At 66.2% G+C, this 55623-nt stretch carries 53 protein-coding genes, 2 tRNA genes and 1 pseudogene (1 of these 56 only partly in view); 18 read left to right on the top strand and 38 right to left on the bottom strand.

Annotation, left to right across the window (positions count from 1 at the left end; translation table 11 throughout):
* The 3 genes from AGI3411_RS17125 to AGI3411_RS17115 form a co-directional block, all read right to left on the bottom strand.
* Positions 1-656: the 5' portion of a LysR family transcriptional regulator gene (locus tag AGI3411_RS17125; RefSeq protein ID WP_129528567.1), read on the bottom strand. Its footprint begins 250 nt before the window's first position; the window shows 656 of its 906 coding nt (coding positions 1-656); its start codon is at positions 654-656; the stop codon falls past the left edge of the window.
* Between the two features lie 108 nt (positions 657-764).
* Positions 765-1802, bottom strand: coding sequence for a CobW family GTP-binding protein (locus AGI3411_RS17120; protein ID WP_129528566.1), 1038 nt, complete (start codon positions 1800-1802; stop codon positions 765-767).
* A 96-nt stretch (positions 1803-1898) separates the two neighbouring features.
* A tRNA-Asn gene (locus AGI3411_RS17115) sits at positions 1899-1974 on the bottom strand.
* A 178-nt stretch (positions 1975-2152) separates the two neighbouring features.
* Between AGI3411_RS17115 and AGI3411_RS17110 the strand changes: the two genes are divergently transcribed.
* The 4 genes from AGI3411_RS17110 to AGI3411_RS17095 all read left to right on the top strand — a co-directional run bounded on the left by AGI3411_RS17110 (position 2153) and on the right by AGI3411_RS17095 (position 5868).
* Positions 2153-2228: transfer RNA gene (locus AGI3411_RS17110), tRNA-Thr, on the top strand.
* Positions 2229-2376: 148 nt separating this feature from the next.
* Positions 2377-3036, top strand: coding sequence for a response regulator (locus AGI3411_RS17105; protein ID WP_129528565.1), 660 nt, complete (start codon positions 2377-2379; stop codon positions 3034-3036).
* The gene (locus AGI3411_RS17100; protein ID WP_129528564.1) at positions 3033-4361 is read left to right on the top strand and encodes an ATP-binding protein; all 1329 of its coding nucleotides are present in this window, start codon (positions 3033-3035) and stop codon (positions 4359-4361) included. The genes AGI3411_RS17105 and AGI3411_RS17100 overlap by 4 nt, the downstream gene beginning before the upstream one ends.
* A 64-nt stretch (positions 4362-4425) precedes the next feature.
* Positions 4426-5868, top strand: coding sequence for a DegQ family serine endoprotease (locus AGI3411_RS17095; protein WP_129528563.1), 1443 nt, complete (start codon positions 4426-4428; stop codon positions 5866-5868).
* A 32-nt stretch (positions 5869-5900) separates the two neighbouring features.
* Here AGI3411_RS17095 and maiA read toward each other — a convergent pair whose 3' ends face one another.
* From maiA to AGI3411_RS17080, 3 genes are read right to left on the bottom strand one after another with little or no spacing between them, the layout of a single operon-like run.
* On the bottom strand, positions 5901-6545 hold the full coding sequence (gene maiA, locus AGI3411_RS17090; protein WP_129528562.1) for a maleylacetoacetate isomerase: 645 nt from the start codon (positions 6543-6545) through the stop codon (positions 5901-5903).
* 52 nt (positions 6546-6597) lie between these two features.
* Positions 6598-7575 carry a 4-hydroxy-3-methylbut-2-enyl diphosphate reductase gene (gene ispH, locus AGI3411_RS17085; protein WP_129528561.1) on the bottom strand — a complete coding sequence of 326 codons (978 nt, stop codon included), beginning with the start codon at positions 7573-7575 and terminating at the stop codon, positions 6598-6600.
* Positions 7575-8051 (bottom strand): FKBP-type peptidyl-prolyl cis-trans isomerase, encoded by a 477-nt coding sequence (locus AGI3411_RS17080; RefSeq protein WP_129528560.1) that lies wholly within the window; start codon positions 8049-8051, stop codon positions 7575-7577. Before AGI3411_RS17080 ends, ispH begins: the two co-directional genes overlap by 1 nt.
* A 50-nt stretch (positions 8052-8101) precedes the next feature.
* Here AGI3411_RS17080 and radC point away from each other — a divergent pair, with 50 nt between their 5' ends.
* From radC to AGI3411_RS17050, 6 genes are all read left to right on the top strand, one after another.
* Positions 8102-8779, top strand: coding sequence for a RadC family protein (gene radC, locus AGI3411_RS17075; RefSeq protein ID WP_129528559.1), 678 nt, complete (start codon positions 8102-8104; stop codon positions 8777-8779).
* A 95-nt stretch (positions 8780-8874) separates the two neighbouring features.
* Complete coding sequence (gene kynB, locus AGI3411_RS17070; protein ID WP_129528558.1) at positions 8875-9501, top strand: arylformamidase; 627 nt, start codon at positions 8875-8877, stop codon at positions 9499-9501.
* A 182-nt stretch (positions 9502-9683) separates the two neighbouring features.
* Positions 9684-10532: a tryptophan 2,3-dioxygenase gene (gene kynA, locus AGI3411_RS17065; RefSeq protein ID WP_129528557.1), complete on the top strand. Its 849-nt coding sequence runs from the start codon at positions 9684-9686 to the stop codon at positions 10530-10532.
* A gap of 207 nt (positions 10533-10739) precedes the next feature.
* Positions 10740-11006 (top strand): type B 50S ribosomal protein L31, encoded by a 267-nt coding sequence (locus AGI3411_RS17060; protein ID WP_043549053.1) that lies wholly within the window; start codon positions 10740-10742, stop codon positions 11004-11006.
* Positions 11007-11129: 123 nt separating this feature from the next.
* Positions 11130-12860 (top strand): ArnT family glycosyltransferase, encoded by a 1731-nt coding sequence (locus AGI3411_RS17055; protein ID WP_129528556.1) that lies wholly within the window; start codon positions 11130-11132, stop codon positions 12858-12860.
* Complete coding sequence (locus AGI3411_RS17050; protein WP_129528555.1) at positions 12857-14257, top strand: MATE family efflux transporter; 1401 nt, start codon at positions 12857-12859, stop codon at positions 14255-14257. The genes AGI3411_RS17055 and AGI3411_RS17050 overlap by 4 nt, the downstream gene beginning before the upstream one ends.
* Positions 14258-14517: 260 nt before the next feature.
* On the opposite strand, the gene paaK is transcribed toward AGI3411_RS17050, so the two are convergent.
* The 9 genes from paaK to paaA all read right to left on the bottom strand — a co-directional run bounded on the left by paaK (position 14518) and on the right by paaA (position 22940).
* The gene (gene paaK / locus AGI3411_RS17045) at positions 14518-15831 is read right to left on the bottom strand and encodes a phenylacetate--CoA ligase PaaK (protein WP_129528554.1); all 1314 of its coding nucleotides are present in this window, start codon (positions 15829-15831) and stop codon (positions 14518-14520) included.
* Positions 15832-15942: 111 nt separating this feature from the next.
* On the bottom strand, positions 15943-16413 hold the full coding sequence (gene paaI, locus AGI3411_RS17040; protein ID WP_129528553.1) for a hydroxyphenylacetyl-CoA thioesterase PaaI: 471 nt from the start codon (positions 16411-16413) through the stop codon (positions 15943-15945).
* A complete protein-coding gene (gene paaG / locus AGI3411_RS17035; protein ID WP_129528552.1) occupies positions 16413-17201 on the bottom strand; it encodes a 2-(1,2-epoxy-1,2-dihydrophenyl)acetyl-CoA isomerase PaaG in 789 nt (262 codons plus the stop codon). The genes paaI and paaG overlap by 1 nt, the downstream gene beginning before the upstream one ends.
* A gap of 170 nt (positions 17202-17371) precedes the next feature.
* Positions 17372-19036 (bottom strand): phenylacetic acid degradation protein PaaN, encoded by a 1665-nt coding sequence (gene paaN, locus AGI3411_RS17030; protein ID WP_129528551.1) that lies wholly within the window; start codon positions 19034-19036, stop codon positions 17372-17374.
* A 48-nt stretch (positions 19037-19084) separates the two neighbouring features.
* Positions 19085-20173: a 1,2-phenylacetyl-CoA epoxidase subunit PaaE gene (gene paaE, locus AGI3411_RS17025; protein WP_129528550.1), complete on the bottom strand. Its 1089-nt coding sequence runs from the start codon at positions 20171-20173 to the stop codon at positions 19085-19087.
* 13 nt (positions 20174-20186) lie between these two features.
* Positions 20187-20693: a 1,2-phenylacetyl-CoA epoxidase subunit PaaD gene (gene paaD, locus AGI3411_RS17020; RefSeq protein WP_129528652.1), complete on the bottom strand. Its 507-nt coding sequence runs from the start codon at positions 20691-20693 to the stop codon at positions 20187-20189.
* The gene (gene paaC / locus AGI3411_RS17015) at positions 20690-21454 is read right to left on the bottom strand and encodes a 1,2-phenylacetyl-CoA epoxidase subunit PaaC (RefSeq protein WP_129528549.1); all 765 of its coding nucleotides are present in this window, start codon (positions 21452-21454) and stop codon (positions 20690-20692) included. Before paaC ends, paaD begins: the two co-directional genes overlap by 4 nt.
* A 15-nt stretch (positions 21455-21469) precedes the next feature.
* Complete coding sequence (gene paaB / locus AGI3411_RS17010) at positions 21470-21754, bottom strand: 1,2-phenylacetyl-CoA epoxidase subunit PaaB (RefSeq protein ID WP_006388300.1); 285 nt, start codon at positions 21752-21754, stop codon at positions 21470-21472.
* 196 nt (positions 21755-21950) lie between these two features.
* Positions 21951-22940: a 1,2-phenylacetyl-CoA epoxidase subunit PaaA gene (paaA, locus tag AGI3411_RS17005; protein ID WP_129528548.1), complete on the bottom strand. Its 990-nt coding sequence runs from the start codon at positions 22938-22940 to the stop codon at positions 21951-21953.
* Between the two features lie 173 nt (positions 22941-23113).
* Between paaA and paaX the strand changes: the two genes are divergently transcribed.
* Positions 23114-24043 (top strand): phenylacetic acid degradation operon negative regulatory protein PaaX, encoded by a 930-nt coding sequence (gene paaX, locus AGI3411_RS17000; protein WP_129528547.1) that lies wholly within the window; start codon positions 23114-23116, stop codon positions 24041-24043.
* 37 nt (positions 24044-24080) lie between these two features.
* Here the strand turns inward: paaX and AGI3411_RS16995 are convergent, their stop codons facing one another.
* Complete coding sequence (locus tag AGI3411_RS16995; protein ID WP_129528546.1) at positions 24081-24716, bottom strand: NAD(P)H-hydrate epimerase; 636 nt, start codon at positions 24714-24716, stop codon at positions 24081-24083.
* Between the two features lie 218 nt (positions 24717-24934).
* Between AGI3411_RS16995 and AGI3411_RS16990 the strand changes: the two genes are divergently transcribed.
* The 3 genes from AGI3411_RS16990 (at position 24935) to AGI3411_RS16980 (ending at position 27657) form a co-directional block, all read left to right on the top strand.
* Positions 24935-26296: an acyclic terpene utilization AtuA family protein gene (locus tag AGI3411_RS16990; protein ID WP_129528545.1), complete on the top strand. Its 1362-nt coding sequence runs from the start codon at positions 24935-24937 to the stop codon at positions 26294-26296.
* Between the two features lie 12 nt (positions 26297-26308).
* Positions 26309-26635, top strand: a complete 327-nt coding sequence (locus AGI3411_RS16985; RefSeq protein WP_129528651.1) for a DUF4387 domain-containing protein — start codon at positions 26309-26311, stop codon at positions 26633-26635.
* Between the two features lie 71 nt (positions 26636-26706).
* Complete coding sequence (locus AGI3411_RS16980; protein WP_244240375.1) at positions 26707-27657, top strand: tripartite tricarboxylate transporter substrate-binding protein; 951 nt, start codon at positions 26707-26709, stop codon at positions 27655-27657.
* Positions 27658-27660: 3 nt separating this feature from the next.
* Here AGI3411_RS16980 and AGI3411_RS16975 read toward each other — a convergent pair whose 3' ends face one another.
* Both AGI3411_RS16975 and orn read right to left on the bottom strand, forming a co-directional pair.
* Positions 27661-28635, bottom strand: a complete 975-nt coding sequence (locus AGI3411_RS16975) for a sigma-54 interaction domain-containing protein (protein ID WP_129528543.1) — start codon at positions 28633-28635, stop codon at positions 27661-27663.
* Positions 28636-28648: 13 nt separating this feature from the next.
* A complete protein-coding gene (gene orn / locus AGI3411_RS16970; RefSeq protein ID WP_042792554.1) occupies positions 28649-29194 on the bottom strand; it encodes an oligoribonuclease in 546 nt (181 codons plus the stop codon).
* A gap of 63 nt (positions 29195-29257) precedes the next feature.
* Between orn and AGI3411_RS16965 the strand changes: the two genes are divergently transcribed.
* Entirely contained in the window at positions 29258-30508 is a 1251-nt protein-coding gene (locus AGI3411_RS16965) for a M48 family metallopeptidase (protein ID WP_129528542.1), read from the top strand.
* Positions 30505-31467 carry a ribosome small subunit-dependent GTPase A gene (rsgA, locus tag AGI3411_RS16960; RefSeq protein WP_244240374.1) on the top strand — a complete coding sequence of 321 codons (963 nt, stop codon included), beginning with the start codon at positions 30505-30507 and terminating at the stop codon, positions 31465-31467. The genes AGI3411_RS16965 and rsgA overlap by 4 nt, the downstream gene beginning before the upstream one ends.
* A gap of 106 nt (positions 31468-31573) precedes the next feature.
* Here rsgA and AGI3411_RS16955 read toward each other — a convergent pair whose 3' ends face one another.
* Positions 31574-32305 carry a CoA pyrophosphatase gene (locus AGI3411_RS16955; RefSeq protein ID WP_129528541.1) on the bottom strand — a complete coding sequence of 244 codons (732 nt, stop codon included), beginning with the start codon at positions 32303-32305 and terminating at the stop codon, positions 31574-31576.
* A 123-nt stretch (positions 32306-32428) separates the two neighbouring features.
* Complete coding sequence (rplS, locus tag AGI3411_RS16950) at positions 32429-32809, bottom strand: 50S ribosomal protein L19 (protein ID WP_043543023.1); 381 nt, start codon at positions 32807-32809, stop codon at positions 32429-32431.
* A 299-nt stretch (positions 32810-33108) separates the two neighbouring features.
* On the opposite strand from rplS, the gene AGI3411_RS16945 reads away from it, so the two are divergent.
* Positions 33109-33981 (top strand): DMT family transporter, encoded by an 873-nt coding sequence (locus AGI3411_RS16945; protein WP_129528540.1) that lies wholly within the window; start codon positions 33109-33111, stop codon positions 33979-33981.
* Between the two features lie 20 nt (positions 33982-34001).
* Here the strand turns inward: AGI3411_RS16945 and AGI3411_RS16940 are convergent, their stop codons facing one another.
* The 14 genes from AGI3411_RS16940 to AGI3411_RS16875 all read right to left on the bottom strand — a co-directional run bounded on the left by AGI3411_RS16940 (position 34002) and on the right by AGI3411_RS16875 (position 48937).
* Positions 34002-34472 carry a hypothetical protein gene (locus tag AGI3411_RS16940; RefSeq protein WP_129528539.1) on the bottom strand — a complete coding sequence of 157 codons (471 nt, stop codon included), beginning with the start codon at positions 34470-34472 and terminating at the stop codon, positions 34002-34004.
* 73 nt (positions 34473-34545) lie between these two features.
* Positions 34546-35874 carry a PA0069 family radical SAM protein gene (locus AGI3411_RS16935; RefSeq protein ID WP_129528538.1) on the bottom strand — a complete coding sequence of 443 codons (1329 nt, stop codon included), beginning with the start codon at positions 35872-35874 and terminating at the stop codon, positions 34546-34548.
* A 212-nt stretch (positions 35875-36086) separates the two neighbouring features.
* Positions 36087-37385: a sulfate adenylyltransferase subunit 1 gene (locus AGI3411_RS16930; RefSeq protein WP_129528537.1), complete on the bottom strand. Its 1299-nt coding sequence runs from the start codon at positions 37383-37385 to the stop codon at positions 36087-36089.
* Between the two features lie 41 nt (positions 37386-37426).
* Positions 37427-38335: a sulfate adenylyltransferase subunit CysD gene (cysD, locus tag AGI3411_RS16925; RefSeq protein WP_129528536.1), complete on the bottom strand. Its 909-nt coding sequence runs from the start codon at positions 38333-38335 to the stop codon at positions 37427-37429.
* A 40-nt stretch (positions 38336-38375) separates the two neighbouring features.
* Positions 38376-39119 (bottom strand): phosphoadenylyl-sulfate reductase, encoded by a 744-nt coding sequence (locus AGI3411_RS16920; protein WP_129528535.1) that lies wholly within the window; start codon positions 39117-39119, stop codon positions 38376-38378.
* Positions 39116-40180, bottom strand: coding sequence for a sulfate/molybdate ABC transporter ATP-binding protein (locus tag AGI3411_RS16915; protein ID WP_129528534.1), 1065 nt, complete (start codon positions 40178-40180; stop codon positions 39116-39118). The genes AGI3411_RS16920 and AGI3411_RS16915 overlap by 4 nt, the downstream gene beginning before the upstream one ends.
* Before the next feature lie 26 nt (positions 40181-40206).
* Positions 40207-41106, bottom strand: coding sequence for a sulfate ABC transporter permease subunit CysW (gene cysW / locus AGI3411_RS16910; RefSeq protein WP_129528533.1), 900 nt, complete (start codon positions 41104-41106; stop codon positions 40207-40209).
* A complete protein-coding gene (cysT, locus tag AGI3411_RS16905) occupies positions 41103-41993 on the bottom strand; it encodes a sulfate ABC transporter permease subunit CysT (protein WP_129528532.1) in 891 nt (296 codons plus the stop codon). The genes cysW and cysT overlap by 4 nt, the downstream gene beginning before the upstream one ends.
* A 25-nt stretch (positions 41994-42018) precedes the next feature.
* Entirely contained in the window at positions 42019-43047 is a 1029-nt protein-coding gene (locus AGI3411_RS16900; protein ID WP_129528531.1) for a sulfate ABC transporter substrate-binding protein, read from the bottom strand.
* Between the two features lie 248 nt (positions 43048-43295).
* Positions 43296-43937, bottom strand: coding sequence for a peroxiredoxin (locus AGI3411_RS16895; protein ID WP_043543063.1), 642 nt, complete (start codon positions 43935-43937; stop codon positions 43296-43298).
* A gap of 150 nt (positions 43938-44087) precedes the next feature.
* Positions 44088-45914: an acyl-CoA dehydrogenase gene (locus tag AGI3411_RS16890; RefSeq protein WP_129528530.1), complete on the bottom strand. Its 1827-nt coding sequence runs from the start codon at positions 45912-45914 to the stop codon at positions 44088-44090.
* 10 nt (positions 45915-45924) lie between these two features.
* Positions 45925-46902 (bottom strand): tripartite tricarboxylate transporter substrate-binding protein, encoded by a 978-nt coding sequence (locus tag AGI3411_RS16885; protein WP_129528529.1) that lies wholly within the window; start codon positions 46900-46902, stop codon positions 45925-45927.
* A 65-nt stretch (positions 46903-46967) separates the two neighbouring features.
* Entirely contained in the window at positions 46968-47735 is a 768-nt protein-coding gene (locus tag AGI3411_RS16880) for an enoyl-CoA hydratase/isomerase family protein (protein WP_129528528.1), read from the bottom strand.
* A complete protein-coding gene (locus AGI3411_RS16875; RefSeq protein ID WP_129528527.1) occupies positions 47732-48937 on the bottom strand; it encodes a CaiB/BaiF CoA transferase family protein in 1206 nt (401 codons plus the stop codon). Before AGI3411_RS16875 ends, AGI3411_RS16880 begins: the two co-directional genes overlap by 4 nt.
* Positions 48938-49034: 97 nt before the next feature.
* On the opposite strand from AGI3411_RS16875, the gene AGI3411_RS16870 reads away from it, so the two are divergent.
* Complete coding sequence (locus tag AGI3411_RS16870; protein WP_129528526.1) at positions 49035-49970, top strand: LysR substrate-binding domain-containing protein; 936 nt, start codon at positions 49035-49037, stop codon at positions 49968-49970.
* Here the strand turns inward: AGI3411_RS16870 and aspT (AGI3411_RS16865) are convergent.
* The 4 genes and pseudogenes from aspT (AGI3411_RS16865) to AGI3411_RS16850 all read right to left on the bottom strand — a co-directional run.
* Positions 49967-51667, bottom strand: coding sequence for an aspartate-alanine antiporter (gene aspT / locus AGI3411_RS16865; RefSeq protein ID WP_129528525.1), 1701 nt, complete (start codon positions 51665-51667; stop codon positions 49967-49969). The two genes, AGI3411_RS16870 and aspT (AGI3411_RS16865), sit on opposite strands and share 4 nt — an antisense overlap.
* A gap of 25 nt (positions 51668-51692) precedes the next feature.
* Complete coding sequence (locus tag AGI3411_RS16860) at positions 51693-53525, bottom strand: bifunctional aspartate transaminase/aspartate 4-decarboxylase (RefSeq protein WP_129528524.1); 1833 nt, start codon at positions 53523-53525, stop codon at positions 51693-51695.
* A 110-nt stretch (positions 53526-53635) separates the two neighbouring features.
* Positions 53636-55327, bottom strand: coding sequence for an aspartate-alanine antiporter (gene aspT, locus AGI3411_RS16855; protein WP_129528523.1), 1692 nt, complete (start codon positions 55325-55327; stop codon positions 53636-53638).
* A gap of 197 nt (positions 55328-55524) precedes the next feature.
* A pseudogene (locus tag AGI3411_RS16850) lies at positions 55525-55623 on the bottom strand (electron transfer flavoprotein subunit alpha/FixB family protein); the annotation flags it as partial.

Here is a 55623-nt window from a genome sequence, read left to right as displayed (position 1 = left end):
GCGCTGATGTTGCCGCTGACCGGCACATCCACGGTTTCGCCATCGCGCTCGAAGCGCCACAGGCTCTTGCCGAAATACGAATGGGTCAGGCAATTGCGCAGGGACAGATCCTCGATGCGCGCCGGCACGCCCTCGCGCTCCAGGTACTCCGGCGAGGCGCAGACCACCGAACGGCAGACCGCCAGCTTGCGGGCGATCAGATTGGGATCCAGGTCGTTGGTGATGCGCACGGCCAGATCGACCCGCTCTTCCACCAGATTGACGGCGCGGTCCACCAGCATCAAGTCCACCGACGTGCCCGGATGCCGCTTCACGTACTCGGTAATCGCGCCGGCCAGATGGCGGGAACCGAACGACATGCTGGTGGTGATGCGCAACAAACCGCGCGGCGTATCTTCCGGCGTGGCTACCGCGCTGCGCAGGTCCCCCACCATGTCCAGCATCTGCCGGCAGCGCGGCAACGTCTCGGCGCCGGCGGGGGTCAGGCTGAGGCGGCGCGTCGTGCGGTGCAGCAAACGCACGCCGACCCACTGCTCCATCTCTGCGAGATAGCGCGACACCATAGCGCGCGACATGTCCAGATGCACCGCGGCCGCTGACAGGCTCCCCCTGTCGGCGACTTCGACGAACACCTGCATGGCTTTCAGACGATCCATGATTGTCTCGATTTCTGCATCAGACTGATCGGTTATACCGTATTTCCGTGCAACACCGACACCACAAATCGAGAGCCTCGCGCCCAAGGCGCCGCCATCTGGCGGCGATCAGCCGGGCGGCTGGCCCAGCGCCTCGCCGACGGCGCGCCGCAGCGCATCGCCATCGAGGCCGCGCAAGATAAAGACGAGCCGCGACGCGCGATCGCCGTCCGGCCACCGGGCAAGCTGCCTGACCGGATAGAGTTCGCCATGCACCCCATGCACCTCGCATGGCAGGGCCTCGCCCTCGAAGCACACCAGCCCCTTCATCCGCAGCAAGCCCGGCCCGAAACGCTCCAGAATCCGCGACACCCCGGCGAGAAATGCCGGCCGGCCGACCGGCGACTGCAGGACCATCGAAAAGCTCGCCACCTGCGCATGCCCGCCCGCCCGCGGCGCCGAAAAGGGCCGCAGCCAATTGGCCAGCGCAACCCCATCGCGCCGGGCTTGCATGTCCGGCCCTTCCCGCAGCACACTGGCCAGAGGTTCGCCGGGCCGCTGCACGCAACGCTGCGCGCCGGGATTGATGGCAACGACGGCCTGCTCCGCGCGGCGCAACTGATCATCGTCGGCCAGATCCGCCTTGCTGAACACCACGGCGTCCGCCAAGGCCAGTTGCCGCGATGCTTCCGGCTGCCCGGCCAGTTGCTCCGCCCCCTGCCGCGCATCCACCAGCACGATCGCTCCGCGGTATTCGTAGCGCTCGGACAGGAAACGGTCGTGCTTGAGCGTGAACAGGATGGACGCGGGGTCCGCCAGCCCGCTGGTCTCGATCAGCACGCGGCGAAACGGCTTGATCCGGCGGCTGAGCGCCTGCATGAACAGGTCGCGCAGGGTATCGACCACCGCGCCGCTGACCACGCAGCACAGGCACCCGCCTTCGACCAGGACGACATTGTCGCGCGCCTCGCGGACCAGATGATGATCGACGCCCACATCGCCATATTCATTGACGATCACGACGGCATCCGCATATGCCGGATCCCGCAGCAGGCGATTGAGCAGCGTGGTCTTGCCGCTGCCCAGGAACCCGGAGATCACCGTTACGCCGATGCGCTTGCGGTCTTCCTCGTCCCTATGAACTTCTTCCCTATGAACTTCTTCCATATGAACCGTCCGATGGGCGCGTTGGGCGCCAGCCGGCGCCGCCGGCCCGCGAAAACCAAAAGGGCCATTCACTTGCGTGAATGGCCCTGAATTCTTTGGCTCCCCGAGCTGGGCTCGAACCAGCGACCTGCGGATTAACAGTCCGTCGCTCTACCGACTGAGCTATCGGGGAACTGCTAAGAAGTGAGATTATGAACGAAATTTTCAACCCATGCAAGTCCGTACTTTTTTTGCTTTTTCCCCGCCTCTCGTTTCACATCGGCAAAAAACTCTGATATGATTTCGGTCTTTCCAGATCAGGCCCCATAAACAAGGGCACGGTTGAGAAAAAAAGCAGCAAAAATGGTATTGCCGGCATAGCTCAGTTGGTAGAGCAGCGCATTCGTAATGCGAAGGTCGTAGGTTCGACTCCTATTGCCGGCACCAGAATTCAAAAAGCAGCCCTCTCGGGCTGCTTTTTTCATTTCCGGGCCGCCCGGCGCCCTGCCTTCGCCGCCCGCCGCGCCAGCCCGACGCGGGAACTCCCCCCGCTGCCGCGCGTCCAACTTTCCGGACCATCCTAGCGGACACTGCCATGCGCATTCTCCTTGTCGAAGACGACATCATGATCGGCGAAAGCGTCCTGGACTGCCTGCGCGCGGAGCACTACGCCGTCGATTGGGTCAAGGACGGCAACGCGGCCGACCTCGCGCTGCGCACCGACGCCTACGACCTGGTTCTCCTGGACCTGGGCCTGCCCAAGCGGGACGGGCTCGCGCTGCTGCGCGATCTGCGCGGCCGCAAAGACCGCACGCCCGTGCTGATCGCCACCGCCCGCGACGCGGTCAGCGACCGGATCGCCGGACTGGACGCCGGCGCGGACGACTACATCGTCAAGCCCTACGACGTGGACGAACTGCTGGCCCGCATGCGCGCGCTGATCCGCCGCAGCGCGGGCCGCGCCGAACCGGTGTTCGAGCACGAAGGCATCACCATCGACCCACAATCCCATGCCGCGATGGTAGATGGCTCGCCCGTGACCCTGACCGCCCGCGAATGGGCCGTGCTCGAACCGCTGATCGCGCGTCCCGGCATGATCTTCTCGCGCGCCCAGCTGGAAGAAAAACTGTATAGCTGGAAAGACAGCATCAGCAGCAACGCGGTTGAGGTTTATATTCATGGCCTGCGCAAAAAACTGGGTCCGGACCTGATCCAGAATGTCAGAGGCGTCGGCTATGTCATCCCTAAAACATGAGCATTCCGCTTAGCTATTCGCTGAGGGCCCGGCTGCTTTTCTTCCTGCTGGCCGCCATCTTGCTGGGCGCGCTGGTGCAGGGCGCGATCGCCTATCGCAGCACGCTGGCGCAGGCCGACGATATCTTCGATTCTCTGCTGCAACGCACCGCCCTGTCGCTGGGCACCGGCGATGGGCTGCTCAGTACGGGGCCTCGGCATGCGCTCGGCGCAGGCTCGCCCGTGGCTGACGACCTCATCATCCAGATCTGGACGCCCGACGGCGTGCGCGTCTTCAACTCGCGCTCGCGCCGCCCGCTGCCCGACCAGATCATCCTGGGGTTCTCCGACGCCAAGATGCAGGGCAGCACCTATCGCGTGTACTCGTTGGCCACGCCCTTCCAGGTCATCCAGGTTGCGCAGGACATGGCGGTCCGCAAAGATATGGCGCGGGCACTGGCGCTGCGCACCGTCGCGCCGATCGCGGCCGCGGCCCCGCTGCTGATGCTGATCATCTGGTGCGTGGTCAGCTGGTCGCTGCGGCCAGTGAAACGGGCACGCGCCCAGGTGGCGGCGCGGCAGCCCGAAGACCTCTCCCCCATCAGCGTGCGGGGGCTGCCCGACGAAATCCGGCCGCTGGTCCAGGAACTGAACCTGCTGCTCGAACGCATGCATGGCGCCTTCGCGCTGCAAAAGCAATTCGTGGGCGATGCCGCGCACGAATTGCGATCTCCGCTGGCGGCCCTGCGCCTGCAATTGCAGGCCTTGCAGCGCGCGGGCGACGCGGACGGCCGTCAGCTGGCCGAGCAGCGCCTGGCGGCCGGCATCGACCGCGCGACCCGCCTGGTGGAGCAATTGCTGTCCATGGCGCGCCATGAAAGCGCCGCCGGCCACGCGCCCGCCGAGGCCGTGGACCTGGCGGACGTGCTGCGCCAGGCCGTGTCCGAAACGCTGCCGCAAGCCAATGCGAAATCGATCACCGTGGATCTGGACGGCGCGCCGCAGGCCTGGGTGCAAGGCCATCGGGATGCGCTTGCGCTGCTGGCCCGCAACCTGCTGGACAACGCGGTCAAGTACACGCCCGAAGGCAAGCGCATCCGCCTGCACCTGGAACAGGCGGCGGGACAAGCCGTGCTGCAGGTCGACGACGAAGGCCCCGGCATCGCGCCGGAGGAGCGCGAGCGCGTGTTCGACCGCTTCTACCGCATCGAGGGCAACACGCAGCACGGCAGCGGCTTGGGGCTGGCGATCGCGCGCGCCATCGCCGCCCGCCACGGCGCGACGATCGCGCTGCAGGACGCTCCGTCCGGCCAGGGCCTGCGCGTGAAGGTGGTTTTTCCCACTTAAGATTCCCCTAAGTGTTAGGCCCGAAGATAGCGCCATGTCCTTCAACATGAACGCAGGAGCCGCCATGAAGACCTCCCAAATGAAACCCTCGCGCCTGGTGATGGCGCTGCTGGCAGCCGGCGCCATTGGCGGCGCCGGCGCAACCGCCGTCGTCGGCGGCGTTTCGATGGCGGCCACCGCGCCGGCCGCCTCCGCCCCCTTCTCGGCGGCCAATCCGTCCACCCCGTCCAACTTCGCGCAGATCACGCGCGACTACGGGCCCGCCGTCGTGAACATCAGCGTCAGCGGCACCCGCAAGGTATCCGCCAGCGAAGGCGATCCGTTCGCCCAGTTCTTCGGCCAGTTCCCCGGCGGCCGCGGCCAGATGCCTTCTCGCGAGGTGCCGATGCGCGGCGAAGGCTCCGGCTTCATCGTCAGCAACGACGGCATCATCCTGACCAATGCGCACGTGGTGCAGGACGCCAAGGAAGTCACGGTGAAGCTGACGGACCGCCGCGAATTCAAGGCCAAGGTGCTGGGCTCGGATCCGCAGACCGACGTGGCCGTGATAAAGATCGACGCCAAGAACCTGCCCGTGGTCAAGGTGGGCGACGTCAACCAATTGCAGGTGGGTGAATGGGTGCTGGCCATCGGCTCGCCCTACGGCCTGGAAAACACGGCCACGGCGGGCATCGTCAGCGCCAAGGGCCGCTCGCTGCCCGACGACACCTCGGTCCCCTTCATCCAGACGGACGTGGCGGTCAACCCCGGCAACTCCGGCGGCCCGCTATTCAACGACCGCGGCGAAGTCGTGGGCATCAATTCGCAGATCTACAGCCGCACGGGCGGGTTCCAGGGCCTGTCCTTCTCGATCCCGATCGACGTGGCCTACAAGATCAAGGATCAGATACTCGAGCACGGCAAGGTGCAGCACGCCAGGCTCGGCGTGACGGTGCAGGAAGTGAACCAGGACCTGGCCGACTCCTTCAAGCTGGATTCGCCCTCGGGCGCGCTGGTGTCCGCCGTCGAAAAGGGCAGCGCCGCCGCCAAGGCCGGCCTGCAGCCCGGCGACGTGGTCCGTCAGATCGACGGCAAAACCATCGTGTCCTCGGGCGACCTGGCGTCCACGATCACGCTGGCCTCGCCGGGCGAGAAGATCAAGCTGGATATCTGGCGCAACGGCGCGCACAAGGAACTGGTCGCCACCCTGGGCAGCATCCCCGCGGACAAGACGCAAGCGTCGGCGGGAGACCAGGAGGTGCAGCGCGGCCAGCTGGGCCTGGCGCTGCGGCCGCTGAGCCCGCAGGAACAGCAGGCGGCGGGCACCGAAGGCCTGCTGATCGAACGGTCGATCGGACCGGCCGCCAAGGCCGGGATCGAGCCAGGCGACGTGCTGCTGTCCCTGAACGGGGTGCCCGTGCACAACGTCGGGCAAGTCAAGGAAGCCTTGTCCAAGGCCGGCAAGACGGTCGCCCTGCTGGTGCAGCGGGGCGAGGACAAGATCTTCGTGCCGGTGCAGATCGGCTGACGTCCGGCCGCCCGTTACACCGAGGGCGGCAGTTATTCCGCGTCGGGCTGCTTGCCCGGCGCGGCCGCGTCGAAAGCCGGCAATTCGCGGCAGGCGGCGTCGATGCGCACGATATTGGGCATGGCCGACAGGTCGCAGCCGAAACGCTGCGCGTTGGCCACCTGGGGCACCAGGCACACGTCGGCGATCGTCGGCGTGTCGCCGTGGCAGAAACGGCCGGTGGCGCCGGAGTTCGCCAGCTGCGCCTCCAGGGCCTCCAGCCCCTGATGCACCCAGTGCTGGTACCAGGCGGTCTTGGCGTCCTCGTCCACACCCAGGGTGTGCTTCAGATACTTCAGCACGCGCAAGTTGTTCAGCGGATGCGTATCGCAGGCTATGCCCAGCGCCAGGTCCCGCACGCGCGCGCGGCCGATCGCGTCGCCCGGCAACAAGGGGATCTGGGGATGCGTTTCTTCCAGGTACTCGATGATGGCCAGCGACTGCCCGATGACGGCATCGCCGTCGACCAGCGTCGGCACCAGGCCGGTCGGATTCATCTTGCGGTAGCCGGCCGACAACTGCTGCCCGCCGTCTTTCAGCAGATGGACCGCCAGGTATTCGTAGGGCAGGCCCTTCAGGTTGAGGGCGATGCGCACCCGGTACGCGGCCGAACTGCGAAAGTAGCTGTACAACTGCATGGAGTCTCCTTGATGTTCTGATCCGGGGCCGCCCGCGGCGGCGCCCGCGGGCCTATTCCAGCGATTCCGTTTGCGCCGACTTGCGCGACAGGCCCTTGGGCAACGGGAAAGCCACATTCTCTTCCAGGCCCGGCATGGTGCGCACCGACACCGCGCCCAGTTCCTTGACGCGCTCGATCACCTGCTGCACCAGGATCTCCGGCGCCGAGGCGCCCGCCGTCACGCCGATGCGCTTGCGGCCGACCAGCCAGGCCGGGTCGATGGACTGCGCGCCATCGATCAGGTACGAAGCCACGCCCTTGCGCTCGGCCACCTCGCGCAGGCGGTTCGAGTTGGAGCTGTTGGGGCTGCCGACCACCAGCACCAGGTCGCAGTCCGGCGCCATCACCTTGACCGCGTCCTGGCGATTCTGGGTGGCGTAGCAGATATCGCTTTTCTTGGGTTCGACGATGCTGGGAAAGCGGGCCTTCAGGGCCTGGGACACCGCCGCCGCGTCATCCACGGACAGCGTGGTCTGCGTGACGTAGGCGAGGTTGTCCGGGTCCGTCACCTGCAGGCCGGCGACGTCTTCCACGGTCTCGACCAGATACATGCCGCCCTGGCCCTGGCCCAGCGTGCCTTCGACCTCGGGGTGGCCCTTGTGGCCGATCATGATGATCTCGCGGCCCGCCGCCCGCATGCGCGCCACTTCGATATGGACCTTCGTGACCAGGGGACACGTAGCGTCGAAGACCTGCAAGCCGCGCGCTTGCGCTTCCGCCCGCACCGCCTTGGACACGCCGTGAGCCGAAAACACCACGATCGAGCCCGAGGGCGCGTCGTCCAGTTCGTCGATGAAGACGGCGCCTTTGGCGCGCAGGTCTTCCACGACATAGCGGTTGTGGACGATTTCGTGGCGCACGTAGATCGGCGCGCCATGCAGTTCGAGCGCGCGCTCGACGATATCGATGGCGCGATCCACGCCCGCGCAGAAGCCGCGCGGCTGCGCCAGCAGGACTTCGGCGTCGGAAGCGGTTACGGCCTGGCTCATCAGAGCACCCCCAGGAGCGCCACGTCGACCCGCAGGCTGATGCCCGCGAGCGGGTGGTTGAAATCGAACAGCGCCGATTCCTCGTTGATTTCCTTCAGGACGCCCGAATAGCGTCCGCCGTTGGGCGCGGTGAACTCCACCAGGTCGCCCGGCTCGAACGTGGCATCGGCGCCGGCGTGCTCGGCGAGCATCGCGCGCGTGACGCGCTGGATGAGTTCCGGGTTGCGCTCGCCATAGGCGTCGGCCGGCGCCACCGTGACGCTGAAACGCTCGCCTTCGGCGCGGCCAATCAACGCCGCCTCCAGGCCGGGCGCCCATTGGCCGCTGCCCAGTTGCAGCGTGCCGGGACGGCCGTCGAAGGTATCGGCGAACACCGAATCCTTGCCAGGGCCGGAGGCCAGCGTAATCCGGTAGTGCAGCGTCAGGTAGGAATCCGGACGGACCAAAACGTTCACTTCATTAGAGGCGGTGCTCAAGATCTGCCACCGTATAGGCAATTGAATGAACCTTGATTTTAGAGCCTCTTATGAAATTGTCCGCCCGGCTGCAAAAACACGAGCGTCCCCGGGAGCGGCTGCTGCGCCACGGAGCCGCCGCGCTCCAGGATGCGGAACTGCTCGCCGTCGCCCTGCGCACGGGCATTCCCGGCCTGCACGTCGTCGAATTATGTAACCAGCTGCTCAGGCAGTTCGGCGGCCTGCGGGGCCTGCTGGGCGCCACGCCCGAGGAACTGATGGCGGTTCCCGGCCTGGGCGCCGCCAAGGCCTGCATGCTGGCCGGCCTGCTGGAACTGGCCCGCCGCGCCATCGAGGAGGAACTGCCGCGGATCAGCAGCCTGGATCACCCCTTGCAGGTAAAACAATATTGCAAGCTCGCGCTCGGCCACCGCCGGGTGGAACACTGCATCGCCCTCTATCTGGACAACCAGTTGCGCCTGATCGCCACCGGCGAACTGGCGCGCGGCACGCTGTCACAAGCCTCGGTCTACCCCCGGGAGGTCGTGCGCGAGGCCCTGCGCCACCATGCGGCCGCCCTCATCGTCGCCCACAACCACCCGTCCGGCGTGGCCGAACCCAGCGCCGCCGACCACGGTTTCACGCAACACCTGAAAAAGGCGCTGGCCCTGGTGGATATCAAGCTCGTGGACCACCTGATCATCGCTGGCGACGCCGTGGTCTCCATGGCGGAACGAGGCAGCCTGTAAATGCTGCGCCAGGCGCCGGAATTCGTTAGACTACCGCCCGTTATTGCTTTAGGCTTAACCTAATTCCGGCATCACGCGACCTTTTTCCGCCCGACATGAAGCGCCTGTGGGATATTTCCCCGCCCGTCTCCACGGCTTCGCCTGTCTTTCCAGGCGACACGCCGTACCGCCAGCAATGGAAATGGTCGCTTGCGCCCGGCTGCCCGGTCAATGTCAGCGAAATCACGCTGTCGCCGCATATCGGCGCGCACGCCGATGCGCCCCTGCACTACCAGAATGGCGCCGCCGCCATCGGAGCCGTTTCGCTGGAGCCGTTCCTCGGCCCCTGCCGCGTCATCCACGCCATCGATTGCGGCCCGCTCATCACCGTCGACCATCTTGCCCATGCCGCCCTGAACCTGCCGCCCCGCGTGCTGGTCCGCACGGCCAAGCATGCCGCGCAAGACTGGTGGACCGATGATTTCTCCGCCTACGCCCCCCAGACCATCGAATGGCTCGCCGAACGCGGCGTCATGCTGATCGGGCTGGATACCGCCAGCATCGACCCCGCATCCAGCAAAACCCTGGACAGCCACCACACAATCTTGCGCCACGACATGCGGGTACTGGAAAATCTGGTGCTCGATGCGGTGCCGGAAGGCGATTACGAACTGATCGCGCTGCCGTTGGCGCTGGTCCAGGCTGATGCCAGCCCGGTTCGCGCGGTCCTGCGCGAACTGTAGGCAGGTCCGACGCCCTGTGGGCGGCAGGACGAAATCCTGCCGCTCCGTTCTGGAAGCACGACCATGAGACACCATTTCGACCCGCGCGCCGCGCTCGCCCGCGCCCGCCCCCATGCGCCCGGCTGGCGCGCGCTGCCCGCCTCGGCGCGCCGCGCCGCCCCGCCCTGCCAGGGAGGCCGCGCATGAGCCAGACCGAACGCCCCGAAGACATCGTCCGCGAGGAAAAAGCGCAGCTGGATTTCACGCGCGACATGACCTACGGCGATTACCTGCACCTGGACGCTCTGCTCGGCGCGCAGCATCCGCTGTCGCCCGAGCACAATGAGATGCTCTTCATCATCCAGCACCAGACCAGCGAGCTCTGGATGAAGCTGATGCTGCACGAGCTGCGCGGCGCCATCGACAACGTCGCGGCCGATCGCCTGCAACCCGCCTTCAAGATGCTGGCCCGGGTCAGCAAGATCATGGAACAACTGGTCCATGCCTGGGACGTCCTGGCGACCATGACGCCGCCCGAGTACTCCGCGCTGCGCCCCTACCTTGCGCGCTCCAGCGGGTTCCAGAGCTACCAGTACCGCCAGATCGAATTCCTGCTGGGCAACAAGAACGCGGCGATGCTCAAGCCGCACGAACACCGGGCAGACCTGTTCGCCCAGGTGCAGCGCGCCTACGAGGCGCCCTCCCTGTACGACGAAGCGCTGCGGCTGCTGGCGCGCAAGGGCCTGGACGTGCCCGCCGACCATCTCGAGCGCGACTGGACACAACCCTACCAATCCTCGGAAGGGGTGGAGGCCGCCTGGCTCGCCGTCTACCGGCAGCCGGACCGCTACTGGGACCTGTATCAGCTGGGCGAAAAGCTGACCGACCTGGAAGACGCGTTCCGGCTGTGGCGATTCCGCCACGTCACGACGGTCGAACGGGTCATCGGCTTCAAGCGCGGCACGGGCGGCACGTCCGGGGTGGCGTACCTGCGGCGCATGCTGGAAGTGGTACTGTTTCCCGAGATCTGGAAGCTGCGCACGGACCTCTGACGGCCCGCTACGCTACGGCCCCGTTTTCTGGCGGGTGGCGGCCCCGGCCCCGCTCCGCCACCCGGCCCTTGGCTGCGGGAAATTTCCCATGTTAGAATTCAGGGTTACTTTTTGGATACGTGGCTAGAGCCAATACTGGATGCTTGGCGTCCCTAGCTGGCGACCCTAACAACTGAGAAAGGCTCGAAAGAGCCCTAGGAAAGCACCATGAAAGAAGGCATTCACCCCGAATACCGCGAAGTCGTCTTCGCCGATCTGCAAACGGGCAACAAGTTCATCACCCGTTCGACCGTGCAAACGCGCGAAACCATCGATCTCGACGGCAAGACGTACCCGCTCTTCAAGTGCGACGTGACCTCCGAATCGCACCCGTTCTACACGGGCGCCCAGACGCGTATCGTCGAAACCGGCCGCGTGGAAAAGTTCCGCGCCCGCTTCGCCCGTACCGCCGGCACGGTCAAGTCCGCTTCCTGATCCTGTCGCTCCCGCAGGAGCCACAGCAAAAAGGCAGCCTTCGGGCTGCTTTTTTTCCTCCCTAGCAGCCTATTGCCGTGCTGGGGGCTAGCGCAACCCGACCACTCGGTTACATTAACGCCCGTGTCCCCACTCTCCTTTTCCACACCGGCCCGGCTGACGTCCGTGGCCACCGCGAAACTGCCCAGGCTGATCCTGCTGGGCTTGTTGCTGGCCTACATCGTGGCCGGCCTGTTCATGCGCGACCCCTGGAAAACGGACGATGCGGTCGGACTGGCGACCATGATCACGGCAATCCGCGAAGGCGGCATCACGTGGCTGCTGCCTCAGGTCGGGCTGCTGGCTCATGCCGAAGAAGGCCCGCTGATCACCTGGGTGGGTGCGATCTGCATCTGGCTGTTCGGCCCGTTCATCGGCGACATCACCGCGGGCCGCCTGCCCAACCTGCTGTGGTTCGGCATTACCACCACCAGCGTGTGGTACGGCACCTATCTGCTGGGCCGCCGCGCCGAGGCCCAGCCCCTGGCGCTGCCCTTCGGTGGCGAACCCGAGCCGCGCGACTACGGCCGCATGCTGGCGGACGCCGCCCTGCTCCTGCTGCTTGCCACGGTCGGCATCCTGCAGCGCACCCACGAAACCACCGTCGTGCCCGCCATCATGGCGTGGCAGGCGCTGGCCTTCTATTCGCTGGCGCGCAGCGTGGATCGTCCGTTCACGGGCTGCACCACCCTGGGTATCGCCCTGGCCGCCAGCTTCCTGACGCGCGGCTGGGTGGGCGCCATCCCGATCATGGTCGGCTCGCTGCTGGCCTTCTACCCGCGCACCCAGCTGTGGCGCTGCCGGCGCTGGCTGCCCTGGGCGGCCCTGGTAACCCTGGCCCTGATCCTGGCCTGGTGGATCCCCGCCACCCACGGCAGCGAATACTGGATCCGCAACTGGAAGATCTGGAACCTGTCGTCCTTCGCGGTGCCGTCCTGGCACGACCTGGGCCGCACGCTGCGCGACCTCCCCTGGTACCTCTGGCCGACCTGGCCGCTGGCCCTGCTGGCCATCTGGCGCTGGCGCTCCTGGATCTATGCGCCCCATATCTGGCTGCCGCTGACCCTGCTGGCATGCGCCGCGCTGGTGCTGTTCGGCCTGGAGGAAGCCACGGATTCCGAGTACGTGCTGCTGGCCACGCCCTGCGCCGTGCTGGCCGCGTTTTCGCTGCCCACGCTGCGCCGCGGCGTGGTCAACACGCTGGACTGGTTTGCGGTCATGTGCTTTTCCCTGACCGCGGCCACCGTCTGGCTCGGCTGGGTCGCCCTGCATTTCCACTGGCCCGCGCAGATTTCGCGCAACATCGCCCGCCAGACCACGGGCTACGAGCCGGCGATCTCCTGGACCGCCTTTGCACTGGCCGTGGTGTTTACGCTGGCGTGGATCGCGCTGGTCGTGTGGCGGCTGCGCGTGAAGCCGCAAGCGCTGTGGCGCGGCACCGTGCTGTCGGCCGGCGGGCTGACCGTAACCTGGATCCTGCTGGTGCTGCTATGGCAGCCGGCGGTCGACTACGCCCGCAGCTACCGCACCGTATCGGGCCAGTTGGCGCAGGCGCTGGAGCAGAACATCCGCCCCGGCGAATGCGTGCGCGGCCTGAGCCTGGGCAGCGGCCAGCGCGCCTCGTTCCTGATCTTCAATAACCTGACGTTCACGTTCGACGCCAAGTGCACGCTGATCCTGCAGCAAACCAGCAACCAGAGCCTGCGCGACAACACCGCCGCCTATAGCGAAGGCGCCGAGGTGCTGTGGCAGGGCGGCCGGCGGGCGGACCGGCAGGAAGTGTTCCGTCTGCTGCGCATCGGTTCCAACCGATGACGCCGGCCCCCGCTGCGCCGATCACCTTCGGCGCCACCCTGCGAGGCATCGCCAAGCAGGCCTGGCCGGTGCTGATCAGCCAATGGGCCGGCATCTCTTTCGGCGTGCTGGACACCGCCATGACGGGCCATTCCAGCGCCAATGACCTGGCCGCCATGGCCTTGTCCGCGTCCATCTACATCACCATCTTCGTCGGGCTCATGGGAGTGGTGCATGCCCTGATCCCCATCCTGGCCCAGCACTTCGGCGCGGGCCAGAACCTCGAAGTCGGCCGCAGTTGGGGCCAGGGCGTCTGGCTGGCGCTCGGGCTGTCCGTCGTGGGCGCCGTCCTGATGCTGTTCCCGGACGTGTGGCTGTCCCTGTCGGGCAACGTCGACCCGGGCGTGCGCGAACGCATCGGCTCCTATCTGCAAGCCCTGGTGCTGGCCCTGCCCGCCGCGCTGGTGTTCCGCACCATCTATGCGCTGGGCACCTCGGTATCGCGCCCCAAGCTCGTCATGGCGATCAACCTGACGGCCATCGGCTTCAAGGCCTTCTTCAACTGGCTGCTCATCTACGGCGAACTGGGCCTGCCGGCCATGGGCGCCACCGGCGCCGGGCTCGCGACCGCGATCGTCTCGTGGATCAGCCTGGGGCTGGGATTGTGGGTCATCACGCACGACCGCTACTACCGGCGCTTCAACCTGCGGGTCGGCAAGCCCGACTGGAAGACGCTCAAGGAACTGCTGCGCCTGGGCATCCCGATGGGCGGCTCCTACCTGGTGGAAGTCTCGGCCTTCACCTTCATGGCCTTGCTGGTGGCCCGCGAAGGCACGTTCGTGACCGGCGGCCACCAGATCATGTCGAACCTGGCCGCCCTGTGCTACATGATGCCCATGGCGCTGGGCGTGGCCACCGCCGCCCTGACCGCCCAGGCCATCGGCGCCGGCAATCTCGACCACGCGCATCGCACCGGCATGGCCGGACTGACGCTCGGCATCCTGGGCGCCTTGCTGACGGCGGCGGTGCTGCTGGTCGGCCGCCCGCTCATCCTGGCGGCCTATACCAACGACGCGGGCGTGGCCGCCGTGGCAACCACGCTGCTGGCGGTGCTGCCCCTGTTCCACCTGTTCGATTCGATGCAATGCATCAATTCGTACCTGCTGCGCGCCTACAAGGTGGCCATGGTGCCCCTGTTGCTACAGGTGGTCGCTCTCGCGGGCGTGGGCCTGGTCGGCGGCTGGTGGTTCGGCTTCGGCCCCGGCCAGGGCGGCCTGGACGGCCTGCGCGCGATACTAGTGCCCGGCTCGCCCCAGGGCGCCGGCAGCATGTGGCTGATGGCGATGGTCGGCCTGGCGCTGTCCGCCGCCCTGCTGCACTTCTGGTATCGGCGCATCGTGCGCGGGACGATACGGTAGCAGATGGAGAAAAGCAGCCTGGGGGGCTGCTTTTTTATGGGGGATGGGACGCGTTGAATCTGGTGTCAGACACCCGGGGGCACTGGTTTCAGCTTGAAAGAGCATCTCGTAAGGATGTCAGACACTTGCACCGTACGAGCATCTCGTAAGGATGGATGTCAGACACCTGCACCGTACGAGCATCTCGTAGGGGTGTCAGGCACTTGCACCCCAGACACCTGCAACCTGCCCCTCCGCCCGCTGGCCGGAGGGGCTTGCCATCACTTGGGCCGCTTGTCGATCACGCGGCGGGCCTTGCCCGTCAGCGTGCGCTCGACATGGCCCGCGTCCGACACCTGGATGCGCGCGCTGACGCCGATGTGCGTCTTGACGGCGTGCTGCAGCTGCTTGCCCAGGTTCGCGCGCTCGGCGTCCGACAGACCCGAGAACTCGGCCCGCAGCTCGGTCAGGATCTCGAGTTCGTCCATGTTGCCCGTGCGCGACAACACCAACTGGTAGTGCGGCGCCAGTTGGGCGATCTTCAGGACCAGCTCTTCCACCTGCGTCGGGAACATGTTCACGCCGCGCACGATCAGCATGTCGTCGCTGCGGCCGGTGATCTTGCCGATGCGGCGCATGCTGCGCGCCGTCGGCGGCAGCAGGCGCGTCAGGTCGCGAGTGCGGTAGCGGATGATGGGCATCGCTTCCTTGGTCAGCGACGTGAACACCAGCTCGCCCGGCTCGCCGTCGGCCACGGGTTCGCCCGTATCCGGATTAATGATCTCGGCGTAGAAGTGGTCTTCCCAGACCACCGGGCCATCCTTGGTCTCGACGCATTCGCTCGCCACCCCGGGCCCCATCACTTCGGACAGGCCGTAGATGTCCACGGCGTCGATGCCGGCCTCGGTCTCGATGTCGGCACGCATCTGGCCGGTCCAGGGCTCGGCGCCGAAGATCCCGATGCGCAGCGAACTTTGACGCGGATCAATCCCCTGGCGGCGCTGTTCCTCCAGAATATTGCAGAAATAGGAGGGCGTGACCATGATGATGTCCGGACGGAAATCGCTGATCAGCTGCACCTGCTTTTCCGTCTGCCCGCCCGACATCGGGATGACCGTGCAACCCAGGCGCTCCGCACCGTAATGCGCGCCCAGGCCGCCCGTGAACAGGCCGTAGCCGTACGCGACGTGGATCGTGTCGCCAGGTTTGCCGCCCGCGGCCCGGATCGAACGCGCAACGAGGTTGGCCCAGTTGTCCAGGTCGCCCTTGGTGTAGCCCACCACCGTCGGCTTGCCGGTCGTGCCGCTGGACGCATGAATGCGCGAAACGCGCTCACGCGGCACGGCAAACATGCCGAAGGGATAGTTCTCGCGCAGTTCCTTCTTCGTCGTGAAGGGGAACTTCGAAATGTCGGACAGCTGCTTCAGGTCGTCGGGGTGCACGCCGGCCTCGTCGAACGCCTTCTTGTAATGCGGGACGTTCTCGTAGGCGTGCTTGAGCGACCACTTCAGCCGCTCCAGCTGCAGGGCGCGCAGCTCATCCTCGCTGGCATGCTCGATGGGGTCCAGCCCCGGCTTGCTCATGGTGTTGGACATGGTTATCTCTCTCCTGAAATTCTCTCTACGCCAAACCCGGCCGCGCGCGCGCTGGCGAATCCGCGCGCGTACGGCCGGGCCGGCGGCCTTGTCTTTGGTTGGATGGTTGGCTCAAGCGTCCGTGGGAACTCCGACGATCTGACCCTTGATGCGATACGAGCGGCCGCGGAACAACGCCACGTTGCGCCCGTCCTGGTTGGTGACCGTAACGTCGTAGACACCGGTGCGTCCGGCGAGCGAGCGCTCCTGGGCCACCGCGGTCAGCAGGTCGCCCTCGAACCCCGGGGCCAGGTAATCAATGGTGCAGCCCGAAGCCACGGTGCTGACGTTGCGCGAATTGCAGGAAAACGCGAAGGCGCTGTCGGCCAGGGCGAAGATGAAGCCGCCGTGGCAGGTCTTGTGCCCGTTCAGCATGTCGGGGCGCACGCGCATCGTCAGGCGCGCATAGCCCGGCGCCATTTCCTCGATCTTCATGTCCAGGCCCTGCGTCGCGGCGTCGCCCGCGTACATCACGGTGCCGACGGCCTGCGCCAGCTCGTGGGGATCGGTCGGCACATCGATGGCGGGAACGTGTGCGTTCATCATTGCCCCTTGAACTGCGGTTCGCGTTTGCCCAGGAAGGCGTCCACGCCTTCCGCGTAATCCGCGCTGCGGCCCAGTTCGCGCATCATGTCGCGTTCCAGGTCCAGTTGCGTGGACAGATCGTTGCCCAGGCTGGCCTGGATGGCCTGCTTGGTGAACGCCAGCCCCTTGGTGGGAGCCTTGGAAAAATGCTGGGCCAGACGGTCCAGCGTAGCATCGAACGCCTCGTCCGGCACGCACTGCCAGATCAGTCCCCAATCCTGCGCCTGCTGGGCGCTGAGCTTGTCGCCCAGCATCGCCAGGCCCATGGCGCGGGCGCGGCCGACCAGGCGCGGCAACGCGAACGTGCCGCCGGTGTCGGGGATGAGCCCCAGCCGGCAGAACGATTGAATGAAGCTGGCCGATGCCTTGGCAATGACAATATCGCCGGCGAAAGCCAGGTTGGCGCCCGCCCCGGCCGCCACGCCGTTCACACCCACCACGACGGGCATGGGCAAGGCGTTCAGGCGGCGCACCAGCGGCGCGTAGAACTTGTCGACGGTCTCGCCCAGGTCGGGCGGCGTGCCGTCGGCGGCAGGCTTGCGCTCGCTCAGGTCCTGGCCGGCGCAGAAGCCGCGGCCCGCGCCGGTCAGCACCAGCACGCGCGCGCCTTCCGTTTCAATGCGGGTCAAGGCGTCGGCCACCTCGCCATGCATATTGGCTGTGAAGCTGTTCAGTTTGTCGGGGCGGTTCAGCGTCAGGCGCGCGATGCCGCCGGACAGGTCGAATTGAATGTCTTGGTAGGTCATGTCAGTTATCCATAGCGGGCAAGCCACTCACGTCAAAAATCATGAGTCCCCCCCTAGCCGGGCCGCGCGGAGCCGGCTCTGCCGGTCCGCTGCGGCGCCCCCTCGAGGGGGGCCCGCCTAAGGGGGAAGCGCGTAGCGCTTCGGGGGTGGGCTCAATTCGGGGGGTGGGCTCAAATATGACGGCGGGTTTGCACCACGCGGAAGCGGTTCGAGACGAATGCCGAATCGGACAGCGCGGCGTTGGCCGCTGGGTTGGCGCCGGTGCCGTGGAAATCGCTGAAGGCGGCCGTCTGGTTGACGAACACCGCGCCCGTCAGGTTGAGCGACAAAGACACGCCCGAGACCTCGGCGGCGTCCTGCACCTGCTCGGCGACGGCGTCGTCCGTGGTGTAGGCGGACAGGGACAGCGCGCCGTGCTGGATGACGCTGTCGCGCGCCAGCTGGATGCTATGGGCGGTGGAGTCCGTGGCCACGACGAAGGCGATCGGGCCGAACCATTCCTGGCTGATGGCGGCGTTGCCGGCCTCGGTGCGCAGCAGCAGCGGCGTGCGGATGCGGGCGTTTTCGAACTGCGGGTGCGCCAGCGTCTTGCTGTCGGCCACCACGGGCAGGCCCAGCGCGCGCGCCTTCTCGATGCGGGCGACGACGCCTTCGTTCTGGATGGCGCCGGTCAGTTCGACGGCACGGGCGGCATCGGCGCTGACCTTTTCCAGCGCCGTGCCCAGCGCGGCCGCGACGTCGTCGAAGCTCACGCGGCCTTCCGGCGTCTGGATGCCGTCGCGCGGCACGTAGATATTCTGAGGCGCCGTGCACATCTGGCCCGAATACAGGGCCAGCGAGAACGCCAGATTGCGCGCCACGCCCTTCAGGTCGGCCGCCGAATCGATGATGACCTGGTTCACGCCCGCTTTCTCGGTATAGACCAGCGCCTGGCGGGCGTTGTTCTCGAGCCAGTCGCCGTTGGCCGAGCTGCCGGTGAAGTCGATGATCTTGACGGCCGGGTCCAGCGCCAGCTTCTGCGCGGTATCGTCGCCGGCGGCGTGCGCGGCGAGCGTCACCACATCGGGATCGAAGCCCGCTTCCTGCAACACTTCGCGGGCCACCTTCACGGTGAGGGCCAGGGGCAGGATCGCGCCGGGGTGCGGCTTGACGATGACGGTGTTGCCGGTCGCCAGGCTGGCGAAGAGGCCCGGATAGCCGTTCCAGGTCGGAAAGGTGGAGCAGCCGATCACCAGCGCGACGCCGCGCGGCACCACGGTGAACTGCTTCTCCATGCGGATCGGGTCGTTCTTGCCCTGCGGTTTTTCCCAGACGGCCACGCCGGGGATGCGCGACATTTCCTGCCAGGCGTAGGTGACGGCTTCGAAGCCGCGGTCTTGTGCGTGCGGGCCGCCGGCCTGGAAGGCCATCATGAAGCCCTGGCCGGTGGTGTGCTGGACCGCGTAGGCGATTTCGAAGCTGCGCTTGTTCAGCCGGGCCAGGATCTCGAGCGACACGCCCACCCAGGCGCGCGGGCCGGCGCGGCGCCAGCCCTCGAGCGCCCGCTTGGACGCCGCGACCAGCTTGTCGGCCGGCACGTGGGGATAGGTGATGCCGAGTTCGAAACCATAGGGCGACTGCTCGCCGCCCACGGTGCCGTCCGCATCCGGCAGGCTCAGCGGAAAGGGCTTGCCGCGCAAGGCTTCGAACGCGGCGCGCCCGTCGTCATTGGCGGTCTCGCCATAATTGCGGGGGCTGGGCGATTCGGCGTAGGGACTCCAGTAGCCGCGCAGGGCGGCGGCGGCCATGGCTTGTTCCAGTAGGGGCTGGTGGCGTTCGAAGAATTCTTGGGACACTGCGTCTCTCCAAATGATTAGGTTTTTTTCTGCCTGGCGCGGGCCGGGTCAGGTTTCCTGGTCGAAGTCGATGACCAGGCGGTCGCTGACCGGGAAGCTCTGGCAGCTCAGGATGAAGCCGCGCGCCACTTCGTAGTCTTCCAGGGCGAAGTTGGCGTCCATGTCCACTTCACCCTCGATCACCTTGCAGCGGCAGGTGGAACACACTCCGCCCTTGCACGAATACGGCAGCTCGATCCCTTGCGCCAGCGCCGAATCCAGCACGCTGTCTTTATTCTTGTCGATCACGAACATACGGCTGTGGCCGTCCTGCACCACGGTGACCTCGCACTGCCCCTTGCCGGGCGCCTGGCGGGCGTCCTGGCCGGTGCGCAGCGCGCGCGGCCCCTTCGGCGCGCCGAAGAGCTCGAACTTGATGTTCGCCTTCGGGATGCCGCGGGCCTGCAGGTGCTCGACCACGCTTTCGGTCATGGTCTGCGGACCACAGACAAAAGCGTAATCGATATCCTCGGGGCTCATCCAGGCCGACATCAGCTGGTCGACCTTGTCGCCGTCCAGACGGCCGTTGAAGAGTTCGATGTCCTGGGTCTCGCGGCTCATGATGTAGACCAGCGAAAAACGCTCCATGTAGAGGTTCTTCAGGTCTTCGATCTCTTCGCGGAACAGCACCGCCGACGACGCGCGGTTGCCGAAGAACAGCGTGAACTTGCTGCGCGGCTCGGTGGACAGCGCGGTCTTGACCAGCGAGAACACCGGCGTGATGCCGCTGCCTACGGCGAACGCCACATAGTGGCGTTCGTTCGCGGGAGAAAAGTCGACGGTGAAATTGCCCGCCGGCGCCATGACTTCCAGCGTCTGGCCCGGTTGCAGCTCGTGATTGGCCCAGCTGGAGAACTGGCCCTCGTCCACCTTCTTGATCGCCACGCGCAACAGCTTGTCGTGCGGCGCGGAACAGATGGAATAAGAGCGGCGCAGCTCCTCGCCGTTGAGCCGGGTGCGCAGCGTCAGGTACTGGCCCGGCTGGAAGGCGAACGCTTGCGCCAGCGCCTCGGGCAGGTCGAAGGTCACGACGACGGCATCACGCGTATTGCGCGCCACCGACGCCACCGTCAAGGAATGAAATTGGTTCTGGCTCATTTCGAAACCGCTCTCAGTGAGTCTTGAAATAATCGAAGGGCTCGCGGCAGGACACGCAGCGATACAGCGCCTTGCACGATGTGGATCCGAAATTGCTGACAAGGCGCGTATCGCGCGACCCGCAGCGCGGGCAGGCGATGGCGGGGCCGGCCGCGCGGCGGCTGATGCCGGAGATGTCGACGGCGCGCTCGGCGGGCGCGGCAATGCCGTAGCCCTTGAGCGCCTCGCGCCCCTTCTCGCTCATCCAGTCGGTCGTCCAGGCCGGCGCCAGCCGGGTCTGCACGCGCACATCGGCAACGCCGTGGCGGGCCAGCGTCTGCTGGATGTCCTGGGTGATCTCGCGCATGGCCGGGCAACCGGAATACGTGGGCGTGATGACGACGACACAGGCGCCGTCCTCCCAGGACACATCCCGCACCACGCCCAGATCCACCACGGACAGCACGGGGATCTCCGGATCGGGGACCTCCTGCAGCCAGGCGTACACCTGGTCGGCGGACACGGGCGCCAGCGCGTTCACCACGTGGCTCCCGGATAGGCGCGCGGCAGGAACTGCATTTCGGCCAGAACGTAGCCCAGTTCCTCGGTGTGCCTGCCCTGGCGGCCGCCGCGGTACGCCAGATGGTTGGCGGCGGCCTCGTCCGGCACCGCCAGCGTGGCTTCTTCCAGCACTTCCCGCACGTGCGCCAGCCAGGGCTGGCGCAGGGCGGACAGCTCACAGCCGATGCCGCGGGCGGCGATGTCCTGGTCGACTGCGTCGTCGGCGAACAATTCACCCGTGAAGCGCCAGGCGTCGTCGATGGCCGACTGCATCTTGGCGTGGCTTTCCGTCGTGCCGTCGCCCAGGCGCACCACCATATCCGATGAACGGCGCACGTGGTAGGTCACTTCCTTGATGGCCTTGGCCGCGATGGCGGCGACGCGCTCGTCGGACGACTGTTCCAGGCGCTGCAGCAGGAAGTAGTGCCAGACGTCGAACAGGAACTGGCGCGCCATGGTGTCGGCGTAGTTGCCGTTGGGACGTTCCACCAGCAGCACGTTGTGGAACTGGTGCGTGTCGCGCAGGTAGGCCAGCGCATCTTCGTCCCGGTCCGCACCCTCGACTTCGCCGGCCAGCGTCAGCCACATGCGGGCCTGGCCCAGCAGATCCAGCGCGGTGTTGGTCAGCGCCAGGTCTTCTTCCAGGATGGGGCCATGCCCGGTCCAGGCACCCAGCCGCTGCGACAGGATGAGCGAGGAATCGCCCAGACGCAGCAGGTATTCAAACAGAGTCTTGTCCATGTCTCCCCCGCCGCCTTACATGTGCTTGATTTCTTCGGGCATCGGAAAGAACGTGGGATGCCGGTAAACCTTGCTGTTGGCCGGTTCGAACAGCGGATCCTTGTCGCCCGGGCTGCTGGCCGAGATGTCGGAGGCGCGCACCACCCAGATGCTCAGGCCTTCGTTGCGGCGCGTGTAGACGTCGCGGGCGTGGTTGATCGCCATTTCGGCGTCGGGGGCATGCAGGCTGCCGACGTGCTTGTGCGCCAGGCCGTGCTGGCTGCGGATGAATACTTCCCACAGGGGCCAGTCTTTGCTCATGATGGATGTCCTTGAATGCCGGGCGCGCGCGGCGCGCCCTGATCTGCAATGGTTAGAAGAGTGAGTCTGGATGCTCGCCTACCGGAGCCGTAGCGCGGCCGCGCGGAGCCGGCTTTGCCGGTCCGCAGCGGCGCCCCTTGAGGGGGGCCCGCCTAAGGGGGAAGCGCGCAGCGCTTCGGGGGTGGGCTTCATCCTTTCAGGCGGCTTTGCGCTCGGCCTGCTTGTCGGCATGCGCGACCAGCGCGTCGCGTACCCAGGCGCCGTCTTCGTGGGCCTTGACGCGCGCCGCCAGGCGCTCGCGGTTGCACGGGCCGTTGCCCTTGAGCACCGCGTAGAACTCGCTCCAATCGATCTCGCCGAAATCGTAGTGGCCGCGCTCGGCGTTCCACTTCAGGTCGGGGTCGGGAACGGTCAGGCCCAGGAACTCGGCTTGCGGCACGGTCTGGTCGACCATCTTCTGGCGCAGCTCGTCGTTGGAGAAGAGCTTGATCTTCCAGGCCATGGATTGGGCGCTGTTGGGGGAATCGGCGTCGGACGGGCCGAACATCATCAGCGCAGGCCACCACCAGCGGTTGAGGGAATCCTGCACCATCGCCTTCTGTTCGGGCGTGCCGTGCAGGCACATCTGCATCAGCAGGTCGTAGCCCTGGCGCTGGTGGAAGGATTCCTCCTTACAGACACGCACCATGGCGCGCGCATACGGACCGTAGGAGCAGCGGCACAGGGGAATCTGGTTGATGATGGCCGAGCCGTCGACCAGCCAGCCGATCATGCCGATGTCGGCCCAGCTGAGCGTGGGGTAATTGAAGATGCTGGAGTACTTGGCGCGGCCGGCGTGGAGGTCGTCGATCAGATCGTCGCGCGACACGCCCAGGGTTTCCGCGGCGCTGTACAGGTAGAGCCCGTGGCCGGCCTCGTCCTGGACCTTGGCCAGCAGGATGGCCTTGCGCTTGAGCGAAGGCGCGCGGGTGATCCAGTTGCCTTCGGGCAGCATGCCCACGATTTCGGAGTGCGCGTGCTGGGAAATCTGGCGCACGAGGGTCTTGCGGTAGGCCTCCGGCATCCAGTCCTTGGCCTCGATGCGGATGCCATCGTCGATGCGGCGCTGAAACGCCTGTTCCTGGCCTTCGAGCTGGTCCGCGGTCTTGACCTGCTTGACGCCGGTTTCGACGAGTTGTGCGTACATGTCTGTCTCCTTGAGACGGTTTGCGAAAACGCAAAGCAAACGTTCCGCAGTGCCGTCATGTCATAGGCGGATTATTTAATACAAAAAATTCATTGTCAAACTCAAATCTGTATCACATTAGATTTATGTATCATATTGCCGAACCCGATATCGGCCGCCCGCGGCCCCATCTAATGGCAAACCCTCAGTCCTCCCTGGACCGCTTCCTGTCCCGCCTGATCAAGAACGATCCGCCGCGCGCGAAATCGCTCTGCGTCAGCCTGCTGGGAGACGCCCTGGCCCCCCACGGCGGCGCTATCTGGCTGGGCGATCTGATCGAACTGCTGGCGCCGCTGGGCATCAACGAACGCCTGCTGCGTACCAGCGTGTTCCGGCTGGTCGCCCAGAACTGGCTGCAATCCGAACGCCAAGGGCGCCGCAGCCTCTACCAGATCTCCGACCAGGGCTTGCGCCACACCGCGCACGCCTCCCAGCGCATCTACGAGGGCGCGCCGCAGGAATGGAACGGGGAATGGACGCTGGTTGCGCTGCCGCGCACCGGAAACGGCCTGGCCGAGCGCGCGGAACTGCGCCGGGAACTGGTCTGGGAAGGGTTCGGCATGATCGCGCCCGGGCTCTTCGCCCATCCTCATACCGAGGCGCGCGCGGCGCACGACATCCTGGAAAAGCTGGGCATCCCGGACCGGGCGCTGGTGCTGTCGGCCCGCGACCTGGCCGGCGCCGGCGGGCTGCCGATAGCCAGCCTGGCCTCGCAGTGCTGGAACCTGGAAGACGTGGCCGAACAGTACCGGCAGTTCACGAAGAACTTCGGCCCGCTGGAAAAGCTGCTGGAAGCCCCGCCCTCACCGCCCGACGCGTTCATCGTCCGGGTCATGCTGCTGCACAGCTGGCGCCGGATCGTTCTGCACGATCCGCAGTTGCCCGGCCCGATGCTGCCCGACAACTGGCCCGGCCATGCGGCCCGCGATATCTGCGGCCGCATCTACTGGCGGGTGTTCGATGCCTCGGAAGCACACCTGAACGCCCTGGCCGGCCGCGACAATGAACGGTATGCGCCGCTGGCGGCCGACATCGCGTCGCGCTTCGGCGGCCGGCCAGCCTGAAACACGGGGCCCTGGCGGCCCCGCTTTTGGATCGCGCTCAGCCGTCGCCCTCTGCGGCCGGCATCGCAACGCCTAGCGTCTCCAGATGCCATTCGCCGATGGCGCCGTCCCCGGCGCCCGGCTGGGCCAGTCCGCGTGCCCGGGCAATGAAAGACAGGGTCCAGCATGCGCGGATCGGCCGGCCCAGCGGCTTGCCCGTCTCCGCGTCGACGCCGCTGGGCACATCCAGCGCCAGCACCGGCACGTTCCAGCCATTGACCATATCCACCAGCGCCTGCCAATCCGCGCCCAGCGGACGATTCAGCCCGATGCCGAACAGGCCGTCGATGACCACGCCGGGCACGAATCCCGGCTCGAGCACAGACAGCGTGGCGCCGCCCGCCGCGGTCCAGCCAGCATGCGCCCGGGCGGCGTCAGCGGGCAGCCCCTGCGCGCCCGCTGGCAACAGCACCCGCACATCGTGGCCCATCGCGCGTAGCAGGGTCGCCGCTTCCAGGGCGTCGCCGCCGTTGTTGCCGGGCCCGGCCAGCGCCAGCACTACCGTCCCCGGCGCGACCCTCGCCGCCACGAAACGCGCCGCGGCCGCCCCTGCCAAGGGCATCAGCCGCCTGCCGCCCGCCAGCGCCTGGCGTTCGGCATCGCGGATCTGGGCAACGGAATAACAGGCTTGCATGGCGGATACCTACGGGCCGGCCTGGCCGGTGGATGCACGCGCAGTGACGCGTGAAATTCACGCAATGCGTGGAAATTTACCCACAAACCACGACCAGCGATGTGCCAGTCGCAGCGAATTTGCGGGGCGCCCGGGCGTTTCGGGCTGGCACGCATTTTGCGTTATAGCCAAGGCCGGTACGAGCGAGACCGGACGACCCAACCGAAGAGACTATACCAATGCGTTCCATGAGCATCATCTGCCCGAACGGGCACTTAGGATTCGCCCCGCTGCGCACCGACAGCTTTCAGCGCGGGGTTGCCGCCGGCCCGGATTGCATCGCCGCCGACTCGGGCAGCGACGACGTGGGCCCGGTGCCGCTGGGGTCCGACACGTCCACCAGCCCGCAGGCGTGGCAGCGCCACGACCTGGAGCAGATGCTCCTGGCCGCGCGCAAGCTGGGCGTGCCCATGATCGTGGGATCGGCCGGCGATACCGGCGCGAACAGCCGCGTCGACCTGTACGTGCGGCTGATCAAGGAGATCGCGGCCGAACATGGGCTGGCGCCGTTCAAGATCGGCTACTTCTATTCCGAGGTAGACAAGGAGCGCGTGCGCCGCGCGCTGCGCGACGGCGCCCAGGTCGCCGGGCTGGACGGTTACGCCGATTTGACGGAAGCCGAGCTCGACGCCACGGACCGCATCGTGGCAGTGGCCGGCGTGCATCCCTATATCGAACTGCTGGAGGCCGGCGCGGACGTGGTCATCGGCGGCCGCAGTTCGGACGCCGCGGTGTTCGCCGCCCCCGCGCTGCACCGGGGCTTCGACGCCGACAAGGCCTATTACCTGGGCAAGGTGCTGGAATGCGCGTCATTCTGCGCCGAGCCCTACGGCGGCAAGGAAACCGTGATGGGCGAGATCTCGGCGGAAGACGTGCGCGTCACCGCCATGCACCCCGACCAGCGCTGCACCATCGCGTCGGTGGCCGGCCATGCCATGTACGAACGGTCCAACCCCTATGAGGAATACTTCGCGGGCGGCAAGCTGGACATGACCCATTGCCACTACGAGCAGCTGACCGACAAGACCACCCGCATCACAGGATCGCGCTTCCTGCCCGCCGACCAGGTGCGCGTGAAGCTGGAAGGCGCCGGCAAAGTCGGCGAACGCTACCTGGGGCTCTGCGGCATCCGAGATCCCTACACCATAGAAAACGTGGACCGCGTCATCGCCTGGGCGCGCGACAAGGTGCGCGAACGCTTCGGCGACTCGGGCTATGCGCTGCACTACAAGGTCTACGGGCGCGATGGCGTCATGGGCGACCTGGAACCGCTGCGCGACCAGCCCGGCCATGAGCTGTGCGTCATGGTCCAGGGCGTGGCGCCGACCGCCGAAATGGCCGAGGAACTGACGCTGACGGGCCTGCGGCAGATGTTCTACGCCCGCCTGCCCGACGTGAAGGGCACGGCCGGCTCGGTGTCGTTCCCGCTGGACGAGGTGGTGCGCACGAGCGCCGCCTACCGCTGGACCCTGAACCACACCTTGCCGGTGGCCGACGCCCGCGAACTCTTCCCGACCCACCTCACCGAGGCTGGCGCCTGAGCCGGCATGACCATGAACACCCAGAAACTCAGCTCCCTGGCCAAGACCATCCGCAGCAAGAACGCGGGCGTGAACAAGATCACCTTCGACATCATCTTCCGGGATCCGTCGGTCTACGAGGCGGTCAAGCGCTCCGGCGCACTGACGCGCGCCAGCGTCGCGGCGCTCTACCGCATCGACGACGGCCGGATCTCCGACTTCGTGCATTACGATCCCGGCCTGGCCATCAAGTTCACGATCTACCGGCTGGCGCCCAGCGGCTCGGCGGGCGACGGCGATATCTTCGGCGCGCAGCAGTATGCGCCGCTGCTGGACGTCGCTGTCCCCATGCCGGACTGAACGCCGCGGGCGCCGCGTCCGGCGCCCGCTCCAACCTCCGCTCTCCTAGAGAATCGATCATGAAAGCGCTAATGCAAACAACGTTGTTCCTGGCGGCATCCCTGCTGGCCGGCGCGGCCGCGGCCCAGACGGATGTGCCCAAGCAGGTCAAGATCGTGGTGCCGTTCACCGCCGGCGCCAGCAATGACGCGATCGCCCGCGCGATCGCGCCGCAGCTTGCGGCCCGCTTCGGCAACACGGTGATCGTGGAAAACCGCGGCGGCGCGGCCGGCGCTATCGGTTCCGAGTACGTGGCCCGCTCGGCCAAGGACGGCTCGGTGCTGCTCTTGACCTCGTCGACCTTCCTTACCACCGCCGCCACCCAGCCTCACCTGCCCTACGACTCGCTCAAGCAGTTCGCGCCGGTGGCGATGATAGGACAGGGACCGCTGGTCATCGCCGCCTCGGCGCAGACGCCCTACACCTCGTTGAAGCAGTTGCTGGAAGCAGCGCGCAGCAAGCCGGGCGCCTTGAACTACGGCAGCGCCGGCGTCGGTTCGCTGGCGCATCTGGCCACCGTCATGCTGGACGACGCGGCCGGCACGGAGATGACCCATGTGCCATACAAGGGCGCGGCCAACGCCGCTTCGGACCTGGCCGGCGGGCTGATCCATGTCATGCTGTCCAACTACAGCACGCTGGCCCCCGTGGTGCAGGGCAAGAAGGTCAAGCTGCTGGCCACCACGGCGCAATCGCCCTCCGCGGCGTTCCCCGACCTGCCGCCGGCCGCCCAGGCGCTGCCGGGCTACTCCGTGCAGATCTGGGTGGGCGTGTTCGCGCCAGCGGGCACGCCGCAGCCTTACATCGACAAGCTCAACGCTGCGCTGGTCGAAATCTCGGCTTCGCCCGAAATGAAGGCATTGCTGGACCTGGACGGCACCGTGCCGTCGCGCATGGACAGCGCCGAATTCGGCACGCGCGTGCGCGAGGAACTGGCCCTGTGGCAAGGCATTGCGCGCAAGCACAACATCAGCGCGGAATAGGCCTCAGCCTTCCAGCCCCAACTTGAGCATCTGATGGCGCAGGGCGTGCCGCGTGAGTCCCAGGGACTCGGCGGTGCGCCCCAGGTTGCCGTCCTGGGCCTGCAAGGCCGCTCGGATCAGGCCGCGCTGGAACTGCGCGGACAGTTCGGCGTAGGTGCCGGCGGCGGCAGGCGAGGCCGCGGGCGCAGGCTTGCCCGCTTCGCGCAGGATACGCTGCGGCAGATGCCGCGCCAGCACCGTGCCGCCGTCTTCCAGGATGCAGATGCGCTCCAGCAGATTGCTCAGTTCACGCACATTGCCCGGCCAGGCGTAGGCCTTGAAAATGCGCCGCACCTCGGGATCGATGGCGGTGAAACGGCTGCCGTGGGTGGCGTTGTAGCGTTCCAGGAAACGCTGCGCCAGCACGATGACGTCGTCGCCGCGCTCGCGCAGCGGCGGCAGGTTGATCGACACCACCTGCAGGCGGTAATACAGGTCGTCGCGGAAGCGCCCGGCCTGCACTTCCCCCAACAGGATCTTGTTGGTGGCGGCGATGAAGCGCGCATCGACCGAAACTTCCTGGACTGAACCGATGCGCCGGAAGCGCCGGCTGTCCAGCAAGGTCAGGATCTTGGCCTGCATGACCGGATCCAGCTCGCGGATTTCGTCCAGGAACACGCTGCCGCCGTTGGCGGCTTCGAGCAGGCCGGTCTTGCGCGCCACCGCCCCGGTGAACGCGCCGCGTTCATGGCCGAACAATTCGGACTCGAGCAGGTTGCCCGGGATGGCGGCGCAGTTGATCTCGGTATAGCCCTTGGCCGCGCGCGCCGACTGCGCGTGCAGGTTGCGGGCGACCAGCCCCTTGCCGGTGCCGGTTTCGCCGTAGATGAGGACGATGCTGGCCTTGCTGCGGGCGACCCGGCCGACCAGATCGCGCAGCGCCGCCATCGACGGGTGATCCCCGATGAGCGGCTCGCAGGCGGACGGAGCGGCAGGCATGGGCGGGGGCCGCTTATACCTTCAGGAAGTGTTCGCGGTAATACTTGAGCTCGTCGATCGATTCGTAGATGTCGGCCAGCGCTTCGTGGCGGCTCTTCTTCTCGAATCCCTTGTAGACGGCCGGCGCCCAGCGGCGCGCCAGTTCCTTCAGTGTGCTCACGTCCAGGTTGCGGTAGTGGAAGAACTGCTCCAGGCGCGGCATGTAAGCAAACATGAAACGGCGGTCCTGGCTGATGGTGTTGCCGCAAAGCGGCGACTTGCCCGCCGGCACGTGCTGCGCCAGAAACGCCAGCAGCGTATCCTCAGCCTGCGCTTCGGAAATCGTGGACGCCTTGACCTTGTCGATCAGGCCGCTCTTGCCGTGCGTGGACTTGTTCCAGCTGTCCATGGCGTCGAGCAGGCTGTCGGGCTGGTGCACCACCAGCACGGGGCCCTCGGCGACGACGGTCAGGTCGGGTTCCGTCACCACCACGGCGACTTCGATGATGCGTTCTTTCTCAGGATCCAGGCCGGTCATTTCCATGTCCAGCCAAACCAGGCGGTTTTCGTTCACAGCCATATAATTTGCCTATAAAACGTTCGATTTTCGCACATACCCACACTTGAGCACGCCGCATCGCCCATGTTCACATTGCTGTTCGTTGCCTTCCTGCTGACCGATATCGCCGTGCGCCTGTGGCTGGCTACGCGCCAGATCCGCCATGTCGCGCGCAACCGCGACCAGGTGCCGTCCGAATTCTCTCACCGTATCGGGCTGGCGAGCCACCAGCGCGCGGCCGACTACACCGTGGCGCGGGTCAAGCTGGGCATGCTGGAACGCACCTACGACGCCATCCTGCTGGTGTGCCTGACCCTGATGGGCGGGCTGCAGTTCATCGACCTGATGGTAGGCCAGCTTACCAGCAACGACTTTCTGCGGCAGATGCTGCTGCTGGTCACAGTGGCGCTGCTGCTGGGCCTCCTGGGCCTGCCCTTCACCCTGTGGCGGCAATTCAAGCTGGAGGCGCGCTTCGGCTTCAACCGCATGACGCCGGGGCTGTTCGTCGCCGACGCCCTGAAGGGCCTGGCGGTGGCCGCCGTGCTGGGCCTGCCTCTGGCCGCCGCGGTGCTCTGGCTGATGGGCAGCGCCGGCGCCTACTGGTGGATCTGGGCCTGGGCGCTATGGACGGCATTCAACCTGGCGCTGCTGATCGTCTACCCGATGTTCATCGCCCCGCTCTTCAACAAGTTCACTCCCCTGTCCGACCCGGAACTGGCCGGCCGCATCCAGCGCCTGGCGCAGCGCTGCGACTTTGCGCTGAACGGGCTGTTCGTGATGGACGGCTCGCGCCGCTCTGCCCACGGCAACGCCTATTTCACGGGCTTCGGGCGTTCACGCCGCATCGTGTTCTTCGACACCCTGCTCGCGCGCCTGAACGGCGACGAAATCGAAGCGGTGCTGGCGCATGAGCTTGGCCATTTCGCCAAGCGCCACATCGTCAAGCGCATCGTGTTCAGCTTCGCCGCCGCGCTGGCCTTCTTCGCCATCCTGGGCTGGGTTTCCCAGCAGCCCTGGTTCTACGTGGGGCTGGGCGTGCTGCCGCAGCTGGGCGGACGCAACGACGCGATGGCGCTGCTGCTGTTCTTCCTGGTCATCCCCGTATTCACCTTCATGCTCACGCCCCTGGCCAGTTGGTACTCGCGCCGCGACGAATTCGAAGCAGACCGCTACGCGGCTGAACAGAGCTCGGCGGAACGTCTGGTTTCCGCACTGGTCAAACTCTACGACGACAACGCCGCCACCCTGACTCCCGACCCCGTGCATTCCGCCTTCTACGACAGCCATCCCCCCGCCGCCGTGCGCATCCGCCACCTGATGGCGTCCGCCGCATGAGCGGCCCGGGCCGCCCCAAGGGCGCAAACCAGAACGGGCAGCTTGCCAGCGCGCCCGCCGCCGGGCCGAACGAGGGCCGCATCATCGCCGCCCACGGCCGCCACTACACCGTAGAACTCGCCGACGGCACGCTACGCAAATGCTTTCCGCGCGGCAAGAAGGCCGGGGCCGCCGTAGGCGATCGTGTGCGCATCACGCCGCAAGGCAAGGACGAAGGCGCCATCGACGCCATCCTGCCCCGGCGCAACCTGCTCTACCGTTCCGACGAAATGCGCTCCAAGCAGTTCGCGTCCAACGTTGACCAGTTGCTGATCGTCGTCGCCGTACAGCCCACCTTCTCGGACGACCTGACCGGCCGCGCCCTGGCAGGCGCATGGAGCGCCGGTATCGCGCCGCTCATCATCCTGAACAAGACCGACCTCGCGGACGAACTGCCTGCGGCGCGCGCGCGGCTGGCGCCGATCGTGGCGTTAGGCGTGGACGTGATCGAACTCAGCGCGCTGGAACCCGAAAAGGTGCACGGCCTTCTTGCACCGCGCCTGGCCGGGCATACGAGCCTGCTGCTGGGGCAAAGCGGCATGGGCAAGTCGACGCTGCTCAACGCGCTGGTGCCGGACGCCGCCGCCCCCACCCGCGAACACTCCACCGCCCTGGACATGGGCAAACACACCACGACCAGCACCCGGCTTTATCACCTGCCCGCCCCGGGCGGCGACCTGATCGATTCGCCGGGCTTCCAGGCCTTCGGCCTGCAACACCTGACCCGCGAAGACATCATCCGCGGTTTCCCGGAATTCACCCACCCTATCGAGCAATGCCGTTTCTATAACTGCACCCATCGGCACGAACCGGGTTGCGGCGTGGTCGCCGCCTTGCAGGCGGGCGCCATCGATCCGGCGCGCTACGCCTTGTACGAACGCATCCTGGAAGAAAACCTGGCGGGGCAGCAGCGGTATTGATGTGGGCTGCCGACGTGGCAGGTAGGTTGGGAGTAGCGCTGGTGTCAGACACTTGGGTCTGATTTGGTGTCAGACACTTGGTAGGTACCTACATGCAATCCGCCGATCAGCGTGGCTCGAAGCCGTGGCGCAACAGGTGGTACAGGTTGCGCAGCATGCCGGCGGTGGCGCCCCAGATGAAATGTTTCCCGTAGGGCATGCCGTAATACTGGCGCACCCGCCCGTCTTCCAGCCGTGCTTCGTACAGGCGGTGGTTGGCGGGGTCCATCAGGAACGACAGCGGCACCTCGAACACCTCGGCCACCTCGAACGCATCGGGTGCGAGATCGAAGCCGGGACGCACGAGCGACACCACCGGAATGATCGAAAAGCCCGTGGCCGTCAGGTACGGCGGCATGCTGCCCAGCACTTCCACATAGCTGGACGGCAGGCCGGTTTCTTCCTGCGCTTCGCGCAAGGCAGCGGCTTCCGGCGTGGAGTCGCTGAGTTCGATGCGTCCGCCCGGAAAGCTGATCTGGCCCGCGTGGTCGTGCAGGTGGGCGGCGCGCTGCGTCAACATGATGGAAACGCCGTTGTCTCGCGTTACCAGCGGAATCAGCACCGCGGCCGGAACGGGCGCGCCTTCGCGGCCCGGATAGCGCAGGTCGGTATCGCGCGACAATTCCAGCGTCCAGGTGGATGGCTGGCTAAGCGTGCCCCGCAGCGACTCGGGAGTCAGCAGGCGGGTGGGGACTGCCGGCAGCGAATCATTGGCCAGCACCCACGGTTGCGTCGCGGGATCGAAGCCGGGACGCGCCAGCGGCCGTCGGGGCCGCGGGGAAGACGAGGAATCAGACATACGGCTTTTTGAAAAGAAAAAGGCACCCTCGCAGGTGCCTTTTTAACCCGGAAACCCGTGCCGGACGAAAACGCGGAAAGGCGTAAGCGTCCGACACTGGTAGGGCCGTGTGCCGATAAGCGATCAAGCCGCCGAGGCTTGCTTGCTGACCAGCTTTTCCTTGATGCGAGCCGACTTGCCCGAGCGGTTGCGCAGGTAGTACAGCTTGGCGCGGCGCACGTCGCCGCGGCGCTTAACTTCGATGCCGGCGATTTGCGGCGAGTACAGCTGGAACGTACGTTCCACGGCTTCACCCGACGAAATCTTGCGCACGGTGAACGCGGAGTTCAGGCCGCGGTTGCGCTTGGCGATGACAACGCCTTCGAAAGCCTGCACGCGCTTGCGGGTGCCTTCAACGACGTTCACGCTCACGATGACGGTGTCACCAGGAGCAAATTCAGGCTTGGCCACACCGCCGGTCAGACGGGCGATTTCTTCCTGTTCCAGGATAGCGATAAGGTTCATTAGAACTCCTAGATCATCATGTCGTTGCGGGCTGAAACTTTTGCCGTTCGATGTTGTTCGCGGAAAGCGCCGGATAAGCGATGAAGCTGCTATCCGTTGCCTGCCCCGCGTGTGCATGGCCGCCCGGCGCTAGGCTGGACCCCGATGCATGTGCCGCAAGCAGAGGATGAGATTTGGCAAACCAATGATTCTACACCAAAAATTGTTCAGAGCCTCAGGTAACATGCACCCGGCCCGCAGCAGTTTGCGGTACCCTTCCGGTTTCTGTAACAAACACGTCACACGGCGCGTTTCCCTTCATGTCGTACTCGTCCCTGATTTTGGTCGTCCTGGCGGCGATGGCCCACGCAACGTGGAATCTGCTCGCCAAGCGCGCGGCCATGGTGGGCGCTCCGTTCGTCTTCGCCTACGGGCTGTGCGCCTCGGTGCTGTATGCGCCGTGGGTGGTCTGGGTGCTGATGCATGACGGCATGACCTGGACCTGGCCTGTCGTCGGCGCCATCCTGACCTCGAGCCTGTTGCATTTGGGCTACAGCCTGTGCCTGCAGCGCGGCTACCAGGTAGCGGATCTTTCGGTGGTCTATCCCATTGCCCGCGGCACCGGCCCGCTGCTCTCCACCACCGGCGCCTTCCTGCTACTGCACGAACCCGCCACCGGCACCGGTATCGCGGGCATGCTGTGCGTCGTGATCGGCGTGCTGCTCATCGCCACCCAGGGGCGGCTCGCCATCTTCAAGCAGGCGCAAGCCTGGATCGGCGTGCGCTGGGGCATGGTGATCGGCCTTTTCATTGCTGCCTACACCGTGGTGGATGCCTACGGCGTGAAGGTGCTGCTGATCAGCCCGGTACTGTTCGACTGGTTCACCTGCGTAACCCGCACCGCCATGATGACGCCTCACATGCTGCACCGCCGGGCCCAGGCCTGGGAATCCATGCGCGGGCATTGGCATTTGGCGCTGGCCGTCGGCCTGCTGTCGCCGCTGGGCTACATCCTGGTGCTGTACGCCTTGCGCAACGGCGCGCCGCTGAGCCTGGTCGCGCCTGCGCGCGAAATGTCCATGATGCTGGGTACCCTGGCGGGCATGTTCCTGCTGCGCGAAAAAGTGGGGCCGGGCCGCCTGGCCGGGTGCCTGTCCATTCTGGTGGGCGTGGTTCTGCTGGGATCCGCCTGAATTCCCTGTAAAGGGGCCGTTCAGAAACCGGCGGCGGCACCCAGCCACATCAAGCCGGGAATGATGGCGCCCCAGGCCAGCACCATCGCCACGTCGATCAGCATCGCCTTGCGGGTAACCCGTGCGGTGACGGGCTCGACCGTGGCGCTGCCCAGGCTGCAATCGCGCACGGCGGGCGCGGCCGGCAGGCTGGGCGCGGCAGGCGCCGCCGGGGCGACGGGACGGATCGCGGGCGCCTGCATGGCCCCCGGAACCGCTCCCCCCGTCAGCGCGCCCGCTTCGGCCGGCGCCGGCGGAAACGGCCAACGGGCCGGCGTGGAGCCGGGACGGGTGCGCTGGCGCGGTTCCGCGCCGGCCGTGGACGGGTTCCAGGGCAAGGCCAGCCCCGCCAGCTTGGCACAAACGGCGCGGGCTCGGTGCGCCCCACGGCGCAGCGGGTTCAGCGAGACGGCAAGCTCGTCCGACAGGACGGAAATATCAGCGGTGTTCATAGGAACTCCTTGGAAAAACGATCCAGCGCCAGGACACGGTGCCCAGGCGCCCCTCCGCGGCGACAGCCGGCGGTCAATCGAACAAAGACAACTGGCCTGCGGCCGCGGCGCGCAGTTGGCGCGCACCGCCGGCTGCGGGCGATGCGCCATGAAAAGGGACCCCTGAAGACGCTTGCGCGCCAGCCGGGGATAGGAAATCGGAAGGCTCCCCCGCCGCGGCGCCGGGAACGGCGGCCGGACGCAGGAAGCGGGTGCAGTCCAGGGCCAGGCGATGCCGGTTCAGCCCCAGCTTGCGCGTGGCCACGGCGAAACGCTGGCGCAGCAGATCGGCCCAAATGCCGGTTCCGCGCATGCGCGAACCGAAGTTGGAATCGTTGCGCCGCCCGTTGCGCAGGTCTTCGACGCGATGCAACACACGTTGAGCGCGATCGGGGAAATGCACATTGAGCCAGTCCTCGAACAGGGTTTTGACCTCCCACGGCAGGCGCAGAACGGTGTAGCTGGCGTAATGCGCGCCAGCCGCCTTGGACGCCTGGAGGATGTGCTCCATGGATTCGTCGTTGATGAACGGGATGATGGGCGCCACCAGCACGCCCACCGGCACGCCGGCGTCGGTCAGGCTGCGCACGGCCTCCAGGCGGCGCCACGGCGCGGCAGCGCGGGGCTCCAGCGTGCGGGCCATGCCGGCGTCCAGCGTGGTGATGCTCATGTACACCACCACCAGCTTTTGCTCGGCCAGCGCCGCCAGCAGGTCCAGGTCGCGGGCGACCAGCCCGTTTTTCGTCACGATGGTGACCGGATGCCGGGTTTCCAGCATGAGTTCGAGCAGGCCCCGGGTCAGGCGCCATTCGCGCTCGATAGGCTGGTAAGGATCCGTGGCCGACCCGATATTGATCGGCGACGGCTTGTATCCGGGGCGGCTGAGCTCGGCCCGCAGGGCCTGGACGGCATTGGCCTTGGCGACCAGCCGGGTTTCGAAGTCCAGCCCGGGGGAATAGCCCAGGTAGGAATGCGTGGGCCGGGCGTAGCAATACACGCAGCCGTGCTCGCACCCCCGGTACGGATTGACCGCGGCCTCGAAGGGGATATCAGGAGAATCATTGCGCGACAGCATCTTGCGGGCCTCTTCCGCCGTGACCGTGGTCTTGGGGGCGGGAGGCGCGTGGCGCGTATCGGGCAGGATCGGGATGACCTTGGCCGCGTCGTCGGAAATGTTATCGGGGACGGAATCTACGAAGTCGGCGGGCAATCCGGAGCCGGACCAGCCGTCGTCGACCTGCACACGGTCATCGCGCTGAAAGCGATGCCGAACATTAGTAACCGCACCCCGACCGCGCAAGGCGGCGGGGGCGGCAGCCGGGGACCCAGAACCGGCGGGAAAAGAATGATCGGTGCGTGCCATGAAAACTACTGTACAAAAACACAGTGGTTTTGACAAGCACCAAAAGCCTTTTCGTAAGACAACCCCACTTTACCGCAAGACGTGGACGTCGTCTGGACAAATCGATTTCACCTGGCGATATCGCCCCGAAACCCGCGCCAAATCTAGGTTTAGCATAAATACAACAGCAAAAATGACGGCCGGAACCCCGTTGTTTTCCGGCCGCTTGCGGCTTAGCGCAGCATGCCCGCCGCGGCGGTCTGGTGCGTGGCCTCATCGATCAGGATGAACGATCCGGTGGCCGGCACATCGGCATAGCGATCGACCGCGAGGGCGTCCCGCGTCGTGAACGTCACGCGTCCGATGTCGTTCATGCGCAGCGTGCCTTCGGTGTTCTCCACTTCCTGCAGTTCATGGATGTCCCGATGCGACAGCACCGCGCGTACCTTCGCGGACGTCAATCGCGTGCCGGACTTCAGCAGATACTTGCGCGCCGGATTGAGCGCCTGCGCATCCAGCCAGCACAGCTCGGCCTCGAACTCGCGCGCAACCTGCGCCGGCGCGGACGCGTGCACGATGACATCGCCACGCGACACGTCCACGTCGCGATCCAGTACCAGCGTGATCGAATCGCCCGCCTGCGCTTCGTCCAGCGCGCGATCGAACGACCGCACCTCACGCACGATGGCCGTCACGCCGGAAGGCTGCACCGTGACGCCATCGCCCGGACGCAGCACGCCGCTGGCCACGCGTCCGGCGTATCCGCGGAAGTCCTCCTTGCGATCGCCGTCGTGGCGCGACACCCACTGCACCGGAAAACGCAGCGGCGCGCTGCGGCCATCGCTGGCAAGATCCAGCGATTCCAGCAAGGCCAGCAGCGGCTGTCCGCCGTACCACGGCGTTTCCGGCGACAGCGTCACGACGTTGTCGCCGTTCAACGCGGACAGCGGCAGCGCGTCGAAATGATCGATGCCGAGCTTGCCGGCCAGGTCGGCATAGGCATCGCGGATGCGTTCGAACACGGCGCGGTCCCAGTCCACCAGGTCCATCTTGTTGACCGCCACCACGATATGGCGGATGCCCAGCAGGCGCGCGATCGTGCTGTGGCGCTTGGTCTGCGGCAGCAGCTTGCCGTCGGCCGCCCGTGTGGCGTCGATCAGGATGACGGCCACGTCCGCTGTCGAGGCGCCCGTCACCATGTTGCGCGTGTACTGTTCATGGCCTGGCGCGTCGGCGATGATGAACTTGCGCGTGGGCGTGGAAAAGTAGCGGTAGGCCACGTCGATGGTGATGCCCTGCTCGCGCTCGGCCTCCAGGCCGTCGGTCAGCAGCGAGAAGTCGATGCCGTCGCCCGCCACTCGCTTGTGCTTGGCGCGCGAGATCGCGTCCAGCTGGTCGGCGAACACGCCCTTGCTGTCGTACAGCAGGCGGCCGATCAGGGTGGATTTTCCGTCGTCCACGGAACCCGCGGTGATCAGGCGCAACACGCCCGTGTCGGCGCCAGAGAGAAAAGAATCGTTCAGTGCGTTCATGTGCGTCCCTTGCCGCCGGCAGGCGCCGGCGTCTTGTGCGATCAGAAATAGCCTTCCTTCTTGCGGCGCTCCATCGAGGCCTCGGAAGTCTGGTCGTCCATGCGCGTGGCGCCGCGCTCGGTAATGTCGGTCACCGCGGTCTCGGCGATGATGGCCAGTGTGTCGGCGGCGTCGGAGGCCACCGGGCAGGTGCAGGAGATGTCGCCCACCGTGCGGAAGCGCACCGGCAGGCGTTCGACCTGCTCGCCGTCCTGCGGCGGCGTCAGCCGCGTGACGGGCACCAGGAGCCCCTTGCGGCGCACTACCTCGCGCTCATGGCTGAAGTAGATCGAGGGCAGCGCCAGCCGCTCACGCTGGATGTACTGCCAGACGTCCAGCTCCGTCCAGTTGGAGATCGGGAAGACGCGCATGTTCTCGCCGCGATGCACGCGGGTATTGAACAGGCTCCACAGTTCGGGGCGCTGAGCCTTGGGATCCCATTGGCCGAATTCGTCCCGGAACGAAAAAATGCGTTCCTTGGCGCGCGCCTTTTCCTCGTCGCGCCGCGCGCCCCCGATGCAGGCATCGAAACCGAACTCCTCGATAGCCTCCAGCAGCGTCACGGCCTGGGCGGCGTTGCGCGAATCGGTTTCACGGCGCAACACCACGCTGCCCCGCGCGATCGAGTCCTCGACGCTGCGCACGATCAGGGTTTCGCCCAGCTCGGCCGCGCGCTTGTCGCGGAAGGCGATCACTTCGTCGAAGTTGTGCCCGGTATCGATGTGCATCAGCGGGAAAGGAAAGCGGCCTGGCCGGAAGGCCTTCTCGGCCAGGCGCAGCAGCACCACGGAATCCTTGCCGCCCGAGAACAGCAGGACGGGCTTTTCGCTTTCCGCGGCGACCTCGCGCAGGATGAATATCGCTTCCGATTCCAGCCAATCCAGGTGGCTGCGTTGGATGACGGCAGACATGATTACTCCACTAAGACAGATTTCGAATTCATGGGCGGCCTCATTCGACGCGCGCCACGACGGGGATGACCCGGTTGCCCGCATGCAGGCCGCACTCCTTGGAGTCCGAGGACTCCCACCACCAGCGCCCCGCCCTCAGGTCCTCGCCCGGGCGGATGGCGCGCGTACAAGGCTCGCATCCGATGGAGGGATAGCCTTGGTCATGCAACGGGTTGTAGGGAATGCCCAGCGCGCGAATGACGGACCAGACCTCTTCCTCGTCCCATTCGGCCAGGGGATTGAACTTGTAGAGGCCGAAGGCGGCGTCGTCTTCTTCGAACGGCAGTTCGCCGCGGGTCGTCGACTGCGACCGGCGCTGCCCGGTGATCCAGGCACCGCGTCCGGCCAGCGCGCGCTTGAGCGGCGCGACCTTGCGGATCTGGCAACAGGCGCGGCGCAGCGCCACGCTCTCGTAGAAGGCATAAGCGCCATGCTCGGCGACGTGGCGCTCGACCGCCCCGGCATCGGGCCGGTACACGGTCACCTCGCGCCCGTAGCGTTCGCGCACCGCGTCCAGTACGCCCAGCGTCTCGGCATGCAGCCGGCCCGTGTCCAGCGTGAACACCTCCAGGTCCGAGCCGCCGGCATACAGCGCATGCGTCAGAAGCATGTCCTCGGCGGCCAGCGACGACGCCAGCGCGGCATCGGGGTAGCGCCGCCGGATGTCGGCCAGGCGCTCGTTCAGTTCGTGCCAGCGGACGGCGAGCGCCGCATCGAGTTGGGGGGAAAGTTCGGTCGTCGTCATGCTTGCACCGCAAAGATGCGCGCCCGCCGCGGGCGCGCAAGGAGGATTTCGCCGTCGCGCAGGCCCAGCTCCCGGTACAAGGACTCGGGCACCTCGGCTTCGAGAAGCGAGGACGAATCTTCCCGGGTGAGTTCCAGGTATGCGCTAGGGCCGGCCAGGTAGGCATGCGCCAGGCGCACCGGAATGCCGTCGGCGCCGGCGCGATAGCGTTCAATGTCGAATTCATGCGGCCGCACGTAGGCGGTGGCCCGCTGGCCGTCGGCCTGCGCCAGCTCGGGCGCGGGCAGCGACAGCCCCGCGCCGTTCCAGACACCGCGCGTGGCCACGCCCTGCAGCTGGTTCACGTCGCCCAGGAAGCCGTAGACGAAAGGCGTGGCCGGACCTTCCCAGACATCGCGCGGCGTGCCCACCTGCTCGATGCGGCCCGCGTTCATCAGCACCACGCGGTCGGACACCTCCAGCGCTTCCTCCTGGTCATGCGTCACGAACACGCTGGCCACGTGCAGTTCGTCGTGCAGCCGCCGCAGCCAGCGCCGCAGCTCCTTGCGCACCTTGGCGTCCAGCGCGCCGAACGGCTCGTCCAGCAGCAGCACCCTGGGCTCCACGGCCAGGGCGCGCGCCAGGGCGATGCGCTGGCGCTGGCCGCCGGACAGCTGCGCTGGATAGCGGTCCGCCAGCCAGTCCAGCTGCACCAGGCCCAGCAGGTCATGCACCTTGCGCTGGATCCGGTCTTCGGGCGGCCGCTGCGAACGATGCTTGACCCGCAGGCCGAAGGCCACGTTCTCGAACACCGTCATGTGCTTGAAGAGCGCGTAGTGCTGGAACACGAAACCGACCTGGCGCTGGCGCACGTCCACGGCGGTGGCGTCCTCGCCGGCGAACAGCACGTTGCCGGAATCGGCCGACTCCAGGCCGGCGATGATGCGCAGCAGCGTGGTCTTGCCGCAGCCCGACGGCCCCAGCAGCGCCACCAGTTCACCCGTCTCGATATGCAGCGAAACGTCATTGAGCGCGCGGAATTCGCCGAAACGCTTGGACAGATTGCGGACTTCGATACTCATGCTTGTCTCCGTCTTTACTGGGCGCGTCAGGCGACGGCCGGCTTGATGGCGGCCGCCTGGCCGGGATATTCGACCGGCAGGTCGGCGGCTTGCTGGAAGCGCGCATTGCGCCACTCGACGACGTTCTTGGCCACCAGCGTTACCAGCGCCAGCAAAGCCAGCAACGACGCCACGGCGAACGCCGCGGCATACTGGTATTCGTTGTAGAGAATCTCGACGTGCAGGGTCATCGTATTGGTCAGCCCCCGGATCTGCCCGGACACCACCGACACCGCCCCGAACTCGCCCATGGCCCGCGCGTTGCACAGAATGGCGCCGTACAGCAGACCCCACTTGATGTTCGGCAGCGTCACGCGCCAGAAGATCTGCCAGCCGCTGGCGCCCAGCGTCAGCGCGGCCTGCTCCTCTTCGCTGCCCTGCGCCTGCATCAGGGGAATCAGCTCGCGCGCGACGAAAGGAAACGTCACGAACAGCGACGCCAGGACGATGCCGGGCACGGCATAGACGATCTTGATGTCGTGGTCCTGGAGCCAACCGCCGAACCAGCCCTGCGTGCCGAACAGCAGCACGAACACCAGACCGGCCACCACGGGAGACACCGAGAACGGCAGGTCGATCAGGGTGATCAGGAATTGTTTGCCGCGGAACTGGAACTTGGTGACGGCCCAGGCGGCGGCCACCCCGAACACCAGGTTCAGCGGCAGCGCGATGGCCGCCACCAGCAGCGTCAGGCGGATCGCGGCCAGCGCGTCGGGTTCGACGATGGCGGCCAGGTACAGTTGCCAACCCTTCTTGAAGGCCTCGGCGAACACGGCAGCCAGAGGCACCAGCAGGAACAGCGCCAGGAATGCCAGCGCAACGGCAAGCAGCGCGCCGCGCACCCAGCGCGGCTCGGTCAGATGGGCGGGACGGTCCTGCGCGCTCATGCGAGCCTCCCAAGATTGCGGCGCGACTGCCAGCCCTGCAGCAGGTTGATGACGAGCAGCAGCGCGAACGACAGCAACAGCATGACCGTGGCGATCGCGGCGGCGCCCGCGTAGTCGAATTCTTCCAGCTTGGCGATGATCAGCAGCGGCGTGATCTCGGACACCATGGGCATATTGCCCGCGATGAACACCACCGATCCGTATTCGCCCACCGCGCGCGCGAAGGCCAACGCGAAACCCGTCATCAGGGCGGGCAGGATGATCGGCAGCAGCACGCGGCGGATGGTTTGCCAGCGGTTGGCGCCCAGGCTGGCGGCCGCTTCTTCGATCTCGCGCTCCACGTCCTCCAGCACCGGCTGCACCGTACGCACCACGAAAGGCACGCCGATGAAGATCAGCGCGATCACGATGCCCAGCGGCGTAAACGCCACTTTCCAGCCGAACCAGTCGGCCAGCGGCGCGCCCAGCCACCCCTTCTCGGAATACAACGCGGTCAGCGCAATCCCCGCCACCGCCGTGGGCAGCGCGAACGGCAGGTCGACCAGCGCATCCAGGATCTTCTTGCCGGGGAAGCGGTAGCGCACCAGCACCCAGGCGACGATGGTGCCGAACACCAGGTTCACCAGCGCCGCCGCCAGCGAGGCGCCGAAGGTGAGCCGGTACGAGGCCACGACGCGCGGCGAGGCCACCGTGTCCCAGAAGCCCTGCCACCCCAGCCCCGCGCTCTTGATAGGCAGGGCGGCCAGCGGGATGAGCACGAGCACGCTCAGGTACAGCACGGCGTAGCCCATCGAGATGCCGAACCCGGGCAGCACGCCCGGGCTGTTGCGGCGAAAGGCAAAAGGCGCTTGCGCGCCGCTTGCCGCGGGGTTCGAGGCTGAAGTCATGGCCGTCGTTCCGATTGTTATGGAGTTACTTCTTCTGCGGCAGGTAGATCTGGTCGAACGTGCCGCCGTCGCTGAAGTGGTCCTTCTGCGCCTTGCGCCAGCCGCCGAAAATCTTGTCGTCGATGGTCACGAGCTTGACCTTCGGGAACTTGCTTTCGTACTTGGCGGCCACGGCCTTGTCGATGGGCCGGTAGTAGTTCTTGGCGATGATTTCCTGGGCTACCGGCGTGTAGAGGAATTCCAGGTAGGCCTGCGCGGCCGCGCGGGTCCCCTTCTTGTCCACGACCTTGTCGACGACGGCGACCGGCGGTTCGGCCAGGATGGACAGCGACGGCACCACGATGTCGAACTTGTCCGGACCCAGTTCTTCCTGCGCCAGGAAAGCTTCGTTTTCCCAGGCCAGCAGCACGTCGCCCACGCCGCGTTCCACGAACGTGGTGGTGGCGCCGCGCGCCCCGGTGTCCAGCACCGGCACATGCTTGAGGAGGTCGCCCACGAAGGCGCGGGCCTTGTCCTCGCTGCCGCCGTTCTTCTCCAGCGCGTAGGCCCAGGCGGCCAGGTAGTTCCAGCGCGCGCCGCCCGAGGTCTTCGGATTGGGCGTAATGACCTGCACGCCATCCTTCACCAGATCGTCCCAGTCCTTGATCTGCTTGGGATTGCCCTTGCGCACCAGGAACACGATGGTGGAGGTATAGGGCGAGCTGTTCTGCGGCAGGCGGGCCTGCCAGTCCGCGGGCAGCAGCCCCCGGTCGGAGATGGCGTCGATGTCGTACGCCAGGGCCAGGGTCACCACATCGGCCTCCAGGCCGTCGATGACGGAACGCGCCTGGCGGCCCGACCCGCCGTGCGACTGGCGGATGGTCAGTTCGACGTTCGCCTTTTCCTTGTATTGCTTGGCGAACGCGTCGTCGATGGCGCGATAGAGTTCACGGGTCGGATCGTACGAAACATTCAGCAGCGTCTGCTTCTGCTGGGCCTGCGCGGGCGCGATCGCGGCCAACGACATCGTGACTGCGGCCAAGGCGGCCAGCCAACCGGCTTTCCTGAAAGACATCCCTGCTCCCTGTGTTTGGCAATGTGGGAGCAAGTTTGCGGGCAGCCCGATCTGAACGGAACGAATCATTATTTGATTGCTCATCGCTCTCAGGCATATAGGACTGCTGTCCCAGCAATAGGAAAGTCCACCCTTACCGCCAAGGCATCTTCCGCCCCAGGACGGCCCATGCGAAAAAAAACGCCGCATCCCATAGAGGAATGCGGCGGTTCGGGTGGCATGCGGGGCCTGCCCCGCGAATTCCGAATTTACTTATTCGGCTGAGGCGTAATGCGCAGGTAGGGACGCACGGCCTTGTAGCCCTTCGGGAACTTCTGCTTGATCACGGCTTCGTCCTGCAGGGACGGAACGATGATCACGTCGTCGCCGTCCTCCCAGTTCACCGGCGTGGCCACGCTGTGGCTATCGGTCAACTGCAGCGAATCGATGACGCGCAGGATCTCGTTGAAGTTGCGGCCGGTGCTGGCCGGATACGTGATGGTCAGGCGCACCTTCTTGTTGGGATCGATGATGAACACCGAACGCACGGTCAGCGTTGCGTTGGCGTTCGGGTGGATCATGTCGTACAGCTCGGAGACCTTGCGGTCTTTGTCGGACAGGATCGGGAAGTTCACCTTGGTGGACTGCGTATCGTTGATGTCGTCGATCCAGCGCGTGTGCGAATCGGTGTCGTCCACCGACAGCGCCAGCACCTTTACGTTGCGCTTGGCGAATTCGTCGGCCAGTTTGGCGGTATAGCCCAGCTCGGTGGTGCAGACCGGTGTGAAATCGGCCGGATGCGAAAACAGGACACCCCAGCTGTTACCCAGATACTCATGGAAGCGTATCGGCCCAGCCGAGGATTCCTGTTCGAAATCGGGGGCGGTATCGCCCAGGCGTAGTTGACTCATGATGTCTCCTGTGTGCGGATTCAGGTTGGGAAGGCCCGGCTGCCCACCGGGGCGGGCAGCGCTGGAAGTCGTCTCTTGGCGGAATTTACCGCCTGGGAAACGATTCTTCCATCAAACCTTTAGCCGGGGAAATACGCAAGACATATAACCTTATGCAATATCCAGACTGGCGCCACAGGCGTCCGCCACGACGCCGGACCGGACAGCGGCCGACAGGGCCAGCGAGCGCGGCAGGATATGCGCGGCGTAGAACAACCCGGTGGCGACCTTCGAGGCGTGGAATGGATCGGTGGACCCGGCGGCGATATGGCGGCGGCAGGCCAACACGGCGCGCGCCATCTGCCATCCGCCATGAACCACGCCGGCCAGCATCAAGTAGGGAACGCTGCTGGAATAGGCCGCCCGGACATTGGCCGCCAATTGCTCCAGGATGAACGCCACGCCGGCCTCATACGCCTGGATGGCGCCGTCCAGGTTGTCGCGCAGCAGGCGTAATCCGTCGCGCTCGCCCGCCGCCGCGCTCGACGCCTCGGCCTCGACGGCGCGCAGCGTTTCGCGCATCGCCGCGATGGCGGCATGGGCGGTGGCGCCGCCGTCGCGCTGCGTCTTGCGGCCGACCAGATCGTTGGCCTGGATGGCGGTGGTGCCCTCATAGATGGGCAGGATGCGCGCGTCGCGGTAAAACTGCGCCGCGCCGGCTTCTTCGATGAATCCCATGCCGCCGTGCACCTGGATGCCCAGCGACGCGACCTCGACCGCGTTCTCGGTCGAGAAACCCTTGACGATGGGCACCAGGTATTCGTAGAAGGCGCGGTTACGGGCGCGCTGTTCCGGGTCCGGGTGATGCGTACCCTTGTCGTGGGCGGCCGCGGCCACATAGGAAACGGCGCGCGCCGCCTCCGTCAACGCCTTCATCGTCATCAGCATGCGCTGCACGTCCGGATGGCGCACGATGGCCACGGCCCCCGCGGAACCTTCCACGGCCCGGCCCTGCACGCGCTCGCGCGCGTAGGCCAGGGCGTGCTGGTATGCGCGCTCGGACACCCCGATGCCCTGCTGCCCCACTGAATAGCGGGCGGCGTTCATCATGATGAACATATATTCCAGGCCGCGATTCTGCTCGCCGACCAGGTAGCCGATGGCGCCCTCGCCCACGTCGCCCTTGCCGGAACCGTACAGCAGCACCGCCGTGGGGCTGCCGTGGATGCCCAGCTTGTGTTCCAGAGAGGCGCACCAGACGTCGTTGCGCTTGCCCAGGCTGCCGTCCGCCTGAACCAGGAACTTGGGCACGATGAAGAGCGAGATGCCCTTCACCCCCGCAGGCGCGTCCGGCGTGCGCGCCAACACCAGGTGGATGATGTTCTCGGCCAGGTCGTGCTCGCCGTAGGTGATGAAGATCTTCTGGCCGGTCAGCCGGTAGCTGCCGTCGTCCTGCTTCACGGCGCGCGTCGCCACCTGCGCCAGATCCGAGCCGGCTTGCGGCTCGGTGAGGTTCATCGTGCCCGTCCATTTGCCACCGATCAGGTTGGGCACGTATTGCTTGCGCTGCGCGTCCGAGCCGACCGTCAGGACGGCTTCGATCACGCCGTCGGTCAACATCGGACACAGCGAGAACGCTAGGCTGGCCGCCTGGATGTTCTCGCCCGGAGCGGCCGCCACCAGCTTGGGCAGCCCCTGCCCGCCCCATACCGCCGGATGCTGCAGGCCTTGCCAGCCGCCTGCCGCGTAGTCCTTGAAACCCTGCGCATACCCCGGCGTGGCGCTAACCTGACCGTCCTTCCAGACGGGCGGCTGCGTATCGCCCGGCACGTTCAGCGGCGCGACCGCCTGCTCGACGAAGCGGCCGTTTTCTTCCAGGATGGCATCCACCAGGTCTGGCGTCACCTCTTCGAAGCCGGGCAGTTTCAGGACGTCATCGAGTCCGGCCAGTTCCTTCAAGGCGAAGCGGAAGTCCTGCAATGGGGTTGCGTAGGGCATGGTGTCTCCATCAATTGGCGGTATCTAGGCTTTCTTTGGCCAATCTTAAACCCTTGCCTCCCTCTTTGCGGGCGAATGCGCCAAACGCTTCCAGCGACGCGGACGGCGTCACTTCCTCGTAGCCCGCCGCCATGCCTTGCTGCACATCGGCAAGCGCGAGCACTTCATTGCTGGCCTTGAACAGCGTATCCAGCACCTCCGGCGGCGTGCCCTTGGGTGCGAAGACGCCCCACCAGTTGGAGAGGTCATAGCCGGGCACCGTCTGCGAAATGGGCGGGTACGGCAGCAGCCGCGAGGGCTGGCCGGACGTTACCGCCAGCGCCACCACCTTGCCGGTGTCGATGACCGCCTTGGCGGACGGGGCCGTCGCAAACGAGACGTCGGTATCGCCCGCGGCGACGGATTGCGCCGCAGCCGCGCCCCCCTTGAATGGAATGTGCATCAGCTTCACGCCGGCGAGCGTCATGAATTCGACTGCCGCCAAATGGGTGATGACGCCGTTGCCGGATGACGCCACATTGATGGTTCCCGGCTTGCGCTTGGCCCGGTCGATGAGATCCTGTACGCCTTTCAGCCCCAGCTTCGCGTTCGCGATCAGGACCATGGGACCGGTGGTGAGCTGCGCCACGGGCACGAAGTTGTCCGGCGTGTAATCCACCTTGTACAGGGCGCTGTCGCTGCCCATGACGCTGGAGTTACCCAGGTACAGCGTATAGCCGTCGGCGGCGGCGCGCGCCGCGAGGCTGGCGCCGATCGTCGAGCCGGCGCCGGGCCGGTTCTCGATCACGACCGGCTGCTTGAGCTGCCTGGCCAGCGCATTGGCATAGACACGGCCCACCTGGTCCGCCCCCCCGCCTGGCGGGAATCCGATCACCAGCGTCAGGGGTTTGGCCGGATAGGGGGCGGCGGCATGCGCGCCGCCGGGCATCGCGGACAACGAGGCAACAGCGGCGAACAATGCGCCGCATGCGGCAATAGTGGGTTTCATCGAGGTCTCCTTTAATGGATTCGGAGCCGCTTGTGGCGCGGCCCTCCGTTCATGCGCCAGCCGCGTCAGCGGCCGGTGAAATTCGGCGCTCGCTTTTCCTTCCAGGCCCTTGCGCCTTCGGCCAGATCCTCGGACTGCTCGGATCGCAACACCGCCTGCTCGATGCCGGCATGGTCGATTTCCCCGCGTGCGATGCGGTTTAGCTGCGCCTTCACGCCGAACAGCGGTATCGGCGCCATCGCCACGATCTGCGCGCTCAGCGCATCCAGCCGGTCCTGCAGGCGGTCCGCCGGCACCAGTTCGGTCAGGAATCCGATGCGCAGCATCTCGTCGGCCTGGATGCGCTCCGCGGTCAGGAACAGGCGCTTGGCCTGGGCCAGCCCCAGCCGCGTCACATAGCGCGACATGCCGCCCGGATAGAAATGCAGGCCGAGGCGCGTGGCCGGCATGAACATGTCGGCCTGCGGCGTGCCGATGCGGAAATCGCAGGCCAGGCACAGATCGGTGCCGCCGCCATAGGCGCCCCCCTGGACCACCGCGATCGTCACCGGCCTCGCCGCCTCGATCAGATCCATCGTCTGGCCGAAATACAGCGAGCTTGGCGCGGTCTCCGACGCCAGCGACGAAATGTCGTAGCCGCTGCAGAAATACTTGCCCTCGGACAGGATGCGCAGCACGCGCACGGCGTCGTTCGCGTTCACTGCGTCCAGATGCTCCCTGAGGACGTCCAGGTCCTGCGGACCGAGCCGGTTGGCCTGGCCGGGCCTGCGCAGGCGGAGGGTTGCGACGTGGCCGTCCACGGACAGGCTGGGCGTATCGGAGTCGGCGGTCATGCGGCGGCCTCCGCTTGATGCGCCACGCCGTCGGCCAGCAGGCGGTCGATCTCGGCGTCCGCCATGCCATAGCGCGCGAAGACTTCGCGCGTATGCTGGCCGAACACGGGCGGAGCGCGATGGCTGGCCGTTTCCGTGCCGTCCAAGCCCAGCGGCAGGCCCACTTGCCGCAATTCGCCCAGCACCGGATGGTTCAACGACCGCACCAGCCCGCAGGCCTGCACCTGGGGATCGGCGAACACGTCTTCCAGGGTATTGATCGGGCCCGCGGGAATGCCGCCTTCGATCATCAGCGCGGTCCATTCCATGCGCGTCTTGCGCTTGAGCCCTTGCTCCAGCTCCAGCTTCAATTCATAGCGGTGCTGCATGCGCTCGGCATTCGTGAGGAACCGCGCGTCGGCCACCAGGCGGGAGAGCCCGAGAATGCCGCAGAGCTTGACCCACATCGCCTGGGTGGCCGGCGCCAGGTTGAGCGGCCCGTCGGCGGTTTCGAACGTGCCATAGGGCGCGATGACGGGATGCACATTGCCGCAAGGCTCGGGCACCTCGCGCTTGCTCAGATAGCGCTGGCCCTGCACGCTGAGCAGCGCCATGAGGCCTGCCAGCAGCGAGGTTTCCACATGCTGCCCGCGCCCGGTGGCGGCGCGCTGCGCGACGGCCGACAGGATGCCGATGACCAGCCACATTCCCGCCGTCAGGTCGCCAATGGCGACGCCCACCCGCGTTGGCCCCGACTCCGCGGTGCCCGTCAGGCTCATGAAGCCGGAATAGCCCTGCGCGACCTGGTCGAAGCCCGCCCAGTCGCGCGCCGGCCCTTTGCTGCCGAAGCCCGAAATCGACGCCATGATCAGGCCGGGATGCGCCTGCGCCAGCGATGCGTACCCCAGGCCCATCGCGTCCATCGTGCCCACTTTGAAGTTTTCGACCACGATGTCGGATGCCAGGGCCATCCTGCGAAGCAGCGCCAGCCCTTCCGGCTTGCGGAAGTCGATGCCGATGCCTTGCTTGCTGCGGTTGGCGCTAAGATAATAAACGCTTATATCATCATCGAACGGCCCCCACTGCCGCGCCATTTCGCCGGCCGGCATGGGTTCCACCTTGACGACCTCCGCGCCCAAGTCCCCAAGAATCATTGTGCAGAAAGGCCCGGAAAGCGCCCGCGTCAGATCCAGCACCTTCAGCCCGGCCAATGGCAGACTCATTTCGTCGTCCTCCTCTGAGTTGAAGCCCATTCTAGGCAGCGCCTCAGAGGCGTAGAAAATACTATTTTCCGATCCTTCAATAAGATTTTCTTATTCCATGAATCTGCGTCAGCTCAAATACTTCGTGCGCGTGGTGGAAATGCAGAACATGACCCGCGCCGCCGAAAGCCTGCACGTGGCGCAGCCCGCGCTCAGCCAGCAGATGTCCCTGCTGGAGGAAAACCTCGGGGTCGCGCTGCTGTTGCGCGGCGCCAAGGGCGTGCAGCCCACGGCGGAGGGCCTGTTGCTGTACCGGCATGCGCAAACCATCCTGCGCCAGGTCGACAGCACCCGCAGCCTGCTGTCCAGGACGGCGGACCAGGTCACCGGCACCGTATCCATCGGGCTGGCTTCCAGCACCGCCCGCATGCTGGCGTTGCCGCTCATGCGCCGCGCCAAGGCGGAACTGCCCTCGGTCGTGCTGGAAATCGTCGACGTGCCCAGCGCGGACCTGACCAAGCTGGTCCTGCAGGGCCGCATCGATTTTTCCCTCTCTCCGGACCAGCAGTCCATGCAGGGCCTGCAGCGCACGCCGCTCCTGCGGGAAAGCCTGTTCCTGTTGGCTCACGCCAGCGTCGCGCTGCCGCGCCGCACCCTGGGCATCGCGGATTTCGCCGCGCTGCCGCTGGTCCTGCCCAGCCTGCCCAATACACTGCGCGCGCGCCTGGACCACGCCTTCCTGACGGCCGGCCTGACCTGCAATCTGTTTGCCGAGGCCAGCACCTCGGCGATCCTGATCCCAGCCGTGCGCAACGCGATGGCGGCCACGATCTTGCCCTGCTCCGCGGCGCAGCCCGAGATCGCGGAAGGATCGATCGTGGCGCACGCGCTTGACGACGCCCTGTCTCGCGAACTGGTGCTGTGCGCCAGCGAGAGCCTGCCACAGTCGCTGGCGGTCAGCCAAGTCATCGCGATGTGCAAAGACGAAATAAAACGCCTGATCAACGATCAGGCGTGGCAGGGGTGCACACTGCTGGAGCCGGGCCGACGCTAGCTCAGGTGATGCGCCAACGACACAATGATCGGCCCCAGGACCGGCAGCAGCACGTTGGCGATGGCATACGTCACGGTGTAGCCCAACAGTGGCACCGAACTGCCGCTGGCCCCCAGGATGGCGCTGATAGCGGGCGTGCTGACGTGCTGGCCCGCGATCGCCCCCACCAGCAAGGGGCCTTCTATCTTCAGGATCTTGTGGCCCAACCAGAGCGACAGGCAGGCAGGCCCGAGCGACACGAGCAAGCCGATCACGGGCAGCACCGCGCCGTGCTCGCGGATCAGCGACACGGCCTCCGGCCCCGCCGACAGGCCGACGCAAGCCACGAAAATCGCCAGGCCCAGGTCTTTGAGCAGTTGCACGGCATGATCGGGCATGTGGCCCAGCGAGGGCCGCTTGGCGTTGATCCAGCCGCAGACCAGCCCGCTGACTAGCGCCCCGCCGCCGCTGCCCAGCGATACCGGAATGCCCCAGAGCCTTGCGCTCAGGCTGCCGATCATGAGCCCCGCCAGGATGCCGAAGGAGAGGAACACCAGATCCGTAACGCCGCTGCGTCGCAGCTCGTTGCCCAGGGCCGCGCCGGCCTCCGAAAGTTCGGGCTCGGCCCCCACCAGCGTGACCAGGTCGCCATACTGCACCACGGTGGAATGCGTGATCGGCAGCGAATGGCCCGAGCGCACGATGGACTGCAGGAAGACGCCCCGGGCGCGCTGGGCGCGCGGCCGCTTGGCCAGTTCGCCGACGGTATGCCCATTGACGGCCTTCTTGTTGACGATGACGGCGAGTTCGCTCAGCAGCAGATCGTCGGCATGCCCTTCCGGCAGCTGGATTTCAGGGCCGACCACGGACCCGGCGCGCAGCGCGAACCGCCGCATCCCCAGCACCACCACGATATCGCCCACGGCCAGCAGGTCGTCGGGTGCTGCGTCGACCGCTTCCCCATTGCGCAGGATGCGGCTGATGACGGTGCGCCCGCCCAGCTGCGACTCCACCTCGGCCACGCTTATGCCGCCGGCGTCCTTGACTACGTGCGCGCGGCCAACGAGCCGCGGTAGCGTGGGCATGTTGGACTCGTCGCCTTCGCCCGCCGTCACGCCCAGCTTTTCCTCCAGCGCCTTGGAGGCCTGGCGCAAATTGATGCGCAACAGCGCCGGCGCGATCTGGCTGGTGAAGAACACGATGCTGATCAGGCCCACCAGGTAGGTCAGCGTGTAGGCCGTGGCGATATTGGCCTCCATGCGCTTGACGTCGGCGTCGGCCAGTCCCAGGTGCTTGAGCGCTTCGGCTGCCGTGCCCACCACGGCGGACTCGGTTGCCGCGCCCGCCGCCAGCCCGGCGGCCGTGCCGGCGTCCAGGCCGAACATCGGCACCGCGGTCAGCACGATCGCGAGCACCAGCAAGGCCTCGATGATGGGCAGCAGGATGTACCGCAGGCTGGAGCGGTTCAGGTTGGCGAAGAACTGCGGGCCGCCTGAATACCCCATCGCGAAAATGAACAGGGCGAACGCAACCTCCTTCAGGTCGCCGCCGATCTGGCACCCCGTCTGGCCGATCAGCAGGGCGACGATGAGCGTTCCACACACCCCGCCCAGCTGGATCGGCCCGGCCTTGAGCTTGCCGATCAGGTATCCCAATCCCACCGTCACGAACAGCACTGCGATGGGGACGCTATTGAAAAACCCGACGCTGCAAGTCATGTCGTCATATCGCCCTGGAGGTTTGCTACTTGCCGGCGGCGCCCTTCTTGGCGGACTTGGCAGCCGAATCTGCCTTCTTGACCGCCTGCTTCACCGCCTTCCGGGCCCCGCTGACGCCGGCCTTCTTGCCGGCCGCCGAGCGCTTGGCGGCCGAGGCCTTGACCTTCTGGCCCTTGCCCGCCGTTGGGCCCGAACGCACCAGTTCCGAGTGCTTCCAGGCCTCGACGTACTCGGTTGCGGCTTCGACCATGTACTTGCCGATCTTGGCATAGTCGCTGTCGTCCAGGTTGGCCAGCGAAATCCGGATCGACCAGGGCGGACCGCCGAAGCCGCCGCCATCCATCAGCACCACGCCGGATTTCTCGGCCAGGCGGAACAGGAAGTCGACGGGCTCGTAGTTGCTGACCATGTACTTGCAGAAGCCCTCTCCGTACATGACCTTGGCCCAGACCATGAAGTCCAGCTCCACGTAGTACCAGCCGCGCATCGGATCTTCCGGCGGCATCGGGATGCCCAGGCCCTGCCACAGGGCGTCGCGCCGGCGCCGCACGATTTCCATGGTCAGGTGCTTGTAGGCGTCCTTCAGGTCCAGCAGATGCGACAGCGCGAAAAAGCCCATCTGGACCTGCTGCGGCAGCGACAGGCCGGCGGTGTGGTTCAGCGCCACGTTGCGGCTGTCAGCGACCATCCGGTCGATGAACTTGATCTTTTCGGGCTCCATCGTCAGGGCGCCGTAGCGCTTGTTCAGCCGCTTCTTCCACGACACAGGCAGCTCGGCGATGCGGCGGTCCATCGTGTTCGTCTCGTGGGTCGCGATCACGCCCAGGCGCCAGCCCGTGCAGCCGAAATTCTTCGAGAAGGAGTACACGCAAATCGTGTTGTGCGGCACCTCCGCCATCAGCGAGCGGAAGTTCGGAACGAAAGTGCCGTACACGTCGTCGGTCACCAGCACCAGGTCCGGATTCTTGCGGATCAGGCGCACGATCTGCTTCATTTCCACCGGGCTGAACGCCACGGACGGCGGGTTGCTGGGATTCACCGTGACCGCCAGCTTGATCTTGGGGTTCTCCAGCTTGGCGATTTCCGAAGCCGGATAGTGCCAGTCGTGCGTGCCGTCGGCCCGCATGCTGTTGGCGTTGATCGCCACGATCTTGAATTGGAAGCGCTCGAGGTGCGCGATTTCGATGTAGGGCGTGAACGTGGGCAGGAACAGCGCGATGGTGTCGCCCTGCTTCAGCAGGCCGTTCTGCAACAGCGAATCGAAGATGTAGCACATGGCCGCCGTGCCGCCCTCGACCGGAAACAGGTCGAACTTGCCCTTGGGCGGGCGGCCGTCGCACATTTCCTTGATCAGGTAGTCATGCACGACCTGTTCGATGTGCACCAGGGCGCGCGGCGGCACCGGATAGTGATCGCCGATGATGCTGTCGGTCAGTTCGTGGATCCATTCGTCCGGGTCGAAGCCTTTGACCTTCACGCCGTACTCCAGCACGCCCGCGAGGAAGCCATGACCCTCTTCGCCCTTGTGCTTGGAGAGGAACTTGCGCAGCCGGGCCGCGCACCCCTTCTTGGCTGGCATGCCTGCCAGGATGACCTGGTCGTGCACCCGGCGCGCCTCTTTCATCGCGAACCTGCCCAGCAGGAAAAATGCGTCGCGCGGTTCGGTGGCGATCCAGTTCGGATTGCCGCGGCCCGCATTCAACATGGTCGACGCGGACGTTTGCTGGTTGTCCTTGGCCAGCGTGATCAGATAGTCCTTCAATTCGAAGGGCGAAAGCTGCTCGAGGTCTCGCTGGTGCGACCGGGTCGTTTTCAGGGCCGAGGCCAGGCTGACGGTGAGAGGCGCGGTGGAAGCCATTGTTCAGTACTCCTGGTTGCGTTGTGACAGGCGCTTGCCGAGACGGCGGACGCAGGCGCCCGCCGTCGTTCTTGTGCTGTCCGCAGGCCTGCGGGCCCGCGGGCGGCCCGCTAGGTCATGAGCATGACGATGACAATCCCCCAGATGATGAGCAGGGTATTGCCGATCGCGTAAGGCACTGTGTAGCCCAGGGCGGGCACCTGGCTTTTCGCCGTTTCGGTGATCTGCCCGATGGCGGCCGTCGTGGTGCGGGCGCCTGCGCAGACGCCCAGCGCAATGGCGGGGTGGAACTTGAAAACATAGCGGGCGATGTACACGCCCAGGATCATGGGCACGCTGGTGGCGATCACGCCCGCGACGAAGAGCTTCGCCCCCAGTTGCTGGAAGCCCTGGACGAAGCCCGGCCCCGACGAAATCCCGACCACCGCCACGAAGGCGGTCAGCCCGACCGATGTCAGGAACCAGTGCACCGGCTCCGGCACGCGTCCGAAGGTCGGATGCACGGAACGCAGGTAGCCGAAGATCAGGCCGGCGATCAGCGAGCCTCCCGACGTAGACAGCGTGATAGGAACGCCGCCCACGGTCAGCACCAGGGAGCCGAACAGCCCGCCCAACAGGATGCCGAAGCCCACGAACACCATGTCGGTCTGGTCGGTGGCGCGATCCACGTAGCCCACCTTGCCGACCGCCCGTTCCACGTCGCGCTTGGCGCCCAGCAGGAACAGCCGGTCGCCGCGGTCCAGTTTCAGGCCCCAGTTGACGGGCATTTCATGGCCGCCGCGCACGACCTTGCGCAGGAAGACACCGCGGCCCAATTCGCGCACGGCCTCGCTTTCGGCGATTTCCTGCACCGTCTTGCCGGCGATGTTCTTGTTGGTCAGCACCACCTCGACGATCTCGGCGGGCAGATTGATCACGTCGCGATCCTCGACCTCGCCGCCGATGATACCTGGCGCCTGCGTGACCAGGGCGTCGTGCCTGCCGGTCACCCCGAGCACGTCGCCGGCCTGGAGCACGGTCTTGGAATCGCAGTCCAGGATCTGGTCGCTCCGGCGGATGCGTTCGACGAAGACCCGGGCCTCGACGAAGCGTGCCTCCAGATCGCTCACTGTCTTGCCCACGAACTCCGGGCGGTCCAGCTTATAGGCGCGGGCCGTGAACTTGCGGTAGCCCGACAGTTCCATCGAGTCGGCGCCGCCGGACATCTTCGCCTCGTAATCCTTGCACTCTTTCACGATGTCCACGCGCATCAGCTTCGGGCCGAGCGAAGCCAGGATCCAGGCGCTGCCCACGGTGCCGAAGATGTAGCAGACGGCATAGGCCACCGGGATGCTGTCGATCCATTGCTTCTTGGTCGCCGCATCGACGTTCAGGCCGTTGATCGTGTCGGTCGCCACGCCCATCACGGCGGAGATAGTCTGCGCACCGGACAGCAGCCCCGCGCCGGTGCCCGCATCAAAGCCGAAGGCGACCGCCGTGCCCCATGTGACCAGCAGGCAGATGACGCAAATGATGACCGCGAAGATGACCTGGGGAAGGCCATCGCTTTTCATGCCGCGGAAGAATTGAGGGCCGACGCCGTAGCCGAGCCCAAAAAGAAAAAGCAGGAAGAAAACCTGCTTGACGATCGGAGCGATCGTGATGTTCAGTTGCCCGACCAGCACGCCTACCAGCAGCGTACCGGTGACCGCTCCCAGGTTGAATCCAAATAGCTTCTTGGCGCCTATCCAATATCCTAAGCCCAAGGTCAGGAATATCGCGAGTTCCGGATACTTTCGCAGAGTGTCAAAGAACCATTCCATCCCGAATCTCCTTCGTTATGTACAGGCCGAGCACTTGCGCGAAACGAGCTGCGCGCGAAACACATTATCAGAAACTTTGCAGAAATCAAAAGATTTGCTGCATCGAAATCGAATGAGTCTCGCTGGCTGTCTCCAAAAACGAAAAGGCCCGCCAGCGCGGACGCTGGCGGGCCTTCGGCAAAGCAGCCTTTGCGGGCTTACAGTGCGTTGGTCAGTTCAGGCACGACCTGGAACAGATCGCCGACCAGGCCATAATCGGCCACGCCGAAGATCGGGGCTTCCGGATCCTTGTTGAT

The sequence above is a fragment of the Achromobacter agilis genome (assembly GCF_900496965.1).
In the GTDB taxonomy this organism is placed as follows: Bacteria; Pseudomonadota; Gammaproteobacteria; order Burkholderiales; family Burkholderiaceae_B; genus Achromobacter; species Achromobacter agilis.
The sequence above is the reverse complement of the archived record's forward strand: the minus strand, read 5'-3'. Positions and strand labels throughout refer to the sequence as shown.

Excerpts from the sequence above, each read along its gene's own strand:
- AGI3411_RS17120 (WP_129528566.1), bottom strand. The coding sequence starts at position 1,802 with ATGGAAGAAGTTCATAGGGAAGAAGTTCATAGGGACGAGGAAGACCGC.
- AGI3411_RS17105 (WP_129528565.1), top strand. The coding sequence starts at position 2,377 with ATGCGCATTCTCCTTGTCGAAGACGACATCATGATCGGCGAAAGCGTC.
- AGI3411_RS17100 (WP_129528564.1), top strand. The coding sequence starts at position 3,033 with ATGAGCATTCCGCTTAGCTATTCGCTGAGGGCCCGGCTGCTTTTCTTC.
- AGI3411_RS17095 (WP_129528563.1), top strand. The coding sequence starts at position 4,426 with ATGAAGACCTCCCAAATGAAACCCTCGCGCCTGGTGATGGCGCTGCTG.
- maiA (WP_129528562.1), bottom strand. The coding sequence starts at position 6,545 with ATGCAGTTGTACAGCTACTTTCGCAGTTCGGCCGCGTACCGGGTGCGC.
- ispH (WP_129528561.1), bottom strand. The coding sequence starts at position 7,575 with ATGAGCCAGGCCGTAACCGCTTCCGACGCCGAAGTCCTGCTGGCGCAG.
- radC (WP_129528559.1), top strand. The coding sequence starts at position 8,102 with ATGAAATTGTCCGCCCGGCTGCAAAAACACGAGCGTCCCCGGGAGCGG.
- kynB (WP_129528558.1), top strand. The coding sequence starts at position 8,875 with ATGAAGCGCCTGTGGGATATTTCCCCGCCCGTCTCCACGGCTTCGCCT.
- kynA (WP_129528557.1), top strand. The coding sequence starts at position 9,684 with ATGAGCCAGACCGAACGCCCCGAAGACATCGTCCGCGAGGAAAAAGCG.
- AGI3411_RS17060 (WP_043549053.1), top strand. The coding sequence starts at position 10,740 with ATGAAAGAAGGCATTCACCCCGAATACCGCGAAGTCGTCTTCGCCGAT.
- AGI3411_RS17050 (WP_129528555.1), top strand. The coding sequence starts at position 12,857 with ATGACGCCGGCCCCCGCTGCGCCGATCACCTTCGGCGCCACCCTGCGA.
- paaK (WP_129528554.1), bottom strand. The coding sequence starts at position 15,831 with ATGTCCAACACCATGAGCAAGCCGGGGCTGGACCCCATCGAGCATGCC.
- paaI (WP_129528553.1), bottom strand. The coding sequence starts at position 16,413 with ATGAACGCACACGTTCCCGCCATCGATGTGCCGACCGATCCCCACGAG.
- paaG (WP_129528552.1), bottom strand. The coding sequence starts at position 17,201 with ATGACCTACCAAGACATTCAATTCGACCTGTCCGGCGGCATCGCGCGC.
- paaE (WP_129528550.1), bottom strand. The coding sequence starts at position 20,173 with ATGAGCCAGAACCAATTTCATTCCTTGACGGTGGCGTCGGTGGCGCGC.
- paaC (WP_129528549.1), bottom strand. The coding sequence starts at position 21,454 with ATGGACAAGACTCTGTTTGAATACCTGCTGCGTCTGGGCGATTCCTCG.
- paaB (WP_006388300.1), bottom strand. The coding sequence starts at position 21,754 with ATGAGCAAAGACTGGCCCCTGTGGGAAGTATTCATCCGCAGCCAGCAC.
- paaA (WP_129528548.1), bottom strand. The coding sequence starts at position 22,940 with ATGTACGCACAACTCGTCGAAACCGGCGTCAAGCAGGTCAAGACCGCG.
- paaX (WP_129528547.1), top strand. The coding sequence starts at position 23,114 with ATGGCAAACCCTCAGTCCTCCCTGGACCGCTTCCTGTCCCGCCTGATC.
- AGI3411_RS16995 (WP_129528546.1), bottom strand. The coding sequence starts at position 24,716 with ATGCAAGCCTGTTATTCCGTTGCCCAGATCCGCGATGCCGAACGCCAG.
- AGI3411_RS16990 (WP_129528545.1), top strand. The coding sequence starts at position 24,935 with ATGCGTTCCATGAGCATCATCTGCCCGAACGGGCACTTAGGATTCGCC.
- AGI3411_RS16985 (WP_129528651.1), top strand. The coding sequence starts at position 26,309 with ATGAACACCCAGAAACTCAGCTCCCTGGCCAAGACCATCCGCAGCAAG.
- AGI3411_RS16980 (WP_244240375.1), top strand. The coding sequence starts at position 26,707 with ATGCAAACAACGTTGTTCCTGGCGGCATCCCTGCTGGCCGGCGCGGCC.
- AGI3411_RS16975 (WP_129528543.1), bottom strand. The coding sequence starts at position 28,635 with ATGCCTGCCGCTCCGTCCGCCTGCGAGCCGCTCATCGGGGATCACCCG.
- orn (WP_042792554.1), bottom strand. The coding sequence starts at position 29,194 with ATGGCTGTGAACGAAAACCGCCTGGTTTGGCTGGACATGGAAATGACC.
- AGI3411_RS16965 (WP_129528542.1), top strand. The coding sequence starts at position 29,258 with ATGTTCACATTGCTGTTCGTTGCCTTCCTGCTGACCGATATCGCCGTG.
- rsgA (WP_244240374.1), top strand. The coding sequence starts at position 30,505 with ATGAGCGGCCCGGGCCGCCCCAAGGGCGCAAACCAGAACGGGCAGCTT.
- AGI3411_RS16955 (WP_129528541.1), bottom strand. The coding sequence starts at position 32,305 with ATGTCTGATTCCTCGTCTTCCCCGCGGCCCCGACGGCCGCTGGCGCGT.
- rplS (WP_043543023.1), bottom strand. The coding sequence starts at position 32,809 with ATGAACCTTATCGCTATCCTGGAACAGGAAGAAATCGCCCGTCTGACC.
- AGI3411_RS16945 (WP_129528540.1), top strand. The coding sequence starts at position 33,109 with ATGTCGTACTCGTCCCTGATTTTGGTCGTCCTGGCGGCGATGGCCCAC.
- AGI3411_RS16940 (WP_129528539.1), bottom strand. The coding sequence starts at position 34,472 with ATGAACACCGCTGATATTTCCGTCCTGTCGGACGAGCTTGCCGTCTCG.
- AGI3411_RS16935 (WP_129528538.1), bottom strand. The coding sequence starts at position 35,874 with ATGGCACGCACCGATCATTCTTTTCCCGCCGGTTCTGGGTCCCCGGCT.
- AGI3411_RS16930 (WP_129528537.1), bottom strand. The coding sequence starts at position 37,385 with ATGAACGCACTGAACGATTCTTTTCTCTCTGGCGCCGACACGGGCGTG.
- cysD (WP_129528536.1), bottom strand. The coding sequence starts at position 38,335 with ATGTCTGCCGTCATCCAACGCAGCCACCTGGATTGGCTGGAATCGGAA.
- AGI3411_RS16920 (WP_129528535.1), bottom strand. The coding sequence starts at position 39,119 with ATGACGACGACCGAACTTTCCCCCCAACTCGATGCGGCGCTCGCCGTC.
- AGI3411_RS16915 (WP_129528534.1), bottom strand. The coding sequence starts at position 40,180 with ATGAGTATCGAAGTCCGCAATCTGTCCAAGCGTTTCGGCGAATTCCGC.
- cysW (WP_129528533.1), bottom strand. The coding sequence starts at position 41,106 with ATGAGCGCGCAGGACCGTCCCGCCCATCTGACCGAGCCGCGCTGGGTG.
- cysT (WP_129528532.1), bottom strand. The coding sequence starts at position 41,993 with ATGACTTCAGCCTCGAACCCCGCGGCAAGCGGCGCGCAAGCGCCTTTT.
- AGI3411_RS16900 (WP_129528531.1), bottom strand. The coding sequence starts at position 43,047 with ATGTCTTTCAGGAAAGCCGGTTGGCTGGCCGCCTTGGCCGCAGTCACG.
- AGI3411_RS16895 (WP_043543063.1), bottom strand. The coding sequence starts at position 43,937 with ATGAGTCAACTACGCCTGGGCGATACCGCCCCCGATTTCGAACAGGAA.
- AGI3411_RS16890 (WP_129528530.1), bottom strand. The coding sequence starts at position 45,914 with ATGCCCTACGCAACCCCATTGCAGGACTTCCGCTTCGCCTTGAAGGAA.
- AGI3411_RS16885 (WP_129528529.1), bottom strand. The coding sequence starts at position 46,902 with ATGAAACCCACTATTGCCGCATGCGGCGCATTGTTCGCCGCTGTTGCC.
- AGI3411_RS16880 (WP_129528528.1), bottom strand. The coding sequence starts at position 47,735 with ATGACCGCCGACTCCGATACGCCCAGCCTGTCCGTGGACGGCCACGTC.
- AGI3411_RS16875 (WP_129528527.1), bottom strand. The coding sequence starts at position 48,937 with ATGAGTCTGCCATTGGCCGGGCTGAAGGTGCTGGATCTGACGCGGGCG.
- AGI3411_RS16870 (WP_129528526.1), top strand. The coding sequence starts at position 49,035 with ATGAATCTGCGTCAGCTCAAATACTTCGTGCGCGTGGTGGAAATGCAG.
- aspT (WP_129528525.1), bottom strand. The coding sequence starts at position 51,667 with ATGACTTGCAGCGTCGGGTTTTTCAATAGCGTCCCCATCGCAGTGCTG.
- AGI3411_RS16860 (WP_129528524.1), bottom strand. The coding sequence starts at position 53,525 with ATGGCTTCCACCGCGCCTCTCACCGTCAGCCTGGCCTCGGCCCTGAAA.
- aspT (WP_129528523.1), bottom strand. The coding sequence starts at position 55,327 with ATGGAATGGTTCTTTGACACTCTGCGAAAGTATCCGGAACTCGCGATA.